At 62.8% G+C, this 55,051-nt stretch carries 54 protein-coding genes and 2 pseudogenes; 27 read left to right on the plus strand and 29 right to left on the minus strand.

All coding sequences use genetic code 11. The annotated features are described in order from the left end of the window. Positions 1–11 precede the first annotated feature (11 nt). The 9 genes from H3028_RS06880 to H3028_RS06920 form a co-directional block, all read right to left on the minus strand. Positions 12–2,375 (minus strand): bifunctional diguanylate cyclase/phosphodiesterase, encoded by a 2,364-nt coding sequence (locus tag H3028_RS06880; protein WP_181296305.1) that lies wholly within the window; start codon positions 2,373–2,375, stop codon positions 12–14. After that, complete coding sequence (locus H3028_RS06885; RefSeq protein WP_181296306.1) at positions 2,362–3,447, minus strand: spermidine/putrescine ABC transporter substrate-binding protein; 1,086 nt, start codon at positions 3,445–3,447, stop codon at positions 2,362–2,364. The genes H3028_RS06880 and H3028_RS06885 overlap by 14 nt, the downstream gene beginning before the upstream one ends. 228 nt (positions 3,448–3,675) lie before the next feature. Further along, entirely contained in the window at positions 3,676–4,251 is a 576-nt protein-coding gene (locus tag H3028_RS06890; RefSeq protein WP_181296307.1) for an antibiotic biosynthesis monooxygenase, read from the minus strand. 244 nt (positions 4,252–4,495) lie between these two features. Further along, complete coding sequence (locus tag H3028_RS06895) at positions 4,496–5,173, minus strand: DUF799 domain-containing protein (RefSeq protein ID WP_181296308.1); 678 nt, start codon at positions 5,171–5,173, stop codon at positions 4,496–4,498. Positions 5,174–5,182: 9 nt separating this feature from the next. After that, positions 5,183–5,545 (minus strand): DUF4810 domain-containing protein, encoded by a 363-nt coding sequence (locus H3028_RS06900; RefSeq protein WP_181296309.1) that lies wholly within the window; start codon positions 5,543–5,545, stop codon positions 5,183–5,185. Positions 5,546–5,563: 18 nt separating this feature from the next. Then, positions 5,564–6,232 (minus strand): CsgG/HfaB family protein, encoded by a 669-nt coding sequence (locus tag H3028_RS06905; protein WP_181296310.1) that lies wholly within the window; start codon positions 6,230–6,232, stop codon positions 5,564–5,566. A gap of 302 nt (positions 6,233–6,534) precedes the next feature. Further along, positions 6,535–7,527, minus strand: a complete 993-nt coding sequence (locus H3028_RS06910; RefSeq protein ID WP_181296311.1) for an ArsA family ATPase — start codon at positions 7,525–7,527, stop codon at positions 6,535–6,537. Then, positions 7,518–7,784: a cory-CC-star protein gene (locus tag H3028_RS06915; protein ID WP_181296312.1), complete on the minus strand. Its 267-nt coding sequence runs from the start codon at positions 7,782–7,784 to the stop codon at positions 7,518–7,520. Before H3028_RS06915 ends, H3028_RS06910 begins: the two co-directional genes overlap by 10 nt. Continuing rightward, entirely contained in the window at positions 7,781–9,463 is a 1,683-nt protein-coding gene (locus tag H3028_RS06920; protein ID WP_181296313.1) for a carbon starvation protein A, read from the minus strand. Before H3028_RS06920 ends, H3028_RS06915 begins: the two co-directional genes overlap by 4 nt. 368 nt (positions 9,464–9,831) lie before the next feature. On the opposite strand from H3028_RS06920, the gene H3028_RS06925 reads away from it, so the two are divergent. The 10 genes from H3028_RS06925 to H3028_RS06970 all read left to right on the plus strand — a co-directional run bounded on the left by H3028_RS06925 (position 9,832) and on the right by H3028_RS06970 (position 20,081). Then, positions 9,832–10,791, plus strand: coding sequence for a PfkB family carbohydrate kinase (locus H3028_RS06925; RefSeq protein WP_181296314.1), 960 nt, complete (start codon positions 9,832–9,834; stop codon positions 10,789–10,791). Continuing rightward, the gene (locus H3028_RS06930) at positions 10,784–13,186 is read left to right on the plus strand and encodes a glycoside hydrolase family 65 protein (RefSeq protein WP_181296315.1); all 2,403 of its coding nucleotides are present in this window, start codon (positions 10,784–10,786) and stop codon (positions 13,184–13,186) included. Before H3028_RS06925 ends, H3028_RS06930 begins: the two co-directional genes overlap by 8 nt. Before the next feature lie 118 nt (positions 13,187–13,304). Then, the gene (locus H3028_RS06935; protein WP_181296531.1) at positions 13,305–13,796 is read left to right on the plus strand and encodes a Na+/H+ antiporter subunit E; all 492 of its coding nucleotides are present in this window, start codon (positions 13,305–13,307) and stop codon (positions 13,794–13,796) included. Then, on the plus strand, positions 13,796–14,047 hold the full coding sequence (locus H3028_RS06940; RefSeq protein ID WP_181296316.1) for a monovalent cation/H+ antiporter complex subunit F: 252 nt from the start codon (positions 13,796–13,798) through the stop codon (positions 14,045–14,047). The genes H3028_RS06935 and H3028_RS06940 overlap by 1 nt, the downstream gene beginning before the upstream one ends. Further along, the gene (locus tag H3028_RS06945; RefSeq protein WP_181296317.1) at positions 14,040–14,336 is read left to right on the plus strand and encodes a monovalent cation/H(+) antiporter subunit G; all 297 of its coding nucleotides are present in this window, start codon (positions 14,040–14,042) and stop codon (positions 14,334–14,336) included. The genes H3028_RS06940 and H3028_RS06945 overlap by 8 nt, the downstream gene beginning before the upstream one ends. Continuing rightward, a complete protein-coding gene (locus H3028_RS06950; protein WP_181296318.1) occupies positions 14,329–15,240 on the plus strand; it encodes a hydrogenase subunit MbhD domain-containing protein in 912 nt (303 codons plus the stop codon). The genes H3028_RS06945 and H3028_RS06950 overlap by 8 nt, the downstream gene beginning before the upstream one ends. Beyond that, a complete protein-coding gene (locus tag H3028_RS06955) occupies positions 15,237–15,518 on the plus strand; it encodes an NADH-quinone oxidoreductase subunit K (protein WP_181296319.1) in 282 nt (93 codons plus the stop codon). The genes H3028_RS06950 and H3028_RS06955 overlap by 4 nt, the downstream gene beginning before the upstream one ends. Then, entirely contained in the window at positions 15,515–16,939 is a 1,425-nt protein-coding gene (locus H3028_RS06960) for a complex I subunit 5 family protein (RefSeq protein WP_181296320.1), read from the plus strand. Before H3028_RS06955 ends, H3028_RS06960 begins: the two co-directional genes overlap by 4 nt. Beyond that, positions 16,936–18,432 (plus strand): complex I subunit 5 family protein, encoded by a 1,497-nt coding sequence (locus tag H3028_RS06965; RefSeq protein WP_181296321.1) that lies wholly within the window; start codon positions 16,936–16,938, stop codon positions 18,430–18,432. Before H3028_RS06960 ends, H3028_RS06965 begins: the two co-directional genes overlap by 4 nt. Then, positions 18,429–20,081 (plus strand): proton-conducting transporter membrane subunit, encoded by a 1,653-nt coding sequence (locus tag H3028_RS06970; RefSeq protein WP_181296322.1) that lies wholly within the window; start codon positions 18,429–18,431, stop codon positions 20,079–20,081. The genes H3028_RS06965 and H3028_RS06970 overlap by 4 nt, the downstream gene beginning before the upstream one ends. A gap of 202 nt (positions 20,082–20,283) precedes the next feature. On the opposite strand, the gene H3028_RS06975 is transcribed toward H3028_RS06970, so the two are convergent. The 8 genes and pseudogenes from H3028_RS06975 to H3028_RS07010 all read right to left on the minus strand — a co-directional run bounded on the left by H3028_RS06975 (position 20,284) and on the right by H3028_RS07010 (position 25,495). After that, on the minus strand, positions 20,284–20,637 hold the full coding sequence (locus tag H3028_RS06975; protein ID WP_219919959.1) for a hypothetical protein: 354 nt from the start codon (positions 20,635–20,637) through the stop codon (positions 20,284–20,286). Between the two features lie 341 nt (positions 20,638–20,978). After that, a pseudogene (locus H3028_RS06980) lies at positions 20,979–21,179 on the minus strand (hypothetical protein); the annotation flags it as partial. Positions 21,180–21,253: 74 nt separating this feature from the next. Then, on the minus strand, positions 21,254–22,264 hold the full coding sequence (locus H3028_RS06985; RefSeq protein WP_181296323.1) for an SDR family oxidoreductase: 1,011 nt from the start codon (positions 22,262–22,264) through the stop codon (positions 21,254–21,256). Between the two features lie 194 nt (positions 22,265–22,458). Further along, positions 22,459–22,905: a curli-like amyloid fiber formation chaperone CsgH gene (gene csgH, locus H3028_RS06990; protein WP_181296324.1), complete on the minus strand. Its 447-nt coding sequence runs from the start codon at positions 22,903–22,905 to the stop codon at positions 22,459–22,461. Between the two features lie 46 nt (positions 22,906–22,951). Then, entirely contained in the window at positions 22,952–23,878 is a 927-nt protein-coding gene (locus H3028_RS06995) for a hypothetical protein (RefSeq protein WP_181296325.1), read from the minus strand. Positions 23,879–23,903: 25 nt separating this feature from the next. Further along, positions 23,904–24,392 (minus strand): curli production assembly protein CsgB, encoded by a 489-nt coding sequence (locus H3028_RS07000; protein ID WP_181296326.1) that lies wholly within the window; start codon positions 24,390–24,392, stop codon positions 23,904–23,906. 120 nt (positions 24,393–24,512) lie between these two features. Next, the gene (locus tag H3028_RS07005) at positions 24,513–24,923 is read right to left on the minus strand and encodes a CsgE family curli-type amyloid fiber assembly protein (RefSeq protein WP_181296327.1); all 411 of its coding nucleotides are present in this window, start codon (positions 24,921–24,923) and stop codon (positions 24,513–24,515) included. Next, the gene (locus H3028_RS07010; protein WP_181296533.1) at positions 24,911–25,495 is read right to left on the minus strand and encodes a response regulator transcription factor; all 585 of its coding nucleotides are present in this window, start codon (positions 25,493–25,495) and stop codon (positions 24,911–24,913) included. Before H3028_RS07010 ends, H3028_RS07005 begins: the two co-directional genes overlap by 13 nt. A 280-nt stretch (positions 25,496–25,775) precedes the next feature. Between H3028_RS07010 and H3028_RS07015 the strand changes: the two genes are divergently transcribed. The 3 genes from H3028_RS07015 (at position 25,776) to H3028_RS07025 (ending at position 28,413) form a co-directional block, all read left to right on the plus strand. Then, positions 25,776–27,476, plus strand: a complete 1,701-nt coding sequence (locus H3028_RS07015) for an OPT family oligopeptide transporter (RefSeq protein ID WP_181296328.1) — start codon at positions 25,776–25,778, stop codon at positions 27,474–27,476. A gap of 210 nt (positions 27,477–27,686) precedes the next feature. Next, positions 27,687–28,001 carry a hypothetical protein gene (locus H3028_RS07020; RefSeq protein WP_168422403.1) on the plus strand — a complete coding sequence of 105 codons (315 nt, stop codon included), beginning with the start codon at positions 27,687–27,689 and terminating at the stop codon, positions 27,999–28,001. Between the two features lie 124 nt (positions 28,002–28,125). Beyond that, on the plus strand, positions 28,126–28,413 hold the full coding sequence (locus tag H3028_RS07025) for a hypothetical protein (RefSeq protein WP_168422402.1): 288 nt from the start codon (positions 28,126–28,128) through the stop codon (positions 28,411–28,413). Positions 28,414–28,476: 63 nt separating this feature from the next. On the opposite strand, the gene serA is transcribed toward H3028_RS07025, so the two are convergent. Further along, the gene (serA, locus tag H3028_RS07030) at positions 28,477–29,706 is read right to left on the minus strand and encodes a phosphoglycerate dehydrogenase (RefSeq protein ID WP_181296329.1); all 1,230 of its coding nucleotides are present in this window, start codon (positions 29,704–29,706) and stop codon (positions 28,477–28,479) included. Positions 29,707–29,906: 200 nt separating this feature from the next. On the opposite strand from serA, the gene H3028_RS07035 reads away from it, so the two are divergent. The 3 genes and pseudogenes from H3028_RS07035 to H3028_RS07045 all read left to right on the plus strand — a co-directional run bounded on the left by H3028_RS07035 (position 29,907) and on the right by H3028_RS07045 (position 33,099). Then, positions 29,907–31,301 (plus strand): FAD-binding oxidoreductase, encoded by a 1,395-nt coding sequence (locus H3028_RS07035; RefSeq protein WP_181296534.1) that lies wholly within the window; start codon positions 29,907–29,909, stop codon positions 31,299–31,301. A gap of 17 nt (positions 31,302–31,318) precedes the next feature. Further along, the gene (locus H3028_RS07040) at positions 31,319–31,984 is read left to right on the plus strand and encodes a fumarylacetoacetate hydrolase family protein (protein ID WP_181296330.1); all 666 of its coding nucleotides are present in this window, start codon (positions 31,319–31,321) and stop codon (positions 31,982–31,984) included. Positions 31,985–32,088: 104 nt separating this feature from the next. Beyond that, positions 32,089–33,099: pseudogene (locus H3028_RS07045) on the plus strand (SdiA-regulated domain-containing protein). A 34-nt stretch (positions 33,100–33,133) separates the two neighbouring features. Here the strand turns inward: H3028_RS07045 and rpiA are convergent. After that, positions 33,134–33,805, minus strand: a complete 672-nt coding sequence (gene rpiA / locus H3028_RS07055) for a ribose-5-phosphate isomerase RpiA (protein WP_181296332.1) — start codon at positions 33,803–33,805, stop codon at positions 33,134–33,136. Positions 33,806–33,972: 167 nt separating this feature from the next. On the opposite strand from rpiA, the gene ilvA reads away from it, so the two are divergent. From ilvA to H3028_RS21065, 3 genes are all read left to right on the plus strand, one after another. Continuing rightward, positions 33,973–35,487: a threonine ammonia-lyase, biosynthetic gene (ilvA, locus tag H3028_RS07060; RefSeq protein ID WP_258237722.1), complete on the plus strand. Its 1,515-nt coding sequence runs from the start codon at positions 33,973–33,975 to the stop codon at positions 35,485–35,487. Between the two features lie 72 nt (positions 35,488–35,559). Next, a complete protein-coding gene (locus tag H3028_RS07065; RefSeq protein ID WP_181296334.1) occupies positions 35,560–36,000 on the plus strand; it encodes a DUF2269 family protein in 441 nt (146 codons plus the stop codon). A gap of 129 nt (positions 36,001–36,129) precedes the next feature. Next, on the plus strand, positions 36,130–36,240 hold the full coding sequence (locus H3028_RS21065; RefSeq protein WP_219919961.1) for a DUF2269 domain-containing protein: 111 nt from the start codon (positions 36,130–36,132) through the stop codon (positions 36,238–36,240). Here H3028_RS21065 and H3028_RS07070 read toward each other — a convergent pair. Next, on the minus strand, positions 36,237–36,890 hold the full coding sequence (locus H3028_RS07070) for an HAD family phosphatase (RefSeq protein WP_181296335.1): 654 nt from the start codon (positions 36,888–36,890) through the stop codon (positions 36,237–36,239). The genes H3028_RS21065 and H3028_RS07070 overlap by 4 nt on opposite strands. A 179-nt stretch (positions 36,891–37,069) precedes the next feature. Here H3028_RS07070 and H3028_RS07075 point away from each other — a divergent pair, with 179 nt between their 5' ends. After that, positions 37,070–37,549, plus strand: a complete 480-nt coding sequence (locus H3028_RS07075; protein ID WP_031310843.1) for an RNA pyrophosphohydrolase — start codon at positions 37,070–37,072, stop codon at positions 37,547–37,549. A 19-nt stretch (positions 37,550–37,568) separates the two neighbouring features. Beyond that, positions 37,569–39,842: a phosphoenolpyruvate--protein phosphotransferase gene (gene ptsP / locus H3028_RS07080; protein ID WP_181296336.1), complete on the plus strand. Its 2,274-nt coding sequence runs from the start codon at positions 37,569–37,571 to the stop codon at positions 39,840–39,842. Here the strand turns inward: ptsP and H3028_RS07085 are convergent. Then, on the minus strand, positions 39,839–40,612 hold the full coding sequence (locus H3028_RS07085; protein WP_181296337.1) for an NRDE family protein: 774 nt from the start codon (positions 40,610–40,612) through the stop codon (positions 39,839–39,841). The genes ptsP and H3028_RS07085 overlap by 4 nt on opposite strands. A gap of 112 nt (positions 40,613–40,724) precedes the next feature. Here H3028_RS07085 and H3028_RS07090 point away from each other — a divergent pair, with 112 nt between their 5' ends. The 4 genes from H3028_RS07090 (at position 40,725) to H3028_RS07105 (ending at position 44,087) form a co-directional block, all read left to right on the plus strand. Then, on the plus strand, positions 40,725–41,507 hold the full coding sequence (locus tag H3028_RS07090; protein WP_181296338.1) for a sulfite exporter TauE/SafE family protein: 783 nt from the start codon (positions 40,725–40,727) through the stop codon (positions 41,505–41,507). Positions 41,508–41,517: 10 nt separating this feature from the next. Continuing rightward, on the plus strand, positions 41,518–42,318 hold the full coding sequence (gene lgt / locus H3028_RS07095) for a prolipoprotein diacylglyceryl transferase (protein WP_181296339.1): 801 nt from the start codon (positions 41,518–41,520) through the stop codon (positions 42,316–42,318). A 108-nt stretch (positions 42,319–42,426) separates the two neighbouring features. Further along, positions 42,427–43,221 (plus strand): thymidylate synthase, encoded by a 795-nt coding sequence (locus H3028_RS07100; RefSeq protein ID WP_181296340.1) that lies wholly within the window; start codon positions 42,427–42,429, stop codon positions 43,219–43,221. A 92-nt stretch (positions 43,222–43,313) separates the two neighbouring features. Then, entirely contained in the window at positions 43,314–44,087 is a 774-nt protein-coding gene (locus H3028_RS07105; protein ID WP_181296341.1) for a ParA family protein, read from the plus strand. 6 nt (positions 44,088–44,093) lie between these two features. On the opposite strand, the gene H3028_RS07110 is transcribed toward H3028_RS07105, so the two are convergent. The 5 genes from H3028_RS07110 to H3028_RS07130 are packed head-to-tail and all read right to left on the minus strand — an operon-like array spanning position 44,094 to position 48,692. Beyond that, the gene (locus H3028_RS07110; protein WP_181296342.1) at positions 44,094–45,077 is read right to left on the minus strand and encodes a branched-chain amino acid ABC transporter permease; all 984 of its coding nucleotides are present in this window, start codon (positions 45,075–45,077) and stop codon (positions 44,094–44,096) included. A 1-nt stretch (position 45,078) separates the two neighbouring features. Further along, positions 45,079–45,966: a branched-chain amino acid ABC transporter permease gene (locus H3028_RS07115; RefSeq protein WP_168422366.1), complete on the minus strand. Its 888-nt coding sequence runs from the start codon at positions 45,964–45,966 to the stop codon at positions 45,079–45,081. Further along, positions 45,966–46,676, minus strand: coding sequence for an ABC transporter ATP-binding protein (locus H3028_RS07120; protein ID WP_181296343.1), 711 nt, complete (start codon positions 46,674–46,676; stop codon positions 45,966–45,968). The genes H3028_RS07115 and H3028_RS07120 overlap by 1 nt, the downstream gene beginning before the upstream one ends. Beyond that, positions 46,669–47,469: an ABC transporter ATP-binding protein gene (locus H3028_RS07125; RefSeq protein WP_181296344.1), complete on the minus strand. Its 801-nt coding sequence runs from the start codon at positions 47,467–47,469 to the stop codon at positions 46,669–46,671. The genes H3028_RS07120 and H3028_RS07125 overlap by 8 nt, the downstream gene beginning before the upstream one ends. A gap of 14 nt (positions 47,470–47,483) precedes the next feature. Further along, positions 47,484–48,692: an ABC transporter substrate-binding protein gene (locus tag H3028_RS07130; RefSeq protein WP_168422363.1), complete on the minus strand. Its 1,209-nt coding sequence runs from the start codon at positions 48,690–48,692 to the stop codon at positions 47,484–47,486. 695 nt (positions 48,693–49,387) lie between these two features. Here H3028_RS07130 and H3028_RS07135 point away from each other — a divergent pair. Both H3028_RS07135 and H3028_RS07140 read left to right on the plus strand, forming a co-directional pair. Further along, positions 49,388–50,302: a response regulator gene (locus H3028_RS07135; RefSeq protein ID WP_181296345.1), complete on the plus strand. Its 915-nt coding sequence runs from the start codon at positions 49,388–49,390 to the stop codon at positions 50,300–50,302. Between the two features lie 163 nt (positions 50,303–50,465). After that, positions 50,466–51,362 (plus strand): peptidoglycan DD-metalloendopeptidase family protein, encoded by an 897-nt coding sequence (locus H3028_RS07140; RefSeq protein WP_181296535.1) that lies wholly within the window; start codon positions 50,466–50,468, stop codon positions 51,360–51,362. A gap of 95 nt (positions 51,363–51,457) precedes the next feature. On the opposite strand, the gene H3028_RS07145 is transcribed toward H3028_RS07140, so the two are convergent. From H3028_RS07145 to phoB, 3 genes are all read right to left on the minus strand, one after another. After that, entirely contained in the window at positions 51,458–52,798 is a 1,341-nt protein-coding gene (locus tag H3028_RS07145; protein WP_181296346.1) for a hemolysin family protein, read from the minus strand. A gap of 98 nt (positions 52,799–52,896) precedes the next feature. After that, entirely contained in the window at positions 52,897–54,198 is a 1,302-nt protein-coding gene (gene phoR / locus H3028_RS07150) for a phosphate regulon sensor histidine kinase PhoR (RefSeq protein ID WP_181296347.1), read from the minus strand. Positions 54,199–54,333: 135 nt separating this feature from the next. Further along, positions 54,334–55,023: a phosphate regulon transcriptional regulator PhoB gene (gene phoB / locus H3028_RS07155; protein WP_181296348.1), complete on the minus strand. Its 690-nt coding sequence runs from the start codon at positions 55,021–55,023 to the stop codon at positions 54,334–54,336. Between the last annotated feature and the right edge of the window lie 28 nt (positions 55,024–55,051).

Consider the following 55,051-nt stretch of genomic DNA (forward strand, 5'->3'; position numbering starts at 1 on the left):
TGCGCTCAGCTCTACGCGGAGCTGGTATGTGCATGCAACGGCTCGAGGCGCAGCTCGGTCGAGCGATTGCGGATCGCCACCCATTCGGCCAATGCGGCCGCCGAGCGCGGCGGTGAAATCAGATAGCCCTGGAAGAGGTCGCAGCCTGCCTGTAACAGCGCTGCTTGCTTTTCCAGGGTATCCACGCCCTCTGCACTGACCCGCTTGCCCTGCGCCTGGCAGAACGCGACGATCGCCGTCAGGCTTTCCTGCATGTCGGCGCGGGTCAGGCGTTCAATGATGGCCATGTCCAGCTTGATGGTGTCGGCCGGATATTCAAGCAGCTGTTGGATCGAGGTGTAGCCGACGCCGAAATCATCGATGGCCACGCGGAAGCCGGCCATGCGAATCGCGCGAACAACCTCCATGGTGTTGCTGTTCAGTTCGGCGGCGTGGGTCTCGGTGAGTTCGATCTCGATGCGGCTGGTGCAGATGCCATGATGTGCGGCGCGCTCGATCAGATAATTGCAGAGGCGGTCATCGGTCAGTTGCGCGGACGACACGTTGATCGCCAGGATCACGTGCTCGCCGAACAGCCGGACCAGCTCTGGATAGTTCGCCAACGCATGATTGATCACCCAGCTGTCGATCTTGGGAAACAGCCCGGCGCGCTCGGCGATGGGGATGAATTCCCCCGGCGATACCGTGCCTAGCAGTGGCGAATGCCAGCGCAGCAGCACCTCGCAGCTGACCACGCGGCCCTCGCGGTCCACCTCCGGCATGTAAACCAGGCGGAGCTGATCGTCCCCGTCGAGCAGGCGCAGCTGCTCCTCGATCAGGCGGATGCGCTGGTTACGTTGCTCCAGCTCCGCAGAGAAGGCCACCGCGACGTTCTTGCCTTCGGCCTTGGCCTGATACATCGCCGTGTCGGCACGGGTCAGCAACTGGGTGATGGAATCGGCGTCGGCAGGGTAGCGGGCGATTCCGATGCTGACGCTGACCGGGTACATGCGGTCTTCCTGGCGGAAACCGCCCTGGCATAGATCAAGCACGGCGTCGGTGAGCGCCGGCGAGGTGTCGCGGTCGGCATCAGCCAACAACAAGATGGCGAATTCGTCACCGTATAGCCGTGCGAAGGCTGTTTCGGTATCAGGATGGGCCTGCCGATACTGCTCTAGCACGCCTTGTACGCGTTTGGCGAAGATCCGCAGCAGCGCATCGCCAGCATCGTGACCATGCTGATCGTTGACCTGCTTGAAATTGTCCAGATCGAGAAACAGTAGCGTCAGTTGCTGACCGTCCCGCACGCATCGCTCGTACATCGCGCTGGCCAGCATGCCGAAGTGGGACCGGTTGCTGATATGGGTCAGGCCGTCGGTCCAGGAAATCTCCTGAATATGTTGTAGGGCGGCGGTGTTGCGTTCGTGAAGCGTCTTCATGTTTAACGTCAGGCGACCGATCTCCCCGCCATCGCCGGGCTGGTCGAGGGCGTCACGCTTGCACAGCAGCAGATCGGTGAGCTGGCTGTCGAGCTGGCTGATCGGGTCGGTGACGTAGCGGCGGATCAGCACCAGCAACAGGCCGATGGTGATCAGACAGACCAGCGAGCCGCCGGTGAGAAACGCCACACTCAGGGTCTGCAGACGGCTGGCGATATAGCCGGGTGCCGGTGTCAGTCGCGCTTGCAGTGCGCTCGACAGCTCGATATCGGCCGATAGGCCGGTTGCAACCGGTGGCAATGTCGGGGCGATTTCGACCGTCGCGCCATATTCCCGTTCGAGGCGCTCCTTCAGTGCGACGAAGCGTTCCGGCCGTACCGCCAGTTGCACGGCGAAGGCCTCGGCCCGCTGGCTTGGCAACGGCTGGCTGCCTGAGGCCGGCAGGATGAAATCGGTGTCCAGCAGCAACGGCCCATTGTTGGTATCGGTCAGGTAGCTGATCTCACCCGTGTCGACCGCCTGCCTGGCATCACGGACCGCTTGCTGCTGCCGGGCATTGATGGTGGCGAATGGCGACAGGCTGCTTTCGAAGTAGTAGGCCACCTCGCCGTCAGGCTGGACGATCGCGAAGGAGACGAACGGCAGCCCGCTGGTGGACAGCGAGCGGATGCTTTGCTGAATGCGCAGGCCCAGCGTTTCGTTGCGGTAGGCAGTGTTCGACTCGCGCAGAAACAGCAACAGCGCCTCGCTGTCGATGATCGAGTAGAGCACGCTGCGGCTGAACGCCTCGTAGTCCATGTAGGCAGACTTCAATACCGATAGCTGTTGCGCCAGGCGTGCCTGTTCGAGACCCAGCAGCGCGGCCCGCTGGGTCAGGTAGGCGGTGGACGCGGCCACCAGCTGAATGATCAGGATGACCGGGAAAATCACCAGCAGCGCGCGTTTACCGAGCGTCATGGGCGTTAATCAGTGCGCTGATGATGCGTCGCCGCGTCTGCGTGGCTTCCATTGGCCGCGTCTCGAAGACCTGACTGCGCTCCAGCACCTCGTCTGGCGGATAGATGCTCGGATTCTGCCGGATCGCGTCAGGCAGCAACGCTCGAGCGGCGGCGTTGGGTGTTGCGACGCCCAGCTCGGCCGCGTTCAGTGCGGCGATCTCGGGGTCGCTGATAAAGTTCAGGAAACGGTAAGCCAGTGCCTTGTTCGGGCTATTAGCCGGGATCGACAGGCAGTCGACCCAGAGCAGCGTGCCCTCCTTAGGTACCACATAGCGCCACGGCTCGCCCTCGATACCCTCGACTTCGTTGAGCACTTGCTGGTCGCCGCTATAGGCCAGTGCCATGTCGGCCTGGTCGATGTGGCGCTGGCTTCTCAGCGAGGTGATCGCGTATTCGTAAGTCAGCACGGCGTCGGACTGCGCCTGAAGCAGTTCGAAGGCGGCCCTGAGCTCGTCGTTATCGGACGTATTGATCGAACGCTGCTGGTAGATCAGCGGGGCGGCGAGGATGTCTTCGTGGTCTTCCATCATGATGATGTGCGGTTCGTCGCGCTTGGTCGGTTGCAGCAATGCAGCCCAGGACTGCGGGGCTTCGGCGATACGGTCGGTCCGATAGACGATGCCCAGCGTGCCCCACAGGTAAGGGACGCTGTAAGCACCGCAACTGTCGCGCCAGCGTTGCGAGACGTTGCGCAGCTTCGGCAGTTCAGCATCGCTGATAAGCTCGAGCAGGCTGCGCGAGCCAAACCGGTCGGAGCTGATTCGCCCGGCCACGACCAAGTCGATCCGGTGATCCGGCTTGGCAAGAATCTCGTCGCGCTTGTCGCCGCTATCGAAATAGATCTGCTGAAGGGCGACGCCGGTTTCGGCCTGCCAGCGCTCGATTACCGCTTCGCTGAGATACTCTTCCCAGTTCAGCAGTGTCAGCGTTTCCGTTGCGCGCACCAGGCCCGAGGGAAACAGCAGACTGGCGGCGACCAGAACGGCGCCGCACAGGCGCCACGCAGGCGACTCCGGGTTGTTGTCATTCATCCGTTGCTCCATCCGCTATGGCACTGCCTTGGTCGGCTCGCTGAGTTCGGCTAGGCGTAGCGATTACGCATGTGCGTACTGCCTGCCTTCCGGATGTTCCGTCGCGTCGGCTCGGCTTCGAACGTCATTGCGGGGATCAGCCGGATTATCGGCCTGCGGTAGTGGCACTTTAATGGCGTCAGATGAATGGCAGCAATGTTTTTTTACGAGTTGTTTGCTGCCAGTCGATCAGCGGGCGGGGACGGCCTGTTTACCGTGACGTATGTGCGGGCGAGGCGGGGTCTGTAACCAGGGCGCCAGCAGGCGCGTGGAAAGCGGAATGAACAGATAGGTCATCAGCGGCGTCAGCGCCAGCGTGGTGAGCAGAATGCGCATCACCAGGCTCAGCTCGCTAAGTGCACCGCCGAACATCAGATTGAACAGCAGCGATACCGGAAAGAACGCCAGCCAGATCGCTACGCTCTGCTTCCAGCGCGGCGGGGGCGCACTTTCGTTTCCACCGAACCAGGTGCCGATGCCGCGGGCGCGGTGCTCGTGGGGTTGCCCGAACAGTTCGCTGCCGCGTTGCAGCCAGGCCCGGCGCGAGGCCGAATGTTCCCAGCTGTCGAGGGTCTGCTCGTCGGCGAAGCGGAAGACGATCTGGAATTCATCGTCGCCTGGCGGCGGTGCCAGCACGCCGGAGCCGAGGTAGCCGGGAAAGTCCGCGGCCAGCTGTTCGCCTTCGTGCAGCCAGGCGAGGAGATCGTGGTAGCGGCCATCGCGCACGCGGCGGGCCACCATCAGCGTGACGGGTTCGGTAGACATCGTGTATCTCCAGTATCAAGCCGGCCACCCGGATAGGGCATTCGGCAAACGCAGCGCCGGGATGGTGGGCTGCGAAATGGGTCAGGCAAGGGTCATGCCTCGGTCGTCAGACAGTGCCAGACCACGTGAGGTCGGCATCGCCGGGACGACGGCGCACTATACGGAGATTTGTTGCACTTGGAAGGGGCGTCAGTTCGGGGAAAAGGTGCGGACGGCTGCGGCGTACTGACGCAGCCGAGTCGGGTCAGCGATTTGCCAGTCGGTTCTGCTTGTACAACGGCGAGCGAGGGCCACTGAGGATCCCATCGTGTCTGTTGGTGGTCAGCAATCGATGGCTGGCGATGCCTGCGACTTCATGACTGCGGTCGCTCAGGCTGTTGACGATCTGGTTGATGGCTGCGGTGATCAGCATGCCGACCAGACCACCGCCTGAGTTCTTCTGATTCTCTGCCGTACTGGCGAGTGCGTGGCCCTGCCAGAGCAGGTCACCGCTGCGTAGATCGACCAGCTTGCCGCTTGCTTCGACCGTCACCTCGCTGGTCAGCACTTTGTAGCTGCTGCCGTAGCGGCTGACTTCGATATAGAGCGCGGCATCGGCACCGAAGATGTCACGCAGCTTGGCAGGCGGCGCCATGTGCATCTCGTCGGCGTTCATCAGACCGTTCTGCTTGAACGTCTCGTCGACGACCGCGACGGGTAACACGTAGTAGCCCGCCTCAGCGAGTGGATAAGTCACCTGTGACAGCACGCTATAGCTGGCCTTGATGTCCGGTGAGGTGTTGACCGGCGGTAGTACCACGATCGAGGCCGGGTTGTTTCGTTCGAATGCGCTGTAGTCGTAGGGGGCCTTTTGTGTCGCACAGCCAGTGGTCAACGCCACGGCGGCAAGTACCAGGAATGTCTTGAGAGAGATTAAACGCATCATGACCTCTTACTTCGCTACGTTGCGCATGAGGAAGTCCATATAAGTAGCGGACTCCGGGAACAGTGCTTTTTCGGTTTCGAATTGCTGGCGGACCTGATCAGCCTTGCCTACTTCGGCGTAGAGCATGCCCAGGTGAGCGTGGAAGCCGGGTGGCGGAGAGCGATCAACGGCGCGAGCCTTCTGCAGGCTGGCCTCGAGCGCGGCGATCTGCTCGTGCGGACCCGTTTCATGTTTGAAGTGCTCGTAGACCTGCTGCTGATAGCCGTCCCAGTGATACAGCTGAGGCGTCCGGTTACCGGTGCAGCCGGTGAGCAGGGCGGCCAAAAGCAGAGCGGCAAGGGCCGCGGCACGGCTTGAATGCAATTTCATGTGAACTCTTCCTTGAGGTTAGTGCGCGGGACGCCAGGCACCGCTGTCGATGCCTGAGACAAGGGTGTTGACCGCTTCGCGGATCGCCAGATCAAGGACTTTGCCGTTAAGGGTGGAGTCGTAGCTGGCAGTACCGCCGAAGCCAATGACTTCGCGGTTCGACAGGCTGTACTCGCCTGCGCCCTGGGACGAAAAGACCACCTCGGATGTGCTCACGTTGACGATGTTCAGGTTGACCTTGGCATAGGCGATCTGCGATTTGCCGCGACCAAGAATGCCGAACAGCTGATGATCGCCGACTTCTTTGCGGCCGAATTCGGTGACGTCGCCGGTGACCACGAAGTCGGCCCCACGCAGCTGTGCGCGCGTGTTCGAAATGGCGCTTTCCTGGGCGATCTCGTTCATGTTGTCGCGGTCCAGCACATTGAAGCGATTGGACTGCTGCAGGTGGGTGATCAGGATGGTCTTGGCTTGTCCGCCCAGCCGATCGATACCGTCGGAGAACAGGCCGCGCATGTAGCTGGAGCGGTTATCGAACTTGCCGACGGAGATCGGGCTGCGCTGACCGTGATAGACACTGCTGGCGGAGGTCACTTTGGCGACCTCCAGGGTGCGCGACTGTTCGGTGGCGCAGCCGCCTAGCAGAAGGCTGAAACCGACCAGACTGGCCACGAGCTTCTTGTTCATCTGAGTGGATTCTCTTTGATTTGTGGTGGGCGTTGGCTATGGGCTTTGTTATGGGAACGGCTACGCGATCACGCTGGCGAACCAGAGTGGGACGGGCAGGTAATAGGCAGGAAAATGCTGCGAGGGGGCAATGCAGAGCGTCCTTGACTACTGATCCTTGTCCTTAGCGCATACCCGATGACAGGCGTCGGGCAGCCAGACTATGGCGCGGAGTCTACAACAAGGATGGCACTGTGCCAGTGCCGTGGTTCGCAGTTGAACGGGTTCGGGCTACCGCTCGTCGAGCGCGGCCTGCGGGTGCGCTATGACTGACTCAGCCGTGCACCAAACGCTCTCAGCGCAGCCTCGCCGACCACATCCTCAGCGAGCAGAGGCAGTTGTTGAATCGGCAGGTTCGGCAACGCCTGCTGGAGGCTGTCCAGATGGCGCTGCTCGCCAGCGCGGCGTTCGGCAAGAAAGGCGCCGGCATTGCTTGGCGAACGCTTGTTCACCACCAGTCCGGCGACGTCGATGCCGCTGCGCTGCAGCTGGGCCTGTAGCTCGATGGTTTCCAGCACCGGCAGGCGCTCGGCGGCCAGCACGATGATGAACGCGCAGCGCTGGCGATCTTGAATCACATCACGCAGCTGGCTGAAGCGCTCTCGCCGCCGGTAGAGCAGCTGGCGCACGCGCTGCTGGCGGTCGTCGCCATCACTCGCTTCACGGCCGAGGATGCTTTCACCCAGGCCTGCGTCGTCCTTGCCGAGGTTGCGCAGCACATCGCCGAAGCGCTTGCTGCGTTCCTGGCGTTGCAGCAGGCCTTCGGTCCAGGCGGTCATCATTTCGGGCAGAGCCATCAGTCGTGAGGTATGGCCCGACGGGGCGGTGTCGAACACCAGCAGATCGTAGCGATCAAGGCCCTGGGTGACGGTATCGGCGATGCGCTCGAGCAGCGCCGCTTCGTGCATGCCGGGTGCATCGCGGGACAGCGCCATGTGCTTATCGACTTCGCCGGCCAGATGCGGCGGCATCAATCGGCGCAGGGCGGCGCCCACTTCGTTCAGATGACTGCGCACGGTGAGCTCGGGATCAAGCTCCAGGCCATCGAGGCCAGCGGCCAGGCGCACGATGCTGGCGCCGATCGGGCGATTCCAGAGATGCCCCAGGTTGTGCGCCGGGTCGGTGGAGACCAGCAGTACGCGGCGTCCGGTCCCGGCTTGTTGCAGGGCGGTAGCGGCGGCAACGGTGGTCTTGCCGACGCCGCCCTTGCCGCCGATGAACAACACTCGGCGCTGCGCAGCCAGCTCTAGCAGCATCCGATGTGATCCAGCGGCGAGTGCTCCATGCCCATGCGTCGATGCCAGTCATGGAAGCGCTCGTAGAGTTCGGGCATCAGCTCCAGGGTGTACCAGGCCGCGGGGTTGGGCACACCCAGCGCCTCGGAAAACACCAGCAGCATGAATAAGTCGTCCTCGTCGCGCCGGGCACGGGCGAATGTGCGCCGGTAGGGCGCGACATAGAACTCCTGCAGGCCATCGGCAAGCTTATGCAGGAAGGGTCGTTCCCCGCTCATGGCAGCGGCTCGTCAGTCGTCATCTCGGCTGCGGGATCACGGCCTTTGCGCATGGCGCTTATCGCTTCAAGCGTGACCCACAGCGCGGCGATCAGGATCACCACATCCATACCCAGCAGCAGCCAGTTCTCGGCGCGATAGAACTGGCCCATCTGCACCAGCAGTGCGTAAATCGACATGGCGAGCAGGAACACCAGCGGCACCAGCGTGTAGATGGCCGGCCGGCCCTGCTTGATCAGCAGCACCGTGATGATAGACAGCGTCAGGCCCGCCAGGAGTTGGTTGGTGGTGCCGAACAGCGGCCAGATGGCCATGCCGCCGCTGCCCTCGGAGCCAGCGCCGAATGCCAGGGCCATGCACACTCCGACGGCGATCAGCGTGCCGACCAGCGTGTTCACTTTCATACCGGCCAGTTCGCCGGCTTCCTGGATCACGAAGCGCTGCAGGCGCAGGCCGGTGTCCATGGTGGTGCCGGCGAAGAGGATCGCCATCACCGCGAGAATGGTCGCGCCGAGGTCGGCGGGCAGGTTCAGGCCATTGGCGAGCAGGGTGCCGCCGCCCTGAACGAAGGCATTCACACCGCCCTGACCGAAGGCGGTGTAGACCTGCTGCCAATCGAGCAACGTGGCGAAACCGGCGGTGCAGCAGATGATCGCCGCCAGCGAAAGCATGCCTTCACCGACTGCGCCGAAATAGCCGACGAAGCGGGCGTCGGTTTCCTTATCCAGCTGCTTGGATGTGGTGCCGGAGGCTACCAGCCCGTGGAAGCCGGAGATGGCACCGCAGGCGATGGTGACGAACAGGAGCGGCACGATGTTCGGACTGTCGGCCGGCAGTTCTGCGTTGTAGGCCGGCGCCACCAGTTCAGGCGCGCCAAACAGTACCGAGAAATAGAGCAGGCCGAGGCCGACGAACAATTGCAGGCCATTGATGTAGTCGCGTGGCTGCAACAGCACCCAAACCGGCAGCAGCGAGGCAATGGCGGCATAGGCGAACAGCAGCAGGATCCAGAACGACTTGGCGCTCAGCCCGAGCACCGTGTCGGGCAGCGTGATCGGATAAGCACTGCCCAGCAGAATCAGCAAATAGAGCACGATCACACCGCCCAGTGAGGGCCAAAGCAGTTTGACGTTGTAGCGATAGATCAGCTGGCCGATCACCAGCGCGACGACGATAGCCCCCCACACCGGAATCACCGAGGTGGGCGTCGACACCAGCAGGTTGGAAATCACCGCGGCAAAGGCGCCATTGACCATCAGCAATACGAGGAAGATCACCACCAGGAACAGGCTGCGTCCACGCGAGCCGATCAACCGACCGCTGAGCATGCCCACCGATTGCCCCTTGTTGCGGGCGCTGGCCCAGAGCGCGCCGAAATCGTGGATGCCAGCGAAAAAGATGGTTCCAAGCACCACCCAGAGAAAAGCCGGCACCCAGCCCCAGATCACAGCAATGGCCGGGCCGACAATGGGCGCTGCGCCGGCAACGGAGGTGAAGTGGTGACCCCAGAGTACGAACTTGTTGGTTGGCACGTAATCCACGCCGTCGCGCATGGTGTGGGCCGGGGTGCGGTAGTTGGGATCGAGACGGTAGATTTTCTCGGCGATGAACTTCGAGTAGAACAGATACCCCAGCGACATCGCCGCCAGCCCCACAATCATCAATGCAATCGCACTCATCGAAGGCTCCTCGCACGCGTGCCCGATACAGGCATCACGCAGGCTTGGGCTGTCGCCCGCTAATAACTGGGCACCCTGACGGGTGCTGTGTTCGGTATCGATCAGCAAGGCCCTGCGGCGGCGCACCGCGAGCCACAGCAGGACGGCTGGGCGATTGAGCTTCGAGCGGCCGCAACGCAAAAGGTTTCCCGGCAGGGCGGGGAGGCGACCGGACGGATATTGCGTGCATGAAGGCTCTGGCACCGGGGCTGGAGGCGATCATCGAGCGATTGCGGAAGTCTGATTCGCCGGGCCGCTCAGCGAAACGCGAACCCTGGCCGGTGGTTCAGGTCCGTTGAAGAACGAGCCTGATTCACCGGAGCCTGTTCATGGAGCGCCTCACGTTGCTGTCGCTGGGTAGCATCAATGCCGATTTCCAGGTGCGGATTGATGAGCCGCCCGGCGGTCGTGAAACCCTGCTGGCTCATGATTTGTGTCGCCTTTCCGGTGGCAAGGCCAGCAATACTGCCTACCTCGCGGCCCGCTTCGGTCTGCGCAGCATCCTGCTCGGCCGAGTGGGCGACGATGCATTGGCCGAGCAGGCGCTTGCGCCGTTGCGCGAGGCCGGCGTTCAGGTCGACGGGGTCGGGCATGCCGAAGGTCGATCCACCGGCGTATCGATGATTATGGTGCCGCCGGATGCGAAGAAGCAGATCGTCCTGGCCACGGAGGCCAACGACTGTTGGGATGACGCGGCTGCCGACGCCATGACCGCGTGCATTGACGGCTGCGAAACCCCGGCCAGCCTGGTGCTCGATTACGAAATTCCGGGTTGGGTAGTACGCCGCGCCATCGAGGCTGCGGCGCGCAAGGGCTTGCAGACGGTGCTCGACCCGTCCTTCCCGGATCGTCTCGAGCGCGACCTGTTGGGCAAGCTGCACGCCATCACGCCGAACCTGCCCGAAGCCGAGGGCCTGGTCGGGCGTTCCATTGGTTCGGTAGCGGAGGCCGCCAGCGCTGCGCGCGAGCTGCAGCGGTCAGGCACGCCCATCGTCTGCATCAAGCTGGCGGATGGCGGCTGCGTGCTAGCCAGTGAGCAGGCGTTGCTGCACATCCCGCCGGGGGAGGTGGTACCAGTGGACACGACCGGCGCTGGCGATGCCTTCACCGGGGTCTTCGCCATCGCGCTGCTGGAGGGTCGTGCTCCCCGAGAGACCGCCGCCTGGGGCGTGGCGGCGGCAAACCTGGCGGTCACCGGCTATGGCTCGCAGCCCAGCTACCCGACGCGTGAGCAGGTGGAGCGGATGGCGAACGGTCTGCTGGAGCGGGCGAGGGCAGTCGATGGGTAATCGGCAAGCGCCGTGCAAGCTGGTCTTCGATCATTACGATCCGGCCGATGAACGCCGCCGTGAGGCTCTGTTGGCCCAGGGCAACGGCCTGTTGTCCTGCCGCGCCAGTGCCCCGGAGGCCGCCGCGTTGCATACGGCTAATGCCGGCGATCACTACGCCGGCTTCTACCGCGCCGGCTGGTATGACCATGCGCCCCGAGAGGTCAACGGCAGCAAGGTAGAGATGGCGGCGCTGGTCAACCTCCCGGACCCCTTCGGGCTGAGCTTCGCGCTGGATGACGGCGATTGGTACCGCCTCGATGAGATCGAACTGCAACGTTATCGACAGTCGCTGACGCTGGACAGCGGCCTGCTGGAGCGCGAGCTGGACTTCGAACTGGCGGGCCACGCGCTACAGCTGCACGAAACCCGCTTCGTCAGCATGGCCACCCCCCAGCTTGCAGTGTTGCGCTGGGAGCTTAAGATCCCGCCGCAGGTCGACCGGCTGCGCTTGCGCACCGCCCTTGACGGCGGTGTCACGAACGCGGCCATACGGCGCAATCAGGCCTATGAAGGGCAGCGGCTGCGAGACATCGTGCTGCAGCACGAGGAGGACGGGCGCGCCGCGCTCAGCGCCGGATTGGCCGATGAAGAGCACCGGCTGGTGATGGCCGCACAGGTCCGCACGCCTGGAATGGACCTGCGGTGGCGGGGTCGGCAGGCCGAGCAGAGGCTGTTACAGCAAGCCGAATGCCGTCGTCCCGCCGATGGCCGGTTGATTATCGAGAAGCGGGTGGTGGTCCAGGTCGATCAGGAGCGGCCAAGGGACGACAGCGTGGCGCGTGCGCAGTTACTCCAGCAGCTACCGGGCGACACCTTTGCCAATCTGCAGAGGGCGCACAGCGATGCCTGGGCACGGCTCTGGCAGCGGATGCGCATTGATGCCGATGACCCGCGGCTCGAGCTGACGCTGCGCTTTCATGCCTTTCATCTGCTACAAACAGTGTCGCCACACAGCGTCGGGCATGACATCGGCTTCCCGCCGCGCGGCTGGATGGAGGGCTACTACGGCCAGGTATTTTGGGACGAGCTGTTCGCTTTTCCGTTTCTCGCCACGCACTTCCCGGAACTGGCGCGCAGCCTGCTGGATTACCGCCATCGACGCCTGGATAAGGCCCGTGAGCGGGCGCGTCGGCTCGGGCTGCACGGTGCCATGTTCCCCTGGCGCAGCGCCTGCAGCGGCGAAGAGGAAACCCCGCCCTGGCAGTGCAACCCGATGTCTGGCCGTTGGATGGCCGATCACACCTACTTGCAGCGGCACATCGGTTCTGCCGTGGCTTACGACGCGTGGCAGCTGTATCTGGTGACCGATGACGAGACACTACTGGCGGGTCCCGCTGGTGAGCTGATCATCGAAGTCGCGCGGTTCTGGGCCAGCCTGGTGCGCTTTGACCAGGCGCTACAGCGCTACCTGATCTGCGGTGTGATCGGCCCCGACGAGTACCACAACGGCTACCCCGGCGCCGCCGAACCGGGGCTGGACAACAATGCGTACACCAACCTGATGGCGACCTGGACCTTGTGCCGTGCCCTGCAAGTGCTGGAGCTGCTGCCTGAGTCCCGCGCCACAGCGCTGGCCGAGCGGCTGAAGCTGGGCATGGACGAGCCCGCCCGATGGCGGGACATCAGCCGGCGCATGTATCTGCCGTTTATCGACGAGGATGTGCTCTGTCAATTCGAGGGCTTCGAGCAACTGCAACCGCCGCCGCAGGAGTGGCTGCATGGGGATCGGCCGCGCCTGGACTGGATGCTCGAAGCGCGCCACGACAGCAGTGACGGCTATCAACTGACCAAGCAGGCCGATGTGCTGATGGCCCACCACTTGCTGCCGCAGCCGGCGCTGGGTTCGTTGCTCGAGCGGCTCGGTTATCACCACGACGAAAAAAGCAGGCGCCATACCCTCGCTCACCACCTGGCGCGTATCACCCATGAGTCGAGCTTGTCGAAGGTGGTGTGCGCCGGTGCGTTGGCGCCGGTCGACAGCCAGGCATCTTGGGCGTACTTCCAGCAATCGTTGAATACCGATCTATACGCCCCGGATAACCAGGGTACGCAAGAGGGCGTCCATCTGGGCGCGATGTGCGGCTCGCTGGATGTGCTGCAGCGGCACTACCTCGGGGTGCGACTGGAGCTCGATGGGCTACACATTTTTCCGGCAATGCCGGCAGAGCTGGGCGACCTGACTTTGCAGCTGACCTACCGCAAGGCGCGGCTCGAGTTGCAGCTGCGCGGCGGGCAGTTGCGGGTGGTGGCCCATGCTGACAACCAGGTGCCGGTACCGGTACGACATGCCGAGGGGCCGGCGCAGCTCGAGCCCGGCCAGTCACTTCTGGTGCCGTGTCGGGTTGGGGTGTGAGTCGCGGCATGCGGCTTATCTCCCGTCAACGCATCGATACCCGCCGGTGCGGATCTCGACCATGCACCGTAGCCGTTCCCGGTTCGAGGAAGGCGACGTACCACAAGGAGCACCAGTGATGGAACAGACCGGGTTACGACGCCGCTGGCTCGATGGGCTGGGTTGGGCGTTGCTTTACGCGGCGATCTGGGCGCTGTTCGCCGAGGGTGGCGGCTGGGCGCTGGGGGTGCCGAGCATTCTGCTCGCTGTGGCGCTGTCGCTCCGGCTCGGTACGCGGCCCTGGCAACCCTCTCTGCGCGCGCTGCCGGGCTTTGTCTGGTTCTTCCTCGGGCGTATGACGCTGGGCGCATGGGACGTGGCGGTGCGTGCGCTGCTCCCTCGACGGCCATTGCAGCCCGCCTGGCTCGACTACCGGTTGCGCGCCGAATCGCCACGGGTACGGCTGTTGCTTTCGGCGCTGGTTGGGCTGTTGCCGGGCACGCTGGCTTCGCGAATCGAGGCCGATAGCATGCGCGTGCACGTGCTTGATCGACGGCAGCGGTGGGAGCCGACAGTGATCGAGCTGGAGGATCGCCTGGTGCAGCTGCTCGGTAGCGGAGGCGGCCGCTGATGGCGCTGTACTCGACGTTGTTGCTACTGACCATCGTCGTCGGCCTGGGACGTGTCGTGCTGGGGCCGGAGCGGGTGGACCGCCTGCTGGCGATCCAGCTGTTTGGCACCGCCGGCACGGCTTTGCTGCTTGTCATGGCGCAGTGGCAAGGGCAACCGGCGCTGCGAGATGTGGCATTGCTGCTGGGGTTGCTGGCGGCGGTCGCCAGTGCCGCGCTGGTGCAGCTGCTGCGACGGAGCCGCCATGATTGATCTGCTGCTCATGGTCTTGAGCTGGTTGCTGCTGATTGGCGGCCTGCTGTTTTTTGCGGCCGGCAGCATCGGCTTGCTGCGTTTTCCCGATGCGGTGAGCCGTCTGCATGCCCTCACCAAAGCCGATACCCTCGGCCTTGGGTTGGTGATTGCCGGCCTGTCGCTTCGCGCCGACAGCCTGCTCGAAGTTGGCCAAATGCTGTTGATCTGGCTGTTGCTACTGGCCTCCAGCGCCACCGCCTGCCAGCTGCTGGCACGCCAGGCTGGCGAGGAGCCGGACGATGACTGAGTGGCTATTCGACGGCGCGCTCGGCCTGCTGTTGCTCGGCCTTGCCTTTGGTGCGCTGCATGGGCGCAACCTCTACGCCAGCGTGCTGCTGTTCATTGCCTTCGGCCTGGCGCTGGCGCTGATCTGGGCGCGCCTGGGCGCGGCAGACCTGGCCCTGGCCGAAGCGGCCATCGGGGCGGGGCTGACTGGGGTGTTGCTGTTCGCGGCGTTGGCACGCCAGCCGGGGCCGGCGGAGCTGCCGGATATCACCCCGATCCGCCAGCGCCTCGCCGCGGCGATGGTGGTGCTGCCATTGCTGATCATGCTGGTGCAGGGGCTTGCACCGCTGGCCGATCGCACGTCGACGCTGCCGGCCGAGATCGATCGGGTATTGCCGCAGACCGGTGTCAGCCATCCGGTCACCGCCGTGCTGCTTAACCTGCGCGCCTGGGACACCTTACTGGAACTGGCGGTCCTGCTGCTGGCGCTGCTCGGCGCGCGACAGCTGGGGCCTCGCCGCCTCGATCTCGCCGAACCCTGGCCACTGCTGCGTGCCTGGGCACGGGTGCTGGCACCGTTGTTGGTGCTGGCGGCGGGTTACATTCTTTGGCGTGGCGCCAGCGCACCGGGCGGTGCATTCCAGGCGGGTTCGCTGCTCGCTGCCGGGGTGGTTTTGCTGCGCTTGTCCGGCCTGCTGCCGAGGTTGCGCTGGTCCTTCGCGCCGCTACGGCTGCTGGTGCTGGGCGGCCTGCTGGTCTTCATCGGCGTGGCTATCGCCACCGCCTGGCTGGGCGGGGGCTGGCTGAACTACCCGGACGATTCGGCCAAGTACGTGATCCTGCTGATCGAAGCGATGGCGACCTTCTCGATTGCCGCCAGCCTGAGTCTGCTGGTGATCGGCGACGGCGAGGAGTCATCCGCATGAGCAGCGCATTGTTCTGGATGGCCGTCGGCGCCGCGCTCTGGCTACTCGGTCTGCACGGCCTGTTGACCCTGCGTCAGCCATTGCGGCGGATCATCGCCTTCAACCTGATGGGCAGCGGTGTATTTTTGGTGATGATCGCCCTGGCGACGCGCAGCCAGCCGAGCGATCCGCTGCTGGTGGCATTGGTGGTGACCGGTCTGGTGGTGGCGGTGAGTGCCACGGCGCTGGCGTTGCGGCTGGCCGGGGTGGTACAGGGCGACGAGGAGCAGCGCCAATGAACATGGCCTTGCTGAGCCTGGCCCTGCCGTTGCTGGGCGGACTGCTGCTGGTTCTGCTGCAGCCACGGCATAACGGCCTGTGGGTGATTGCCATCAGCCTCGCCAGCCTGCTGGCCGGCTCTGCAGCGCTGCACGAGGCGATGCAACTGGGCCCGCAATTGCTGCACATCGGCGGCTGGGATACGCCCCTGGCGATCCGCTTCCAGCTGACCCCGCTGACGGCCTTGCTGATGGTATTCACCGCCGGATTGCATCTGCTGGTGGCGCTCTACGCCGCGCGCAGCCCGCATGCCACCGGCAGCGAAGATTACTGGCCGCTGTCCTGCCTGCTGCACGGCGCGCTGGCCGCCCTGTGGCTGTCGGCGGATCTGTTCAACCTCTACGTCACCCTCGAGCTGCTCAGCCTTACGGCCGTTGCGCTGGTGGCGCTGGCCGGACGCAAGGCCTACCGCCCGGCTTTCAACTATCTGATGCTGTCGCTGGCCGGCTCGCTCGCCTATCTGTTCGGTGTCGCGTTGTTCTACGGGCGCTACGGCGTGCTCGATGTGCTGCTACTGGCGGAACTGGCCGAGGCGGACGCCACCACGCGGCTGGCACTGCTGCTAATGAGCGTCGGCCTGATGCTCAAGGCGGCACTGTGGCCGCTGCACCTGTGGCTGCCGCCGGCGCATTCCGGCGCACCGACGGCGGTCAGCGCGTTGCTCTCGGCGTTGGTGGTCAAGGGGCCGATCTATATTCTCTGGCTGGTCTGGAGTCAGATCGCCCCGCCCGAACTGGGCCGCGAGGCCGGCGTGCTGTTTGCCGCGGCGGGCATTCTGGCGCTGCTGTCCGGTGGCTGGTCGGCCCTGCGCGCGCCGCGGTTGAAAATGCTGGTGGCTTACTCGACTGTCGCGCAGCTGGGCTATGCGTTGCTGGCGCTGGGCCTGCTGCTGCACTGGCAGGAGCCGCGCATGACGGCGGCGCTGTGGCTGTTCATCCTCGCCCACGGCTTGGCCAAGGTGTCGATGTTTCTCGCTGCCGGTGAGTTGCAGCGGGTGCTGGGCACGCGTCGGGTGCGCGCGCTGAAAGGCGCCAGCCAGAACATGCCGGTGGCCATGGCGACCTTTGCAGTAGCCGGCGCCAGCCTGGTCGGCCTGCCACCCAGTGGCGGCTTTCTCGCCAAATGGCTGTTGCTGCAGCCGCTGTTCGAGCAGCCGCAGCACTGGCCCTGGGCGTTCGGTGTGCTGCTCGGCACGCTGATGTCGGCCGCTTATGTGTTTCGGGTAGTGGCGCTGGGCTTTGATCGTGCCAGGCCGAATCCGCCCAGTGTGGCGCCGGATCGCCTCGCACAATGGCTGGCGATGCTGCCGGCCTTGCTGGTACTAAGCCTGGCGCTCATCAGCGAACCCCTGCTGCTCTGGCTTGGCGGGGTGGCGCGATGAGCTGGACCAGCTGGTTGCCCTTGTCGATTGTGCTCAGTTCTCTAATACCAGGGTTGTTGATCTTTACCCTGCGCGAGGATCAGCAGCGAACTAGGGTGGCGCTCAACCTGTGCGGGGTGGGAATCAAGCTGCTGCTGGTGGGGGCGATGATTTACGGCGTCAGTCGCGGCCTGGAGTTTCGCTTCAGCCTGCCGTTCCTGCCCGGCGCACCGCTGGTATTGCAAGGCGATGCGCTGTCGCTGCTATTCGTCGCGCTGTCCTCGGTGCTGTGGATGGCGACCACCATCTACGCCATCGGCTACCTGGAAAAGTCACCGCTGCGTTCGCGCTTCTTCGGCTATTTCAGCCTCTGCGTCAGCGCCACCGTGGGTCTGGCGCTGGCGGGCAATCTGGTCAGTTTCCTGCTGTTCTACGAGATGCTGACGCTGGCGACCTTCCCGTTGGTGGTGCATCGCGGCACGCCGGAGGCGCTGCGGGCCGGGCGCGTCTATCTGGCCTACACCATAGGCGGCGGCGCGCTGGTGCTGATGGGTGTGGCGTTACTGCACGGTCTGACCGGTGGGCAGGATTTCCAGCCCGGTGGCTATCTGCTGCAGGCGGTTGCGGAACATGGCCTGGCGCTGCGCGTGGCCTTCGTCCTGCTGGTGGCCGGGCTCGGCGTCAAAGCGGCGCTGATTCCGCTGCACGGCTGGTTGCCACAGGCGATGGTGGCACCGGCCCCGGTCAGTGCGCTGCTACACGCCGTGGCGGTGGTCAAGGCCGGCGCCTTCGGCATCATCCGGGTGGTTTACGACGTGTTCGGTGCCGAGGCCCTGTCCCGCCTGGACATGGCTGGGCCGTTGCTCTGGCTGGCGGCGGCGACCATTCTCTACGGCTCGTTGCGGGCGCTGCAGCAGCAGGAGCTGAAGAAGCGCCTGGCCTATTCGACCATCAGCCAGGTGTCCTACGTGACCCTTGGTGTGGCATTGCTCGGGCCAATCGCGGCGGTCGGTGGTCTGGCGCACCTGGTGCATCAGGGGCTGATGAAAGTGACACTGTTCTACTGCGCCGGCAATTTCGCCGAGACCCTGGGCATTCATCGCATCCGCGAAATGGACGGTGTCGGTCGGCGCATGCCGCTGACCATGACGGCCTTCAGTATCGGCGCGCTGGGGATGATCGGGATTCCACCGATTGCCGGTTTCGCCAGCAAGTGGGCGCTGGGTATGGGCGCGCTGGAAGTCGGCCAGGACTGGGTACTGTTGGTGCTGATGGGTTCAGCGCTGCTCAATGCGGGCTATTTTCTGCCGCTGTTGTGGCGCGGCTGGTTTGCCGAGCCGGCAGACTGGCATGAAGACAACTGGCGCGAGGAGCGCTGGGAGACGCACTGGATGCTGCTGATGCCGGCCTTGTTCACGGCGGCGCTGGCGGTGGTGGTCGGGTTGCTCGCCGGCACGGCGCTAAGCCCGCTGGGTTGGGCGCAGCTGATCGTCAAGCGGGAGTTCGAAATATGAACGCCTGGCTCTGGCTCCTCGTTCCCGTGGCACCCTTGCTGGCCGGTTTGGGGCTGCTGATCTGGCGCGAGCGTGCCCTCGGTTGGCTTTGGCTCGGCTGTGTGCCAGCGCTGGCCATGGTCGTCTGGCCGGTGCCGGCGCTGGACCTGCCGATGCTCTGGGAAGGCGTGCGCTGGGGGGCGGTTGATGAGCTGAGCCGTGCCTGGCTGGGCTTCACAGCGCTGCTCTGGGGATGTGCCGGGGCATTCGCCGTCAGTAGCCAGCGGGACGACCCCAAGCGAATGCGCTTCTGGACGTTCTGGCTGTTGGCGCTGTCCGGCAACCTGTTGTTGATCATCGCCACGGATGCGCTGAGCTTCTACTTCGGCTTTAGCGCCATGAGCCTCTCGGCCTACGGATTGATCGTCCATCGTCGCGGTCCCGGCCCTCGCCGCGCTGGGCGGCTGTATCTGCAGCTGGCGATCTGCGGCGAGATGGCCCTGCTGGCAGCGCTGATGTTGCGCAGCCACGCCGCCGATGGCGACTTTGCCTTTGCCGCCTGGCGTGCGCTGCCCATGGACGGCCTGACCCTGCTGCTGTTGCTGATCGGCCTCGGTCTGAAGGCGGGGTTCTGGCCGCTGCACGTGTGGCTACCGCTGGCGCACCCGGCGGCGCCAGCACCGGCCAGTGCCGTGCTGTCCGGTGCGATGCTTAAGGCTGGCTTTCTCGGCCTCTGGCGCTGTCTACCCGAACAGGATCCATTGCTGTCCGGCTGGGCCGACGTGCTGCTTGCCATGGGCATCTTCGGTGCGATCTACCCGGCGCTGCTGGGGCTGCTTGCCAATGAGGCCAAGGCGGCGCTGGCCTACTCCTCGGTGAGCCAGATGGGTTACCTGCTGATGCTGCTGGCGCTGGTCTGGCGCCATCCAGAGCAATTGCAGGCGCTGACCACGGTGATGATTCTCTACGGCGTGCATCACGGGCTGGCCAAGGGTGCGTTGTTTCTCGCGGCCGGCCTGATCCACGCAGGCCGGCTGCCCCGCAGCGGCTGGTTACTGCTGGCTGTGCCGGCGCTGGCGATCATCGGGCTGCCGTTGACCAGCGGCGGGGCGGTGAAGACGGCGCTGAAGGAGTCTTGGCACGCCGGCACATTCGAGGCTTGGCTGCCTTGGTTGAGCTTCAGCAGCCTGACCACCGCCTTGTTACTGATGCGTGCGCTGTGGCTGCTGCGGCGTGACGCCCAGGAAGCACCGGCATCGCGGCCGCCATTAGCGCAGCTGTTGCCGTGGGTGCTGCTGAGCAGCCTGGCGCTGTTGCTCCCCTGGCTCTGGCCCGCCTTGCGCGAACCCATGCTGCATGGCTTGTACCCGAGCGGCATCTGGGCTGCGCTGTGGCCGCTGCTGCTGGCACTCGTGCTGGCAGCGCTGGCGTTGCGGTTCGGCTGGAAAGTTCCGGCGCGGCTGGTTGCCGGTCCGAAGCTGACGCTCTGGCTATCGCTACGGCTCAAGCGGCTGGTGCAGCGGCCACCATTGGCGGTGCCGAGCGCGGACCCGGATCAGCCCCGTTGGCGGCAGCGGGAGCGGCACTGGAATCGCTTGTGGAATACCGGCACGCTCGCCATGAGCGCCTGGTTGCTGGTGGCGCTGCTGTGGTTGGGCTGGTTGTGGTGATGATTTCGAATATATCCATAGCGCTTCCGTTAATTAGCAATTTGCTTTTCAATTTGTTATCTGGGCTATAGCAAAAATCGCTTATGCGGATTTTTCGTGCTAGTTGTTAGCTACTTAATAAGGCGCGCGGTATATCGGCTTCAGGCAACTAAACGCGCAAACAAAAAAAGGCGCCAACGGCGCCTTGAGTGATTCGGTTATTTCATGTCCGACCCAAGTGGGTTCGGTCACTTCCATTCTCGGCGAGCATCTGCCCCAGCGGTGTACGGTCGAAACCGTCATCCGCTAGCCGGTCGGCCTGTGGCGTCAGATCGAAGCCATCCTCGGCCAGCTGTTCGCCAAGCGGAGTTAGGTCGAATCCATCCTCAGCCAGCCGTTCGCCCAGCGGTGTGCGCTCAGCGCCGTTCTCCGCCAGGGTGCGGTCGATCAGGACGTGTTCGCGCACGGTGTCGCTACCTTGCGCCTCGCCCAGTAGGGGTTGTGGATGGCTCGGCGGAACGGCGAGGGCAGTGGAGGCGGCGCTAGCCAGAATCAAACTTGCAAGTAAGGTTTTCATAATGTGTCCTCGGTACGAGTTGGGTACGGAGCCTATGCTACGGACGAGAACTACAAGGACAAACGCGAACGTATCGATAGTGTTAATCGACCGTCGTGATAACTGATTTTTGGATGTCCACCGACAATTACCGTCTGGTTGGAAATTGAAATAAACAATTAACGTGATAGCAATAAGTAATGCGGCAGTCGCCTCCTGACCGTCGTTTGTTGTTGCGTAAGGTAGGCCCTGGCGGGGTTCGAGGTCGCAGCCTTGTTCGTCAGGTAGGCTTTCCGTGGCGTTTTTTTGCGTCAGGGCGCCGAATTGGCGGATGGAGCGCACGCCTGGAAAACCCGCTGCTCTCAGGGCAGGGCTGTCTCGGCATAGGTGCGTGTCGCCAGCCCCAGCTGGGAGCGGAAGCTTTCCATGTCGAACATGGTGCAGATGCCGCAGATCTGCCCGCTCGGCGTCAGGGTCCAAAACGCCATGGCTGAGATGCTGAGTACCTTGTCGCTAGGCGGATAGCCGAGAGCGGCGCTCTCGATGGTGCCGATCAGCGTTGCTCCAGATAAGCTCGCCGCTGTAGCTCTCGAGAGCGTCACTTGGCAATCGTAAGACCGATGCACTGTCCTACCGGTTAGCGACCTCGCCGCCCCAATAGAGCAACCAGTGCCGCCGCCCCTACCGCCACGGCGGCCGTGGTCGCAACCGGGTGTTGCGTAGCGCGGGCATAGAGGCTGCGCGTCAGCACCCTGCCGGGGTAGTCGCCGCTGGTTTTGCCGTCACCGGCCGCGCCAACATCACCGGCATAGAGCGCGCCGCGTGGATGGCGGTCCGGTCGCCCGCTCTGGATAGCGTCATAAACGAAGGTGCGGTTGACCCAATCGGCCAGACGCGGGGCATTCTGGGCCAGCTTCGACAGCAGCTTGGCGTTGCCGATATAGACGTCGCGTTGGGGATGCTCAGCGGCGTGCAGAATTGCCCGGGCAACCACCTCTGGCGCATAGACCGGTGGGGGAAACACTGGGGCGCTGGGCAGGTAGTTCTTCGAGTGGTCCATGAACTGGGTATCGGTTGAAGACGGCCGTACCAGCGTCACGGAAACAGGCGTGCGGGATTTCTGCAGCTCGACCCGCAACACATCGGTCATCGCCTTGATCGCGTGCTTGCTGGCGCTGTAGCTGCTATGAAAGGGCAGGGCATTGGCGGACTCGACGCTGCCGACGTTGATCAGCGCACCGCCTTTGTCACGCAGATGTCTCACAGCGATGGAAGAGCCGTAGTGGGTGCCCCAGAAGTTGGTCTGCATGACCTGCTGATGGTCCTCATCGCTGACTTCGTCGAAACGTCCCCAGACGGAGCTGCCGGCGTTGTTGATCCAGGTGTCGAAGCCGCCGAAACGCGTGATGGTCTCGCTGGCGACGCGTTCGAGCTGCTCGCGCTGCCCGACATCGGCCATTACGTGCAGCACGCGATCACTGGCGTTGAGGTCGCGCTCTATATCCGCCAAGGTCACCTCGTTGCGTGCAACCAGCACGACGCGGGCACCGTGCTCGACAGCCAGGCTGGCGGTGGCTAGGCCGATGCCGCTCGACGCGCCGGTGATGACGATGACTTGTTCGTGCAAGGGCTTCAGCGAAATACGCATCGGGGCTTCTCCTCGGCTAACCGGCAGGGGTTGGTTTGGTAGAAGCCTCAGCCCCGCTTGCGGTTCCCAGGTAGGCGATGGATGGCGTGGACGACCGATTGTTGGTTTCGCCTGCGCGGGGCTACTCGGAGGGCGCTAATCGGGGACGTCCGTTTCGTCCAATGCTCAGTCTGGGACGCCGCAAGCCGCTACGGCTAGCGACGGAGAGGCTGGCCTGGCGTTTGATGAGCGGATGCCACCAGCCCTTCGGCTTCGTGCAGTTCATCCTGTGGCGGGGATGGCGGCGGCGGGGTAGGGCCGGTGGGTTGCGCGGGCGGATGGCTGCGCTGAAGCCTGGGCTGCGCCTGACCATCGACCCACCAGTCCAAGGTTGCGTCAACGCGGCCGTTGGCCGAGAGGCCGAGGCGGTTGTTGATCGGGCATTGGTTGTCGCTGCGGCTGGTCAGCTTGCCGGACTGGCGCGTTCGACTGGTGCCGGCCGCGCCAGTTGTGGCGACCTCTAATCGATACTCGACCTGGTGCGCCTGCGGGCTACTGACGCATAGCCGCAGCGCCAGGTGGTCCTGGCCTTCGGCGATCAGCTCGAGCTGTGCCTCAACCATTGCGGGAGCGGCTGCGAGAAGCCAGGAAGCAAGGGTCATTGTCAGCATCTCCCATAGGCCCCGTGTAAGTGCGCCAGCTATCTGTCTAGCGCTGGTTGACGGTCGCCACGTTGCCAGTGCCCGACTGCTGGATCACCGCGTTCATCCCTGCGGCGCTCTGCATGATGAAGGCCTGGTTGGCCGAACCCATCTGGCTGACGCGAGCCTCGTTGTATTCGGCCAGTTGGCGAACGTCGGCCAGGTTGCCGTCGCCGTTTTGCACGATGCTGGCCCGGTTGCCATCGAACCACTGCACCAGTTCGACGCTGTTGTCATTCCCAACCGACGAGCCTCTGAATTCGTTGCCTCGCCCGCTCTGCTCGACGGCTAACAGGTTGCTATCGCCGACCTGATTGAACGTGACCTCACCGAACAGTGTGTTCTGCGCGATCTGTGCACTGTTCAGGTTGCCGTTCTGGGCGAGGGATATCCGCCCGGCATCGCCCTGATCGATGGAGGCCAGGTTCTCGTCACCGACTTGGTAAACGGCCGTTTGCGTACCGTGGTAGAGGCCGTCCTGGGTCAGGGTCACCGAGTTGTCGTTACCGATCTGATACGCCTCGGCCTGGGCGAAGCCCTGTTGCGTGGCGGAAATGTAGTTGCGGTCTCCAACGCTACTGGTCTGCAGCTCGTTGGCATACCAGGTCTGCTCGACCTTAGCGCGGTTGCCGGTGCCCTGCTGATAAACGCTTGCGGTACCGAAATGGCTTTCAGGTCCTTGATAGACAGAGGCTTCGTTGTCGCTGCCGATCTGTACGAGGGTCGCCAGGTTCGATTCGGCGAACTGATAGACCGAGCCCGTGTTACCGGTGCCGTTCTGCCGGATCAGGGCCTCGTGAAGCACGCCGGTCTGCTCGGCGGTGGCGATGTTGTCGGTGCCGGTTTGTTCGATCCGTAGCCTGTTGTCGGCATGCAGATCGCTGGCAACGGCCAACAGGAAGGTGAGTGCGACGGGGGCCAACTTGCTGCGCATGGCAAATTCCTTTTTCTTTATTGTTTTATCGGTGTTGGACAATTTGTATGCGCTGGTCGCTTCCGTACTGAATGACGGTGCTGCTCAAGCCACTGCCGAGCTGTTCGATGCTGGCGTTGTTGTTGGCACCCACCTGGGCGATGGCGGCCTGGTTATCGCTGCCGATCTGGCTGATGTCGGCTATGTTGCCCTGGCCGATCTGAAGGATGCTGGCGAGCTGGTTATCACCCTGTTGGAGGATGAAGGCCTGCTGATCGCTGCCCTGCTGAATGATGCTGGAAAGTTGGTTTTCGCCGATCTGGCTGAGGTCGGCCAGATTGTCGCTGCCTTGTTGCAGCACCTGCGCGGTCTGGCCGTCGGGAAGTTGCAGGGCGAGCGCCGCGGGGTTGCCAAGGTTGAGCGAGCCCTCGGCTAGGTCGGCGTTGTCCAGCAGGTCGGCCGCTTGAAGCGAGGCGTGGGAAGCGAGCAGAAGGGCGGCGAACAAGCCGCGGCGGAACAGCGCTATACGATCCATGCAGGCACCTCGGAGTAGTGCTTGGATTCTTGACGGGTGACGAGGCGGTGAACATCCATCGAACGGTGCAAAACAACCGCTTCGCGATGAGCGGAGCGAATTAAGTCTGCCAGGCGCTGGTTACAGCTCATCGCGATCCATGTCGAAGGTGTCCTGAAGCAGATTTTGCAGCTTGCTGCGGTTGATCTCTTCCAGGATGAGCTGCGCCGCTTGCGTGGCAATCGCCTCGATTTCGGCGACGTTGGGTTGCAGGAAGCGGCGGTAGACGGTGCGCTGGCCATACTCCACCCAGACCAGACTGCCCCAGCGCGCTGAAGGCCGTTCGCGCACCACCAGGTCATTTTCAAGCTCCCTGGCGTCTTGCAGCTGGAAGCTCAGGTAGCGGTGAAAGTCGTGCCCGAAGCGGGTGATGGTGTTATCGATGATCAGCCCGCTCAGTTCTGCCTCGCGCTCCGCCTGTTCCGATGCCTCCTGCGCCTGCAGTGGGCTGAGCAGGACGAGCAGTAACAGGCCGAGCGTCAGGCGTGACACGACTCGGACCAATCCAGCCGGCCACGCAGAAGGAACGCTGCTTCGGCACGGTTGGAGGCGCCAATCTTGCGCAACAGGTTGTGGATGTGGCTCTTGATGGTGTGCGGGCTCAAGCAGAGCTGCTCGGCGATCTCGGCGTTGGACAGGCCCTTGCCGGCCAGGCTGAGAATTTCACGCTCGCGCAGCGTCAGCGATGGCTTGCTGCCAGCCAGCTGACGCATTCGCCGCCACTGGCTGAGCAGGCGTTCTGTCAGGACGCGCGGTAGCCAATCGCCGCCGTCGAGCAGTACCTGGATGCCATCGAGCAGGTGCTCACGGGTGGCGTGGCTGTAGAACACGCCACGAATTCCGGGGTGCTTGTCCACCAGCTGTTCGGCCTGCTCCGGGGCGATGTTGACCAGCGCCACGGGCGTCTGCTCGTTGAGCTGATCGAGAAGCGTGGAAAGTTGTTCGGTCTGGCTGTTGCCTGCATCGACCAGATAAAGATCGGTGGTCGTTCTGGCCGTTTCCTCTAGCCGCGCCAGGGCGACGTCCAGTTGAGCCTGCTCGCCAAGAAAATGTTTGAAGAACAGTCCCAGAAGTTCATTTCCGGTGAGCAGGGTAACGCTAGGCTGGTTACGGTCCTGGTGAGTGAAATCCGCTTCGTCCATGTTCAATCCTTGGTCTTGGGTGCCGTTGTGCCGCGTAGAAAAGTTACTAAACGACCGGAGCAAAATGATGAAGTTCAGCATCCAGGCTGCGATTGAGCGGCGATCTGCGCTGGAATGAAGAGAACCCGACGGGCGGTTGAGAAAAGCTTCCTGTGGACCGAATGGGCTAAGGTGAGTCAATCACCCATACGATGGAGCCGGCATGAGCAGACCCCCACGCGAACTTACACTCCGCGCGTTGCTCACCGGCTTGCTGCTCGGAGCCCTGCTGACCCCTTCGAATATCTACTCGGGATTGAAGATCGGCTGGTCATTCAACATGTCGATCATTGCGCTGCTGGTCGGTTTCGCCATCTGGCAGAGTCTGGCGCGAGTCTTTCGCTGGCCGGTCTGGTCGCTGCATGAAAGCAATATCAACCAGACCGCCGCCTCGTCCGCTGCCTCGATCATTTCCAGCGGTCTGGTGGCGCCGATTCCCGCCTATACGTTGATCACCGGGCAGCAGCTGGATGCGTTGCCCCTGACCGCCTGGGTGTTCTCGGTGAGCTTTCTCGGTATCTGGGTGGCCTGGTATCTGCGCCCATCGCTGATCGTCGAGGCGCAACTGCGCTTTCCCGAGGGCATGGCGACCCTGGCGACCATGCAGCAGATCTACAGCCACGGCGCGGAAGCGACCAGACGGTTGATAGTCCTCGGCGCTGCCGCAGTGCTAGCGGCGTTGGGCAAGCTGATCGACAGTCTGCTGTGGACGTTGCCACGCTGGGCGCCAAGTGCGCAGCTGGAGCGGCTCACCTTTAGTTTCGAGCCGTCGCTGCTGCTGCTGGGTTTCGGCGGCATCATCGGCCTACGGGTCGGTCTGTCGCTGTTGCTCGGCGCCGTTCTGGCCTGGGGGCTGCTCGCGCCCTGGCTGATTGCCGAAGGACTGGTGAGCATGCCGGTTGATGCCAGTGGCCCGCAGTTCGCGCTGTTGATCGAGTGGCTGCTGTGGCCCGGCGTGAGCCTGATGGTGTGCGCCACGCTGACCTCGCTCGGGTTGCGTTTGTTGCGGGCGCAACGAGAGGACTCGCAGCGCCGCTTGCGGCTACGTCGACCTGCGGCGCGGCCGTTGCTCGGGCTGGCCTCGGCATCGGTACTGGTTGTATTGATGCAGGTGTCGCTGTTCGACATCCATCCGCTGCTGGCGGCATTGTCGATTCCCCTGGCATTGCTGCTGGCGATGGTGGCGGCGCGTGTGGTTGGTGCCACCGGCATCCCACCGATCGGTGCCATCGGTCAGTTGTCGCAACTGAGTTTCGGCGCCATCGCACCCGGCCAGGTGGCGATCAATCTGATGAGTGCCAACACTGCTGGCGGTGCGGCGGGGCAGTGCACCGACCTGCTCAATGACTTCAAGGTCGGGCACGCCATCGGTGCGACGCCGTCGCGTCAGGTGGTCGCGCAATGCCTGGGCATACTGGTTGGCAGCCTGGTCGGGGTGTTTATCTACCAGCTGTTGATTCCCGACCCGCAGACGATGCTGATCACCGCTGAATGGCCCGCACCGGCGGTGGCCACCTGGAAGGCCGTGGCCGAGGCGCTGACGGAGGGGCTGGACTCGATCGGCACTGACGTTCGCTGGGCGATCGGTGCTGGTGCGCTCGCCGGGGTGCTGCTGGGTACGCTCGAAGGGCTACTGCCGGTCTGGCGGTTGCGCTGGTTGCCGAGCTCCGCGGCGCTGGGGCTGGCCTTCATCATTCCGGCCTCGATCTCCCTGATGATGACGTTCGGTGCGCTGCTGGCCTGGCTGTTCGCTGCGCGCTGGGGCAGTCTCGCCGAGCGCTTCGTCATCGTCGCGGCGGCGGGGCTGGTGGCAGGCGAGAGCATGGCCGGGGTTGGCATTTCATTGGCGCAGCTGCTTCGCTGAGACGCTAGCGATGCCGCATGGCGGCTGTCCGATACGATCGCCAGAGCGACGAGTGGTAACACGTGGTGATCGCCGACAAATGGTCGCTCGCGGCGGCCGGTCTGGCGTGGCCTTTCGCCGTTCAAGAAAGAATTTGTAATGCGCTCGATGCAACCCCTGCGCCTGGCCGCTGCCGGATTAGAGGTACCCCATGGAAAAAGGAGAGCGCACATGCAAACGAATAAACTAGCTGCTTTGACTCTAGCCGGTCTGATGTCCACGGGTGTCTTCGCAGCGGGCACCACCGATATGGACAGTGCCACCAGCGGCGAAACCAAGCATGAGTCGATGGATGGCACAACCACCGATGACACCAACCGCTCGGGCCTGACCACCGGTGCGGGCACCACTACCGAAAGCGGCGAGGAAGCAGGACCCGGCACTGGTACCGGGACCAGCGTGGGCAACACGACCGGCACTGGCAACAGCGCGACCGGTTCAGGCGCTGGAAGTGGTACCGGCGGCTCTGGCGGCACGGGTAACTGATACGGCCACAGCCAGATGAAAGCCCCGGTCTCTGGCTGGGGCTTTTTTGCGGCAGCCCTGACGCCCAGACGCATGGTCGATGTTGTTGCGTAAGGCCATCGAGCTGCCTCTTCAGGAGTGAGCTATGGACCTGCGTCTACCGTTTTTTGTAGCAAGCCTGGCATTGGCTTCCGCCGCACTCGCGACCGGCACCGGGCCGACCTTGCCGGAAAAAAGCAGGGAGCACCCGTTGGACAATCGCGAGCCACGACAAGAAATCATCGACCGGGATGATAGCCAGCGTCAGCCACGCCCACCCACGCTCGAGGCGCCGCCTGAGATACCACCGGCCGAGCCGATCGAGCGCCGGCCTAAGCCGGATCCAGAGCGTCGTGGCAGTGAAGCCAGCGGCAATCCCGCGCCGGCCAGCTGAGCGTCGCGGGATGGCAAAAAAAAGGGAGGCCGAGGCCTCCCTTTTTTGAGAACAACGTTCTGCTTAGAACAGTACGCGGCTGCGGATGGTGCCCTTGACCTGCTGGAGCTTTTCCAGGGCCAGGTCGGAGTATTCTGCATCGACGTCGATCACGACGTAGCCGACTTCCTCGTTGGTCTGCAAGAACTGACCGGCGATGTTGATGCCATTCTCGGCGAAAACACGGTTGATCTCGCTCATCACGCCAGGGATGTTCTGGTGGATGTGCAGCAGGCGATGCTTGCCGGGATGCGATGGCAGCGCCACTTCTGGGAAGTTGACCGAAGACACCGAGGTGCCGTTATCGCTGTACTTGACCAGCTTTTCGGCGACTTCCAGGCCAATGTTGGCCTGGGCCTCTGCGGTGGAGCCGCCGATGTGCGGCGTGAGAATGACATTATCCAGGCCACGCAGCGGGCTTTCGAACTCTTCGTCGTTAGAGCGTGGCTCGACCGGGAATACGTCGATCGCCGCGCCGATCAGGTGCTTGCCCTTGATTGCGTTGGCCAGGGCCTGAAGATCCACCACGGTGCCGCGGGCCGCGTTGATGAGGATGCCGCCCTGCTTGATCGCGCGGATCTCGTCTTCGCCCATCATCATCTGGGTGGCCGGGGTTTCCGGCACGTGCAGGGTGACGATGTCGCACATGCCGAGCAGTTCATGCAGAGAGCCGATCTGTTGGGCGTTGCCCAGCGGTAGTTTGGTGACCACGTCGTAGAAGAACACCTGCATGCCCAGACCTTCGGCGAGCACGGACAGCTGCGTGCCGATGGAACCGTACCCGATGATGCCGAGCTTCTTGCCGCGGATCTCGAACGAATTGGCCGCCGACTTGATCCAGCCGCCGCGATGGCAGGAGGCGTTCTTCTCGGGGATGCCGCGCAGCAGCAAAATGGCTTCGGCCAAGACCAGTTCGGCTACCGAGCGGGTGTTGGAGTAGGGCGCATTGAATACCGCGATACCGCGCTCGCGGGCGGCATTGAGGTTGACCTGGTTGGTGCCGATGCAGAAGCAGCCGACGGCGATGAGCTTGTTCGCGGCGTCAAAGACGCTCTCGGTGAGCTGGGTCCGGGAACGGATACCGATGAAATGCGCATCGGCGATCTTTTCCTTCAGTTCGGCTTCGGGCAGCGAACCCGTCAGGTACTCGATGTTCGAGTACCCGGCAGCCTTGAGGGTATCCACGGCGGTTTGGTGGACGCCTTCAAGGAGAAGGAAACGTATCTTGCTCTTGTCGAGAGAGGTCTGGCTCATCTGCGTAAAACCTTTAGGCCGGAAAAGAGGACTGATGTGTCCAGCAAAGGCTGGCCGAACCGGGTAGATACGGTGTCGGGAAGTCTGCCGAGGCACGTTTCAAAGGGGCCCGTATGCTAGCATACGGGCCCCTCGAAACACCCTATGTCCTGAGCTGAAGCGTACTCAGGGTGACCATGAATCGAATGAGAGTTCCCATGATGACCGATGCTGCCCTGATCGATGAGCTGACGACCCTGGTCGAGCCTGGCAAGGTGCTGACCGATGCCGATTCGCTGAATGCCTACGGCAAGGATTGGACCAAGCATTTCGCTCCGGCACCCTCGGCCATTGTGTTCCCGAAGACCATCGAACAGGTGCAGGCCATCGTTCGTTGGGCCAACGAACGCAAGGTCGCGCTGGTGCCGTCGGGCGGACGTACCGGCCTCTCCGCTGCGGCCGTGGCGGCCAACGGTGAGGTGGTCGTCTCCTTCGATTACATGAATCAGATCCTCGCCTTCGACGAGATGGATCGCACCGCGGTCTGCCAGCCGGGCGTGATCACCGCACAGCTGCAGCAGTTCGCCGAGGACAAAGGCCTCTACTATCCGGTGGACTTCGCTTCGGCCGGCTCCAGCCAGATTGGCGGCAACATCGGTACCAACGCCGGCGGCATCAAGGTGATTCGCTACGGCATGACCCGCAACTGGGTGGCCGGTTTGAAGGTCGTCACCGGCAAGGGTGATCTGCTCGAACTGAACAAGGACCTGATCAAGAACGCCACCGGTTATGACCTGCGCCAGCTGTTCATCGGCGCTGAGGGCACACTGGGCTTCGTCGTCGAGGCCACCATGCGCCTGGAGCGCCAGCCGACCAATCTCACCGCGATGGTGCTGGGTACGCCGGACTTCGAGTCGATCATGCCGGTGCTGCATGCCTTTCAGGACAAGCTGGACCTGACCGCCTTCGAGTTTTTCTCCGACAGGTGCCTGGACAAGATTCTCGGCCGCGGCGATATTCCCGCGCCCTTCGAGGCCCGTACGCCGTTCTATGCGCTGCTGGAGTTCGAGGCCACCACCGAAGAGCGTGCCGAGCAGGCCCTGGCGACCTTCGAGCATTGCGTCAACGAAGGTTGGGTAGTCGATGGGGTGATGAGCCAGAGCGAGCAGCAGCTGCAGAATCTGTGGAAGCTGCGCGAATACATCTCCGAAACCATCTCGCACTGGACGCCGTACAAGAACGATATCTCGGTGACCGTTTCCAAGGTGCCGGCGTTTCTCGCCGACATCGACGCCATCGTCACCAGCAACTATCCAGATTTCGAAGTGCTCTGGTACGGCCACATCGGCGACGGCAACCTGCACCTGAACATCCTCAAGCCCGATGCGCTGTCCAAGGACGAGTTCTTCGACAAGTGCGCATCGGTCAACAAGTGGGTGTTCGAGACGGTCGAGAAGTACAACGGTTCCATCTCCGCCGAGCACGGCGTCGGCATGACCAAGCGCGACTACCTGACCTATAGCCGTTCGGAGGCCGAAATCGCCTACATGAAAGCGATCAAGGCGGCGTTCGACCCGAACGGCATCATGAACCCGGGCAAGATCTTCGCTGTTTGAACAGACAGGAACTCTCCATGACCTACAAGCACCAGTACACCGACGGCACCACTATCCATTACCCGCTGGGCAAGGTGGTCTGTATCGGCCGCAACTACGCCGAGCACGCCAAGGAGCTGAACAACCCGGTGCCGGCCGAGCCACTGCTGTTCATCAAGGCCGGTAGCTGCACGGTGCCGCTGGACAGTGGCTTCAGCATTCCGACCGACCGCGGCGCGGTGCATTACGAGGCCGAAATCGCCGTGCTGATCGGCAAGCCGCTGTCACGTAAGCCGAACGAGGAGGAAGTACGCGATGCGATTTCCGGCTTCGCCCCGGCGCTGGACCTGACCTTGCGTGACGTGCAGGCCAAGCTGAAGGAAAAGGGCCATCCCTGGGAAATTGCCAAGAGTTTCGACGGTGCCTGTGTGCTGGCACCGTTCGTGCCTGGCGATGCGGTGAGTGATCTGAACGAGATCGGCGTTCGTCTGACGATCAACGGCGAGCTTCGTCAGGACGGCAACAGCAGCCAGATGCTCAATGCCATCCTGCCGCTGCTGCAGCACATTGCCGGCCACTTCAGCCTTCAGCCGGGCGACGTAGTGCTGACCGGTACACCGGTCGGAGTCGGCCCACTGAATCAGGGCGATCAGCTGGTGCTGGAGCTGGTCGGACTGTCTCGCTTCGAGAGTCGCGTGCTCTGAGCGGCCCGGGCCGGGTACGTTTTGGCGTGTCCAGCCTGTCTCCTGCGTATCCTCGCCGTTGAAGGTCATGCTGTAATTAAAGGCCTTCCCTGGGGCTGACCTCCATGCCTGACACCGCTGCTCGATCATCCCGCCTGCGCTTTTTTCTCTACGCCGTGTTGTGTCTCGCCGTTGTGACAGCGATGCTGGCGGGCTGGCTGCTGCATTGGGACGACCAGCTGAAGCTCTACTGGCAGGAGCAATCCATTGACGCCGAGCAGCGCGCCGAGAGTATATGGTTGCCGGACTACGAGCTGGTGCTGCAAACCACCTTGGTCGGCCTGGAGGAAGATGAAACATCAGGGCTGACCTGGAACGCAGCAACCGGCACGCTGTTCACGGTGACCGGTCAGAACCCCCAGCTCGTGGAGTTCTCCCCTGGCGGCGTGGTGCTGCGGCGTATTGCCCTGACCGGATTCTCTGATCCGGAGGCAGTCGAAGCCCTGGATGATGGTCAACTGGGGATCGTTGACGAGCGTCGCCGTCTGGTTGCGGTATTCCGGCTTGCGTCTGGCGTGGAGAGCCTTGATCTCGATGACCTCGCCACCTATGACCTGGGTTTCGATGATGCGGGCAACAAAGGGTTCGAGGGGCTGGCCTGGAACCCGCACACCCGGCGCATGTTATTGGCCAAGGAGCGCGATCCGCAGGGCTTGTTCGAGCTGCCGTTTCCCGGTGAAGACGGCGCGGCTGGCGCACTTGAAACGCTGCCCGATCAGCCATTGCTGGTGCGCGATATCTCTTCGGTGGCCATCGATCCGCGCACCGGTCACACCCTGATGCTTTCCGATGAGTCGCGGCTGTTGGTCGAACTGGACCTGCAGGGCACTCCGCGCAGTTTCATCAGCCTGTTTGACGGCCTTAACGGCTTGGTGGAAGGCATCGATCAGGCCGAAGGCGTGGCAATGGACGGAGAGGGCAACATCTATGTGGTTGCCGAGCCCAACCGCTTCTATGTCTTCAGACGGCACCGGTAGCACGCGACCTGCCAAGCGGGCATCGCCATGGGGCCGGACGGCACGCTCGATCTGGTCAGCGAGCCCAATCTGTTCTATGTGTTTCGCAAAGTCGACTAGCCAACCCGGGAGCTGGCCAGTTGCAACGCCGGAATCAGCGCTTGAGCGTCTGCACGCCGTCTTTGGTACCCAGCAGCAGGACGTCGGCCGGGCGCGCGGCGAACAGGCCATTGGTGACCACGCCGACGATATTGTTGATCTGCGCTTCGAGGTCCGGCGCGAAGCCGATCATCAGGTTGTGCACGTCTAGAATGACGTTGCCGTTGTCGGTCACCACGCCGTCACGGTAGACCGGATCGCCGCCCAGCTTGACCAGTTCGCGCGCGACATGACTGCGAGCCATGGGCATGACCTCGACGGGCAGCGGGAACTCGCCGAGGCGCTCGACCAGCTTGCTGCCATCAGCGATACAGATAAAGGTCCTGGCTACCGCTGCCACGATCTTCTCCCGGGTCAGCGCCGCGCCGCCGCCCTTGATCAGCTCCAGATGGCTGTTGGTTTCGTCCGCGCCGTCTACGTAGAACTCGAGTTCCGACACCGAATTCAGATCGTAAACAGGGATGCCATGACCCTTCAGGCGTTCTGCCGTGGCATCGGAGCTGGCCACCGCACCATCGAAGAAGCCCTTGTGCTTGGCCAGCAGGTCGATGAAGAAGTTGGCGGTGGAACCGGTGCCGACGCCGACGATGCTGCGGTCAGTGAGCTGCGGGACGATGAGGTCGACGGCGGCCTGGGCGACTGCCTGCTTGAGTTGATCTTGGGTCATGGCTTGGGTCCGGGCTTGAGAAGACAAGGGCGAAAGTATAGCGGCGCCTCACCAGTGGGTCTTGTGCATAGGCACTGTACCGATGTTCCCGTCCCGATTGTCAGTGGTCGACGGGTGTCCAGCGGAGTAGACTCGTTGGCCCCGCAATGCCCGCCAAGATAAGCCTGATGCTCGAACAATACGTCAAGAAGATCCTCACCTCGCGCGTCTACGACGTCGCCGTCGAAACCCCGTTGCAGCCCGCACGCCAGCTTTCCGAGCGGCTCGGCAACCAGATTCTGCTCAAGCGCGAGGATCTGCAGCCGGTGTTTTCCTTCAAGATTCGCGGCGCCTACAACAAGCTGGCACAGCTCTCTCCCGAGGAGCTGTCGCGTGGTGTGGTCACCGCCTCGGCCGGCAACCATGCTCAAGGGTTGGCGCTGGCGGCGCGCGAGCTGGGCATCAAGGCCACCATCGTCATGCCGCGCACCACGCCGGAGCTGAAAGTACAAGGCGTGCGCGCCCGCGGCGGCAAGGTCGTCTTGCACGGCGATGCGTTCCCCGAGGCGCTGGCCTACTCGCTGAAACTGGTCGAGGAAAAGGGCTACGTCTACATCCACCCGTACGACGATCCGCATGTGATCGCGGGGCAAGGCACCGTGGCGATGGAAATCCTTCGTCAGCATCAAGGCCGGCTGGATGCAGTGTTCGTCCCGGTGGGCGGCGGCGGATTGATCGCGGGCGTGGCGGCGTACATCAAGTACCTGCGCCCGGAGACCAAGGTCATCGGCGTCGAGCCCGACGACTCCAACTGCCTGCAACAGGCCATGGCCGCTGGCGAACGCGTAGTGCTGTCGCAGGTCGGGCTGTTTGCCGATGGCGTGGCGGTGGCGCAGATAGGTGAGCACTGCTTCAAGGTCTGCAAAGACTACGTGGACGAGGTGATCACCGTCAGCACCGATGAGATCTGCGCAGCGATCAAGGATATCTACGACGATACCCGTTCCATCACCGAGCCGGCCGGGGCGCTGGCGGTGGCCGGAATCAAGCGTTACGTGGAGCGCGACGGCGTTGCCAATCAGGTGTTGGTGGGCATCGACTCGGGTGCCAACGTCAACTTCGACCGGCTGCGCCACGTGGCTGAACGTGCCGAGCTGGGCGAGAAGCGCGAGGCGATCATCGCCGTGACCATTCCCGAGAAACCGGGCAGTTTCAAGGCATTCTGCGAGGCGATCGGCAAGCGCCAGATCACCGAATTCAACTACCGCTACCATCAGAATCGCGAGGCGCACATCTTCGTCGGTGTACAGACCCATCCGGAAAACGACCCGCGCCTGGCGCTCGTCGAAAGCCTGCGCGCGCAGGGCTTCCCGGTACTCGACCTGACCGACAATGAACTGGCCAAGCTGCATACGCGTCACATGGTGGGCGGGCACGCGTCCGGCGTCAGCGACGAGGTGGTGTTTCGCTTCGAGTTTCCTGAGCGGCCCGGCGCGCTGTTCAACTTCCTCAATAATCTGGGCGGGCGCTGGAACATCTCGATGTTCCATTACCGCAACCATGGTGCGGCCGACGGCCGCGTGGTCGCGGGTCTGCAGGTGCCAGCCGAGGACCGTCACCTGCTTCCGGCGGCGCTAGACAAGATCGGCTACCGCTACTGGGACGAAACGGACAACCCGGCCTACCAGCTGTTTCTCGGCTAGCGCCGTGTAGCCGTGGTCGCTGCAAGCAGACGAGCGCCAATCAACTAACCGAACAGAGCTCTGGCGGGAACAATGGAACACTATCAGCTGTTGAACGTCGCACACGCTGCGCTGGCGATCCTCCTGACGCTCGGGCTGATCGCCCACATCGCCATGCTGTGGAAGGCCTGGCGTCGCGCCGATACGGCCGTGCTGCAGCAAAAGCTGCGGCGTACGCGTTTGTTCTCCCTTCCCTTGCTGGCGATTCTGGCGTTGCTGTTGCCGCTGACGGGCTGGTGGCTGGCGCATCTGGCCGGATTTCCGCTGGGCCAGCTGTGGCTGCTGGCCAGTTCGGTGCTGTTTCTCGTGCTGGTACCGCTCGGTCTGCTACTGGGTGGGCGCCTGCGTGCCTGGCAGGGGCTGGGTGATGCGCCTGCACCTGCCAAGCTACCGCGCTTCGCGCTGGTCTACGCTAGTCTGATCCTGCTGATACTCGTTGCGATCATGGGGCTGATGGGAGCCAAGCCGGTCTGATGCGCATCCTGCTGGTGGGTGCCAGCGGCTTCATCGGCATCTGCTGCGGGCGTTGTAGGACGAAGGCCATCAGCTGACCGCGACCTCGCGTTCAGGGCGAGGCGCCAAGCGTCAGAATGCAGGACGCTGATGCACGCGCCCTGTTCGACTTCGCCGCGCAACATGCGGTTTGCGCTGGGCTGGCCGGCCTTCCTCTTCGTCGGGGCCATCTTCTATCTGATGGTCAGCAAGGGCAGCTAGCGCAGGCTGATGATGTCCCAGCCGCGCTGTTGGGCAATCTCGCGCAGGGTTGGATCGGGGTCGACGGCGACGGGATGGCTGACCCGTTCGAGCAGCGGCAGGTCGTTGCGCGAGTCGCTGTAGAAATAGCTGTCGTCGAGGCTCTGGTCGTTTTCCTGCAGCCAGCGCTCGATGCGCGTGACCTTGCCTTCCTGGAAGCAGGGCACGTCGGTGAGACGACCGGTGTAGCGGCCGTCTTGCATCTCGCACTCGGTGGCCAGCAGCGTATCGACGCCCAACCGCGCGGCGATCGGCCCGGTGATGAAACGGTTGGTGGCTGTGATGATCACCACCCGGTCACCGGCCTCATGATGCCGGCGCACCAGTGCTGCGCCCTTGGCCAGCATGATGGGTTCGATGTGGTCACGCATGAATTCGGTGTGCCACTGCTGCAGCTGGGCCATATCGCTGCGGCCCAGCAGTTCCTGACAGAAGTTCTGGTAGGCCTCGACATCCAGCTCCCCGGAGAGGTAGTCCTGGTAGAAGGCATCGTTGCGGGCGCGATACGACTCGGCGTCGACCAGGCCACGCTGGCAGAGAAATTCGCCCCAGGCGTGGTCGCTGTCACCGGCCAGCAGGGTGTTGTCGAGATCGAATAGAGCCAGGCGCACGCTGCGTTCCTCGGATCGATGAAAAGAGGCGAAGCATAGCGGGATTACCCCGCACATGGCACCCGCAAGGCGGTAGTCCGGCGTCCTTGAGCGGTTGATCAATGGCCGCTCAGCGCGCTTTCTGCTTATCGTCGTTTTGTGGAACAATGCCGCGACATGCGTTTGCGAGGTTGTATGCCGTGATCGACTCCGATGGTTTTCGTCCCAACGTCGGCATCATCCTGACCAATGATGCCGGGCAGGTGCTATGGGCCCGACGGATTAATCAGGACGCGTGGCAATTTCCGCAGGGCGGTATCAATCCGCGCGAGACACCCGAAGAGGCGCTGTACCGCGAACTCAACGAAGAAGTGGGGCTTGAGCAGCAGGATGTGAAGATCCTCGCCTGCACACGAGGCTGGTTGCGCTATCGTCTGCCGCAACGCCTGGTGCGTACCCATAGCCAGCCGCTGTGCATCGGCCAGAAACAGAAGTGGTTTCTGCTGCGCCTGACCGGCGCCGAGGATCGGGTGCGTATGGATCTGACTGGTAAGCCCGAATTCGACGGCTGGCGCTGGGTCAGCTACTGGTATCCGCTGGGCCAGGTGGTCACCTTCAAGCGCGAGGTCTATCGTCGCGCCTTAAAAGAACTCGCCCCGCGCCTCCTGGCGCGGGACTGACGGGAGAAAGCCCCTGAGCATGCTCGGCACGCTGCGCAAGATCGTCCAGGAAGTGAATGCCGCCAAGGACCTCAAGGCGGCGTTGGGCATTATCGTGCTGAGAGTTAGAGAAGCCATGGCCAGCCATGTCTGCTCGGTCTACCTGCTCGATCCCGAATCCGGTCGGTTTGTCCTGATGGCCACCGAAGGCTTGAACAAGAAAGCCATCGGCAAGGTCAGTATGGCACCCAACGAGGGCCTGGTCGGTTTGGTCGGAACCCGCGAGGAACCGCTCAATCTCGAACATGCCTCAGAGCACCCGCGCTATCGCTACTTTGCTGAGACCGGTGAAGAGCGCTACGCCTCATTCCTTGGTGCGCCGATCATCCACCATCGGCGCGTGATGGGCGTGCTGGTCATCCAGCAGAAAGAGCAACGGCTGTTCGACGAGGGCGAAGAGGCGTTCCTGGTGACCATGAGCGCGCAGCTCGCCGGCGTCATCGCCCATGCCGAAGCGACCGGCTCGATCCGCGGCCTTGGTCGGCAGGGCAAGGGTATTCAGGAAACTCGCTTCATCGGCATTCCCGGCGCGCCCGGCGCGGCCGTGGGTACGGCCGTGGTTGTCCTACCGCCGGCTGACCTGGACGTGGTGCCGGATAAGGCAATCGATAATATTCCCGCCGAACTCGAGCTGTTCGAGACCGCGCTCGAGGCCGTGCGTGCCGACATGCGTGCCCTGTCGGAGAAGCTCGCTACGCAGATGCGCAAGGAAGAACGGGCGCTGTTCGACGTCTACCTGATGATGCTCGACGACTCCGCCCTTGGCGGCGAGGTATCGAAGGTCATCCGTACCGGCCAGTGGGCTCAGGGCGCTTTACGCCAGGTGGTCAGCGATCACGTCGGGCGCTTCGAGATGATGGACGACGCCTATCTGCGCGAGCGTGCTTCGGACGTCAAGGATATTGGTCGTCGCCTGCTCGGTTACCTGCAGCAGGCTCGCCAGCAGACCCTGACTTATCCAGACCACACCATTCTGGTCAGCGAGGAGCTGTCGCCCTCCATGCTCGGCGAGGTGCCGGAAGGCAAGCTGGCCGGGATGATCTCGGTGCTCGGTTCGAGCAACTCCCACGTGGCGATCCTGGCGCGCGCCATGGGCATTCCGACGGTGATGGGCGCGGTCGATCTGCCGTATTCGAAAGTCGATGGCATCGAGCTGATCATCGACGGTACGCGCGGCGAGATCATCACCAATCCGGCCAAGGTGCTGCGTGAGCAATACTTGGTCCTGGCCGAACAAGAGCGCCAGCTCTCCGAGGGTCTGGATATCCTCCGCGAGTTGCCCTGCGAAACCACCGATGGCGTGCGTATTCCGCTGTGGGTCAACACGGGTCTGCTGGCCGATGTGGTGCGGGCGCAGGAGCGCGGTGCCGAAGGCGTCGGTCTGTATCGCACCGAAGTGCCCTTCATGATCAAGGAGCGCTTCCCCAGCGAGAAGGAGCAGATGGCGATCTATCGCGAACAACTGCAGGCCTTCCATCCGCTGCCGGTGACCATGCGCAGCCTGGACATTGGCGGCGACAAGAGCCTGCCGTATTTCCCGATCAAGGAGGAAAACCCCTTCCTTGGCTGGCGCGGCATCCGCGTCACCCTGGATCATCCCGAAATCTTCCTGTTGCAGACCCGCGCCATGCTCAAGGCCAGTGCTGGGCTGAACAACCTGCGCATCCTCCTGCCGATGATCTCCGGCACTCGCGAGCTGGAAGAAGCTTTGCATCTGATCCATCGCGCCTGGGGCGAGGTGCGGGATGAAGGCACCGACGTCGAGATGCCGCCGGTAGGCGTGATGATCGAGGTGCCGGCAGCGGTCTATCTGACCCGCGAACTGGCGCGTCAGGTGGATTTTCTTTCGGTGGGTTCGAACGACCTGACCCAGTACCTGCTGGCGGTCGATCGCAATAATCCGCGTGTGGCCGATCTCTACGACTACCTGCACCCGGCGGTTCTTGAGGCACTGCAACGCGTCGTCCGCGAGGCGCACGACGAAGGCAAACCGGTGAGTATCTGCGGTGAGATGGCCGGTGATCCCGGTGCAGCCATTCTGTTGTTGGCGATGGGTTTCGACAGCCTGTCGATGAACGCTACCAACCTGCCGAAGGTGAAGTGGATGCTGCGCCAGATCAGCTCGACCATGGCGCGCGAGCTGCTGACCAAGGTGATGGTGATGGATAGTCCGCAGGTGATTCATGCCACCGTGCAGCTGACCCTGCGCAACCTCGGGCTGGATCGGATGGTCAACCCGTCGGCGGCGCTCTAGCCCAACGTCGACTGCTGGCTGAACGGCGGCAGGCTGATGCGGCTGTCGCCCAGCGCGCCAGCCGGGCCGAAGCGGCGCTCGACAATCTCTGTCGAGCCATCAGCACGACGGATCAGCGCGGTGCTGGCGCGGGTTCCGTAGTCGGCGCTTGCAATAAACGCGCTCGACAGTCGCTTTTCCCATTCATGGGGCACGCCAGTATCGGGCAGCTCGTCATCCGCTGCGGGTTGCGGGTCGCTCAACAGTTGCAGCAGCATCTCCGCTTCCGGCGCATCGATACAACTATGCAACGCGGCGCGGGTGCGCAGGAGTTTCGGCCAGGGGCTGTCCAATGCCGCGTTGGACAAGCCGTAGATGCCGGCCGATAGCTGTTCCGGCGTGCCCGTGCTTGAGTTGAGATACCACAGCTCGCATGCATCGGCGACCAGCAGATTGAACCCCGAATAGTGCTCGAGATGGCCGGTCAGCTCGGTCAGATAGGCTTGCGGTGACAACTCACCCCGCAAATAACGCTCGGGAAGCTCACCGCGAGAGCGCGCCCCGGCTGGCGCTCCGGGCGCACGGATATTGGTCAGCGCGGCGAAGCGGCCCGCCGCTCCAACCCCAAGCCAGGTGCCGCCTGCCTGTAGGTCGCGTCCCGCGATGATCTGCGGTGCGTCCTCCCATATCCCCAACGGCAGGCTCGGGCGCGCATGGAATTCGTCACGGTTGGCCGCGACAATCAATGGCAGCGCATGGCTCGGGCGCCAGGCGAATACGATCAGGCACATAGGTCTGCTCAGTTGGAAACTCGAAGCCGGCAGCTTGAAGCCAAGCAGCCCGACTCGGCAACCTGTTCCCGCTTTTCGGCTACCATGCTGCTTTGTTTTTCAGGGTGGTCCGATGGAGTTCGCGCTTTACCTGCTGCTCGGTGGGGTTGCTGGCGTGTTGGCGGGGCTGTTCGGTGTCGGCGGAGGAATGGTCATTGTTCCGGTGCTGGTCTTCAGCTTCACGATGCAGGGTTTCGATCCGCTGGTGTTGACCCACATGGCGGTCGGCACGTCGCTGGCGACGATCATTTTCACCTCACTGAACTCGATCAGAGCCCATCACCACAAGGGCGCCGTGCAATGGCCGGTGGTGCTGTGGATGACCATCGGCATTCTGCTCGGGGCGGTCTTGGGCAGCGTCACCGCGGCGGCGATCCAAGGGCCTATGTTGCAGAAGATCATCGGCGTGTTCGCCATCGCCATGGCGATTCAGATGGCCTTTTCGCTTCAGCCCAAGGCCAGCCGCCGCGTGCCCGGTAAGCCCGGGCTCACGCTGGCGGGTGTGGTGGTGGGCTGGGCATCGGCGATCTTCGGGATCGGTGGTGGTTCCCTGACGGTACCCTTTCTCAGCTGGCGCAGCGTGCCCATTCAGCAAGCGGTCGCGACATCCGCCGCCTGTGGTTTGCCAATCGCCATTGTCGGCGCGTTGAGTTTCGCGGTGGTTGGCTGGCAGGATGTGCATCTGCCGGAATGGAGCCTGGGATTTGTTTACTTGCCGGCGTTGCTCGGCATCGCCATCACCAGCATGTTCTTCGCGCGTATCGGCGCACAGCTGGCACATCGATTATCGGCGCTGATGCTCCGGCGCCTGTTTGCGCTGTTGCTGCTCAGCGTGGGTATCAATTTCTTGATCTGAGGAAACCTGGATGCTGCCTTATCCGCAGATAGACCCTGTGGCCGTTTCGCTAGGCCCGTTGCAAATTCACTGGTACGGCCTGATGTATCTGATCGGCATCGGCGGCGCCTGGCTGCTGGCAATGCGCCGGCTGCACCGCTTCGATCCGAGCTGGGACAAGGACAAACTCTCCGATCTGGTGTTCTGGGTCGCCATGGGCGTGATCATCGGTGGGCGGTTGGGTTACGTGCTGTTCTACGATCTGGCGTCCTACCTCAACGACCCGACCCTGATTTTTCAAGTGTGGAAGGGCGGCATGTCGTTCCACGGCGGCCTCATCGGCGTGCTGCTATGCAGCTGGATCTTTGCGCGGCGCAACGGCAAGAAATTCTTCGAGCTGATGGACTTCATCGCGCCCCTCGTGCCCATCGGCCTGGGTGCCGGGCGCATCGGCAACTTCATCAATGCCGAGCTGTGGGGTAAGGCGACGGACGTGCCTTGGGCCATGGTGTTTCCCACTGATCCACAGCAACTGGCGCGCCATCCCTCGCAGCTCTACCAGTTCGCGCTGGAAGGCGTGGCGCTGTTCATCATTCTCTGGCTCTATTCGAGCAAGCCGCGGCCGACTATGGCGGTATCCGGGCTGTTCGCGGTCTGCTACGGCATCTTCCGTTTCATCGTCGAGTTCGTCCGCGTCCCGGATGCCCAGCTTGGTTATCTGGCCTTCGACTGGCTGACCATGGGTCAGGTGCTGAGCGTACCCATGGTGTTGCTCGGTGTTGGGATGATGGCTTGGGCCTACCATCGTGAACCTGCCAAGGCCGCTGTCTGAGTTGAAACCGCCCGGCTTCGTCGCCAAGCGCGAGACAAGTCGGGCGCCGGCTCTTACTATTCGCAGGTTTCTTTTCACCGCGCCTCGGCGCCCGCTTCGAGCCCATCGATGAAACAGTATCTCGACCTGATGCGCCATGTGCGCGAGAACGGCACCTTCAAAAGCGACCGCACTGGCACCGGCACCTACAGTGTGTTCGGCCATCAGATGCGCTTCGACCTGGCTGATGGTTTCCCGCTGGTGACCACCAAAAAGTGTCATCTGAAATCCATCATTCACGAGCTGCTGTGGTTCCTGCAGGGCGATACCAACGTCCGCTATCTGCAGGAAAACGGCGTGCGCATCTGGGACGAGTGGGCCGACGAGAACGGCGAGCTCGGGCCGGTCTACGGCTATCAGTGGCGCAACTGGCCGGCACCGAACGGTGAGTCGGTCGACCAGATCGCCAAGCTGATCGAGATGATCAAGACCAATCCGGACTCTCGCCGGCTGATCGTGTCGGCGTGGAACCCCGCCCTGGTGGACCAGATGGCGCTGCCGCCGTGCCACGCGCTGTTCCAATTCTACGTTGCCGACGGCAAGCTCAGCTGCCAGCTGTACCAGCGTTCAGCCGACATTTTCCTCGGTGTGCCTTTCAACATCGCCAGCTATGCATTGTTGACGTTGATGGTCGCGCAGGTCTGCGATCTGCAACCGGGCGAGTTCATCTGGAGTGGCGGCGATTGCCACCTGTATGCCAACCATCTGGAACAGGCCGACTTGCAGCTGACCCGCGAGCCGCTGCCACTGCCGACGATGAAGCTCAATCCCGCTGTGAAGGATCTGTTCGCCTTCCGCTTCGAGGATTTCGAACTGGTGGGGTATGAAGCGCACCCGCACATCAAGGCATCCGTCGCCGTCTGAGTGGAGCGTTGGTCGTTTTTTTCCTGTGCATCGCCTGATAGTCATATTTGCCGTATAGACTCGACCGCCCAGGGATTTTTGAGGGCTGTGACATGCGCAGGGTTGTGTTCAATCAGAAGGGTGGGGTCGGCAAGTCCAGCATCGCCTGTAACCTCGCCGCGGTGAGTGCGGCACAGGGCTACCGGACACTGTTGGTCGACCTCGATGCGCAGGCCAATTCCAGCCATTACCTCACCGGTCTCACGGGCGATGACCTGCCCACCGGTATCGCCGATTTTTTCAAGCAGGTGCTGGCCGGCGGTGCGGCGGGCAAGAAGGCGCGGCCACCGATCACCGAAACGCGCTTCGAAAACCTGTACCTGATCAGCGCCACCGCCGAGTTGGCCGATCTGCAACCCAAGCTCGAAGCCAGGCACAAGATCAACAAGCTGCGAAAATTGCTGGAAAGCCTCTCTGAAGAATACGAGCGGATCTATCTGGACACGCCGCCGGCGCTTAATTTCTTTACCGTCTCTGCATTGATTGCGGCGGACCGCTGCCTGATTCCGTTCGACTGCGACAGCTTTTCCCGCCAGGCGCTGTACAGCCTGCTGGAAGAGATCGAGGAGTTGCAGGAAGACCACAACGATGGGCTGGAAGTCGAAGGCATCGTAGTCAACCAGTTCCAGCCGAGGGCGGCGCTACCGCAGCAGATGATCGACGAGCTGCTGGCCGAGGGGCTGCCTGTGTTGCCGGTACACCTGATGAGTTCGGTGCGGATGCGCGAGTCGCATCAGGTCTGCATGCCGCTGATTCATTTCGACCCGAGGCACAAGCTGACGCAACAATTCGTCGCGCTGCATGACCATCTCGAAGGCTTGGCCTGAATCGGATTACTCCGCGCGCGAACGTTCGATCTTGCGCCCCAGGCGTGATGCATAAAGTTCGCCGACGATGCCGCGGCGGAAGATCAGCACGCAGACCATGAAGATGATCCCGGTCACCAGCGTTACCGGCAGCGCCGAGGTCGCAAAGTAGTTGCCCAGCGTGGTCACCAGCGCCGCGCCGAATACCGGGCCCACCAGCGTGCCGATCCCGCCCAGCAGCGTCATCAGCACCACTTCGCCGGACATTTGCCAGCTCACGTCGGTGAGCGTGGCGAACTGGAACACCAGTGCCTTCAGACCGCCTGCCAGGCCAGCCAGGGCTGCCGACATGACGAAGGCGCCCAGCTTGTAGCGGGACACGGAATAGCCGAGGGAGATCGCCCGGCTCTCGTTCTCGCGGATCGACTTGAGGATCATGCCGTAGGGCGAGTTGATGATTCGCCAGATCGCCAACATGCCGAGCAGGAACACCGTCAGCACGAAGAAATACATGTTCAGCGGCTCTTTCAGATCGATCAGGCCGAACAGGTGGCCGCGCGGAATGCCCTGGATGCCGTCTTCACCGTGCGTGAAAGGGGCTTGCAGACAAAAGAAGAAGAACATCTGCGACAACGCCAAGGTAATCATCGTCGAATAGATGCCTTGCCTTCGGATCGCCAGAAAACCGATCACCAACCCGAGGAACGCGGCGCCTACCACGCCGACCAGAACGCCCAACTCCGGCGTCAGCCCCCACTCCTTGACCGCATGGGCGGTGAAATAGGCGGCGCCGCCGAAGAACGCCGCGTGGCCGAACGACAGAATGCCGGTATAGCCCAGGAGCAGATTGAAGGCGCAGGCGAACAGTGCGAAGCACATCACCTTCATCAGGAACACGGGGTAGAAATGCAGGGGCGCCAGGACCAGCCCGACGACACCGATGAGGATCAGGATCGTCTCGACATTCCAGCGCTTTCGCTTTGCTGCGGATATTGCGGTCGTTTGCTGCATGTCAGCCATCCCTTCCCATCAAGCCCGCAGGGCGCACGAGCAGCACAATCGCCATGACCACGAAGATCACGATATTGGATGCCTCGGGGTAGAACACCTTGGTCAGCCCTTCGAGGATTCCGAGCATGTAGCCCGTGATGACTGCTCCCAAGATCGAGCCCATGCCGCCCACCACCACCACGGCGAACACGACGATGATGAGGTTCGAGCCCATTAACGGGCTGACCTGATAGATCGGCGCTGCGAGAATCCCGGCGAGTCCCGCCAGACCGGCGCCCAGCCCGTAGGTAAAGGTCAGCAACAAGGGCACGTTGATGCCGAAAGTGCGTACCAATGTGGGATTCTCGGTGGCGGCCCGCAGGTAGGAGCCGAGTTTGGTCTTCTCGATCAGCAGCCAGGTGCTGAAACAGATCAATAGCGACGCCAGCACGACCCAGGCCCGGTACTTGGGCAGGAACATGAATCCGAGGTTGTAGCCGCCCGACAGCAGGCTCGGCACCGCATAGGGTTGGCCGGACGAGCCGTAGAAGTAGCGAAAGGCGCCTTCCAGCGCGAGCGCCAGGCCGAAGGTGAACAACAGGCCATAAAGGTGATCGAGGTTGTACAGCCGTGATAGCGCAAGCCGCTCCACCACCGCGCCGACCAGACCGACAATCAGCGGTGCCAGAATCAGCGCCGGCCAGTAGCCGATGCCCAGGACCGCCAGCAGCAGATAACCGGCGAAGGCGCCCATCATGTACTGCGCGCCATGGGCGAAGTTGATCACTTTGATCAGGCCGAAAATGATCGCCAGACCGAGACTGAGCATGGCGTAGAAGGAGCCATTGATCAGACCGATCAGTAGCTGCCCGAGAAACGCCTGGATAGGTACGCCGAAGATCTCCGTCATCAGACCCCCAGAGTTTCGTTGAGTATCGTCATGCGATCCGGCAGCTCGCTGACATGGAAGTTATCCACGATCCGCCCGTGGTCAACCAAGTAGAAACGATCCGCGACCTTGCTGGCGAAGCGAAAGTTCTGCTCCACTAGCAGGATGGTCATGCCGCGCTGCTTGAGCGACTGCAGCACGTCTCCGATGCGCTGGACGATCACTGGCGCCAGGCCCTCGGTGGGCTCGTCCAGCAGCAACAGTTTCGTCCCGGTACGCAGTATCCGTGCGATCGCCAGCATCTGCTGCTCGCCGCCCGAAAGCTTGGTTCCGGCGCTGTTGCGGCGCTCCTTGAGGTTTGGGAACAAATCGTAGATCTCGCTCGTGGACATGCCGCCCTTGGCGATGATCGGCGGCAGATTAAGGTTCTCGTCCACCGTCAGGGTGGCAAAGATGCCGCGCTCCTCCGGCACGAAGCCCATCCCTGTATGGGCGGCTCGATGCAGTGGCACGCGCATCATGTCGTGGCCATCGAACTGGATGGTTCCGGTTCGCTTGCGGATGATGCCCATGATCGAGCGCAGTGCCGTGGTCTTGCCTACGCCGTTGCGGCCGAGCAACGTCACGGTCTCGCCTTGATGGACGTCCAGGTCGATGCCATGCAAGGCGTGGCTTTCGCCATACCAGGCATTAAGCTCGCGAACACTCAACAGCGGGGTCGCGTCATTCATCTTCCGTCCCCATATAGGCTTCGCGCACGCGTGCGTCCTGGCTCACACTGCGGTAATCACCGGAGGTGAGGATTTCTCCGCGTTGCAGGACGGTCACCTGATGGCAGAGATCGGCGACGACCTTCAGGTTGTGCTCGACCATCAGCACCGCTCGACTGCGGGCAACTTCGCGGATCAGATCCGAGACGATGCGCACATCTTCGTGGCCCATCCCAGCCATCGGCTCATCGAGCAGCAGTACCTTGGGCTCCAGCGCCAGGGTGGTGGCGATCTCCAGCACCCGCTTGCGGCCGTAGGAAAGGTCTGCGGCCGGGCTGTTGTAGTCATCCTGCAGGCCGACCGATTCGATCAGGGCCATGGCACGATCGTTCAGCTTGTTCAATGAGCGCAGCGGTAGCCAGAATTGTGTGGCCAGTCCGCCGGGCCGCTGCAGCGCCACGCGAACATTCTCCAACACGCTTAGATGCGGAAATACCGCGGATATTTGGAATGACCGCACCAGGCCCATGCGGGCCACCTTGGCCGGGTCGGTGCGGGTGATGTCCTGGTCAAGCAGCCTGATGCTGCCGCTCGAAGGTTGCAGAAACTTGGTCAGGAGATTGAACACCGTCGTCTTGCCCGCGCCGTTGGGCCCGATCAGCGCATGGACGCGGGCATGATGCACGTCCAGATCGACGTTGTTCACCGCCACGAATCCGCCGAAATCTCGGCGCAGCCCGCGCGCCGACAGCACGACGCGCGGCTGCCCATCAGCGTCCGGAGAGGCCGCGGCTTCCCCGGTTGTGACACCCATGCTGGCCATCATGCTTATTGCTTGGCCAGGTCGCAGCCGCTCTCGGCGGGCTTGATATAGGCCTCATCGCCCGGCACCGTGGCGAGGACCTTGTAGTAATCCCAAGGCTCCTTGCTTTCGTCGGGTTTTTTCACTTCCATCAGGTAGACGTCGCTGATCAGGCGGCCGTTGGCGCCGACCTTGCCATTGCGGGCGAAGAGATCGTTCACTGGCATCTCGTGCATCGCCTTGGCAACCGCTTCGGTTTCATCGGTGCCGACCTTGTCGATCGCCTTGAGGTACTGCATCACGCCCGAATAGGTCCCCGCGTGGACCATGTTCGGCATCCGTCCGGTGCGCTCGAAGAAGCGTTTGCCGAATTCGCGGGACTGATCGTCGCGGTCCCAGTAGAAGCTCTCGGTTAGGGTCAGCCCTTGCGCGGCTTCAAGGCCGAGACCATGCACTTCCGAGAGGGTGAAGAGCAGCGCCGCCAGACGTTGACCGCTGGCAACGATGCCGAACTCCGCGGCTTGCTTGATGGCATTGGCGGTATCCATCCCTGCGTTGGCCAGGCCGATGACTTCGGCGCCGGAGGATTGCGCTTGCAAGAGGAACGAGGAGTAGTCGTTGGTCGCCAATGGGTGCCGCACGGCGCCCTTGATCTCGCCGCCCTTGGCTTTGACGAATTCGCTGGTCTGTTCTTCCAGCGAGTAACCGAAGGCATAGTCGGCGGTGAGAAAGTACCAGCTGTCGCCGCCCTGCGACACCAGCGCACCGCCAGTACCGACCGCCAACGCGTGGGTGTCATATGCCCAGTGGAAGCCGTAGGGCGAGCACTGCTTCCCGGTCAGCTCCACCGTGGCGGCGCCGGTGACCAGATCGATTTTCTTCTTCTCCTTGGAGATGCCTTGCACCGCGAGCGCCACGGATGACGTGGTCAGTTCCATGATGGAGTCGACCTGCTCGCGGTCGTACCACTGGCGAGCGATGTTGGAGGCGATATCCGGCTTGTTCTGATGGTCGGCAGTCACGATCTCGATGGGGGCGCCCTGAACCTTGCCGCCGAAGTCCTCGGCCGCCATCTTCGCCGCCTCATAGGACCATTTGCCACCGAAGTCGGCGTAGACACCGGATTGATCGTTGAGGATGCCGATTTTCACTTTGCCATCGGATATTTCCGCAGCAGACGCGGGAATCGCGGCTGCTGCGCTCAGTACTGCCGTTGTAATTGCCAGAAGCTTCATCGCCTATCTCCTTGCAGGGTTGACCGCTTCCAGGGCGGCCCATAGGGGCAACCACGACTGGACGGTTCGGTGGGTAACGGGGTAGAGGGCAGGTGAGACCAGCCCTCGCAGCGATCGGGCGCCGACAGGCGCTGCGGTAACGAATGCGGACGCAATCGGCGATATGTGTCTTAGAAAAAAGTCTTGGGGACGGCAGCAATGGGAATTGCGCCGGAAGAAGGAATCAGTCGTCGTGTCGGGGCACGGATAGTCGCTGGACGCTGGGGCTATGTTCATTCGGCCTGGCATACGACTCTTCTAGTTATTGTTAGAACTAAACGTAGCAGGGGATCGGCCAGACGCAACTGGCCGCTCGGGGATAACGTTCCAGTTTCTGTTTGCCCATTCGGCGCAGCAGGCGAGCTTGACGCGCCCGTCAAGATTGAGCGGGCGCTAAAAAAAACAGGCGTAGCGTTGCTGCTGTGATGAGTCCGCCCGAACAGAACGCACCCTGCTGTTTAGGCTCGGGCATTCCAACTGTGGCGGTGCTTGCCGTAGAGCGGAACTCGAAGCCAGTCGAACGTCGTTTGCGGGCGAGACTGCCAGGCAAATGACGGCCGTCTAGCCGGAGGAGTCAAAGTGCCACGTTGGTCGGCTGTGCTTTGTTCAATCGGCGGCTACCGCTATGCTGGCGGCTATTCAGGCAGGAGCGATTGATGAGCAAGGTCAGTGTGCTGGTAGTGGATGACGCGCCGTTCATCCGGGATCTCGTTAAGAAAGGGTTGCGCAGCCATTTTCCCGGTATCCGCATCGAGGAAGCGGTGAACGGTCGCAAGGCCCAGCAGATGCTAGATCGCGAACGCTTCGACCTGATTCTCTGCGACTGGGAAATGCCCGAGATGTCCGGGCTCGAACTGCTCACCTGGTGCCGCGCCCAGGACGCGCTGAAAACCACGCCGTTCATCATGGTCACCAGTCGTGGCGACAAGGAAAACGTGGTGCAGGCGATTCAATCCGGCGTGTCCGATTTCATCGGCAAGCCGTTTTCCAACGAGCAGTTGACCACCAAGGTGCGCAAGGCGCTGGGCCGCGCGGGCAAGCTCGACGCACTGGCCGCCAGTGCCCCGGTACGGCCTACCAGCACCGGGATGGCTAATGACTCGCTCTCTGCGCTGACCGGTGGCCGGGCAGCGGCGGCCAAGCCTGCGGCCGCGGCACCGGTCAGCTCCCCGGCAGCGGCTTTCGCCTCGCCGCTGTTGCAGCCGGGAGCGGCCAGACCCGCCGCGCCAAAGAATGGCCGTGGCCAGGGCCAGCTACGTCTGGCGTCGGGCACGCTCGCCTGTGTAATCAAGGGGCTGAGCCTCAAGGAAGGCCTGTTGGTGGTGAAACGCGGCGAGAACCTGCCGCAGGTGCTGGAAAGCGCCGTGCTCGATCTGGAGCAGGGTGAGGCCGGCGAGGTGGCCCGTCTCAATGGCTATCTGCACGCCGTTGCGGCATTGGAGCCGAAACCGGATAGCGAGTGGCTGCAGCTGACCTTCCGTTTCGTCGACCGCGATCCTCAGAAACTCGATTACTTGTCGCGGTTGATTGCCCGCGGCACCGCGCAGCGGCATTTCGTACCGGGTGCCTGACCGAGACGGCAATTCAAGTGAGCCGCCTAGAGCGCCGATCAGCCGAAAAGCAGAGCGCCGAAGGGAACGATTTCACAGGCCGACAGTCGGTGGCTCGCGCATGCCCCGTTGCGCTGCTAGGCTGCTGGCCTCTGAATACATAACCACCGTGAAGTCTGCCGTTATGTTGGGGCGCATCGTTCTCTGTCTCGGGCTGTTCTGGCTGGCCTCGCCGGCCTCGGCCCTGACCATCTACAAGTACACCGACGCCAACGGCGTGGTCACCTACAGCGACCAAGCCGCACCGGGCGCGCGCGTGTTTACTTTCAATGACCGTATGGTCGAGAAGCTAGACACCCAGGTGAAGCTCGAAACCCGCAAGCACGCGGCAGGCGAGACCTTGCTGGTGCGCAACGATCTGTTCGCGCCGGTGGATATCGAGCTTCAGTTGAGCGGTGTCGAAAATGCCGTCGGTGCACCGGACAAGCCGATTCGTTGGGTGTTGCCGCCGCGCAGTCAGATCCGCCTGGCGACCCTGGCGCCGCTTGATCCGAGCAAGCCGCTGAGATACACGCCTAAGCTGCGCCATGCGCTGGGCGATCCGCGCCTGCTGCCGAAACCCTACCGCTACCCGCTGCCCTGGCGAGGCGGTCCGTTCCGGCTGACTCAAGGCGCCAATGGCAAGTACAGTCACTTCACGGCCAAAGGTCGCTACGCCGCCGATATCGCCATGCCCGAAGGTACGCCGATCGTCGCGGCGCGCGGCGGAATGGTGGTGCGGATAGAGAACAGCCAGAGCGGGCGCGGCAACAATCCCTCCGGCAATTTTGTGCGAATCATGCACGATGACGGCACCATGGGCGTCTATCTGCACCTGATGAAGGGTTCGGTGAATGTTCGCGAGGGTCAGCGAATCGATACCGGGGCGCTCATCGCACGCTCCGGCAATACCGGCAACAGCACCGGCCCGCATCTGCATTTCGTAGTACAGCGCAACGTTGGCCTAGCCCTCGAGTCGATTCCCTTCGACTTTTCCCAGCCGGTCAACAGCCTGCCGAACTTTGCTGTTGGCGGGGACTGAAGCTAGCTTCAAGCCATAAGCGGCAAATAGAGGCAAAAAGCAAAGCGCTAATGCCCGTCCGAGATTCATCGGCCACTTGGCTGATCAGCTTGCAGCTAGTCCTGCTTCAGCACCTTGGCCAGTACGATCTTCGGGCCGCGCATTTTCTTAATGACAATCTGCAGATCATCGACGAACAGTACTTCGTTTTCCTCTGGAACCCGCTTCAGGGTTTCGTAGATCAGGCCGGCGAGGGTATCCGCCTCGACGTGGTCGAGATCGACATTCAGCAGCCGTTCCACCTTGAAAAGCGGCGTATCGCCGCGTACCAGCAGCTTGCCTGGCTGGTAGGCGAGGATGCCGCGCTCGGTCTTGCGGTGCTCGTCCTGGATGTCGCCGACCAGCACCTCGAGCACATCTTCCATGGTCAGGAAGCCCACCACCTTGTGGTCGCCTTCCTCCACCAGCACGAAATGCGCGCCACCCTGGCGGAATTGATCCAGTAGGGCATTCAGCGGCAGGTGCCGGGGCACTCTTTCCAGCGGCCGCAGCAGGGCGGTGAGGTCGAAGTGCTGCGCCAGCTGTTCGTCGCTGGCAAGGGCCAGTAGCAAATCCTTGATATGCAGCAGGCCGATGTACTCGCCCTGCGCGGTATCGAACACCGGGTAGCGGCTGTACTTGTGACGGCGGATCAGGTCGAGGATATCGGCCAACGATGCGTCATGTTCCAGCTGCAGAAGATCTTCGCGCGAGTTGGCCCAATCGGCGACTTCCAGTTCGCTCATCTCCACGGCGGAGGCCAGCACCTTGATGTCCTGATTGGCCGGATCCAGCGCACGGTTGGAGTGCAGGATCAGCTTCAGCTCCTCGCGGCTGTAATGATGTTCATGGTGACCCCCCGGCTCGCCCTGGCCGGCGACGCGCAGGATTGCGTTGGCGCTTGCATTGAGCAGGTAGATTGCTGGGTACATGGCCCAGTAGAACAGGTACAGCGGTGCGGCTGTCCACAGCGACAATAGCTCGGGCTTGCGGATCGCCCAGGATTTCGGCGCCAGCTCGCCAACCACGATGTGCAGGTAGGAAATGATGAAGAACGCGGTGAAGAAAGCGATACCGTGCACCACGGCCTGCGATTGCACGCCAACGGCGGCCAGCAGTGGCTCGAGCAGGTGGGCAAAGGCCGGTTCACCGACCCAGCCGAGGCCCAGGGACGCCAGGGTGATACCTAGCTGACAGGCGGACAGGTAGGCATCCAGTTGCGAGTGCACCTTGCGCAGGATGTGCCCTCGCCAGCCGTGTTGCTTGGCGATGGCTTCGACTTTGGTTGCGCGTAGCTTGACCATGGCGAATTCAGCCGCAACGAAAAAGCCGTTCAGCAGAACCAGGAGCAGGGCAAATAGAATCAGGCCGAAATCGGCAAAGTAGGAGGTTGCAGCGTAACTAGGGGAGGGGTCCATGAAGGTTTCGGGTGGTTGATGACGGCACAAGAATGGGGCCGACCCCTGGTAAATTCAAGACGCCGATGACGGCGTCGATCAGCGGCCAGGGCAGGCGCTCACTGCGTGGTGGCCTGAGACAGCGGGAAATGGCAAGTGAAGATGCTGCCTTTGCCCGGCGTGCTGTTCACGTCCAGACGCCCCTGATGGCGAAGCAGCACATGCTTGACGATTGCCAGGCCCAGTCCGGTGCCGCCGGTGTTGCTGGCGCGGCTCGAGTCGACCCGATAGAAGCGTTCGGTCAGGCGCGGCAAGTGCTTGGATTCGATGCCGATCCCCGAGTCCTCCACGGCCAGGTGCGCGCCATGCTCGCTGCACCACCAGCGGATCCGAACCTCGCCTCCGGCCGGGGTGTACTTCACCGCATTGAACACCAGGTTGGAGAAGGCGCTGCGTAGCTCGGCCTCGCTTCCCTTGAGTAGCAGGGTGGGGTCGGCTTCGAGACTGATGTCATGGTTGCGATCGGCCGACAACGCCTGGGCGTCGCTCCTGATCGATTGCAGCAGGGTGGCGACGGCCACCGGTTGAGCGTTGGCTGGTGGGTTGGTGGCTTCCAGCTTGGCCAGCAGCAACAGATCGTTGAGCAAATGCTGCATGCGTCCGGCCTGCTCATTCATCTGATTCAGTGCCCGCGGCCAGCGCGGCGGCATTTCATCGGTGTGTTCGAGCATGGTTTCCAGATAGCCGGAAATCACAGTCAGCGGCGTGCGCAGCTCATGTGAAACATTGGCAACGAAGTCCTTGCGCATCTGCTCCAGCAGGTGAAGGCGGGAGATGTCGCGCACAACCATCAGATGCTCACTGTTGCCATAGTGGGTGATGGTGAACTGCAGCCAGAGGCGCTCGTTGACCGGTGAAGCAAGCACCAGGGGCTCTTCATGACGACCGCTGTCGAAGTATTCCTTGAAGCTCGGGTGGCGTATCAGATTGCCGACCGGGTGCCCGGTATCCTGCGGCTTCTTCAGGCCCAGCAGGCGCTCTGCGGCGGGGTTCCACCATTCCAGATTGCCATCGCTGTCGAGCATGACTACCGCATCTTTCAGTGCCGTAGTAGAGCCCTGAACGCGGTCGATCACCGATTGCAGCTGACCGCGCAGGCGAATGTCTCGGCGTTGCATCTGATAGAGGTTGTCGAAGATATCGCCCCACAGCCCATTGCTGTCCGGCGGAGCGTCGTCCGGTGTGTTGCGCTTGAGCCACTGCAGCAAGCGCCGCATTTGCTGCAGCGTCCATCCGAGATAGCCAATCAAACCCACGACCAGGGCCCAGGCGTACTCGCCAGTGATCAGGCCGATCAGCAGGCAGCCGCCCAACAGCAGAAGCAGCTGGCGCACCAGCGCGCCTTGCCAGTTTTGGTTCACCGCTAACGCTCCTTGAGGCAGCTTGAGGCCGGCCGGAAATCATGCTGTACAACGCCGGCTAAGACTCGGCGGTTCGGACCGTGGGGTGACCGGCTGGGCGGTTACATCGCCGTAGCGGCCCGGATGCGGGTCGGTTCAGCTCTTGGTGGAAAAACGATAACCGGTGCCGCGCACGGTCTGCACCAGGCTTTCATAGGTGTCGCCCAACGCCTTGCGCAGGCGGCGGATATGCACGTCCACGGTACGCTCTTCTACATATACATTGCCGCCCCAGACCTGATCGAGCAACTGACCGCGCGTATAGGCGCGCTCCTGGTGGGTCATGAAGAACTGCAGCAAACGGTATTCGGTAGGACCCATGTCGGCCGGGGTGCCATCGATCGTGACGCGGTGGCTGATCGGATCGAGCAGCAAGCCACCGATCTCGATGGGTGCCTCGGTGTCATTGGGCGCGGCGCGACGCAGCACCGCTTTCAGGCGCGCCACCAGTTCGCGCGGCGAAAACGGCTTGGTGATGTAGTCGTCGGCGCCCACTTCCAGCCCTTGGATCTTGTTGTCCTCGGCATCCTTGGCGGTGAGCATGATGATCGGAGTGTTGGCGGTCATTTCGTCGCGCTTGAGGCGCCGGGCCAGCTCGATGCCGGAGGTGCCGGGGAGCATCCAGTCGAGCAGGATCAGGTCCGGTTGACGATCGATGATCAGCGCGTGGGCCTGCTGCGTGTTATCCGCTTCGAGGCATTCGTAGCCGGCCATTTCCAGCGCCACCACGATCATCTCCCGGATCGGTGCTTCGTCATCGACGATCAGTATGCATTTACCGTTCATGTCCGCTCTCGGTCCGTTTCTTGTCGCT

Source organism: Pseudomonas sp. Q2-TVG4-2 (assembly GCF_013620795.1).
In the GTDB taxonomy this organism is placed as follows: domain Bacteria; phylum Pseudomonadota; class Gammaproteobacteria; order Pseudomonadales; family Pseudomonadaceae; genus Stutzerimonas.

Coding starts and splice junctions, on each gene's coding strand:
- H3028_RS06880 (WP_181296305.1), bottom strand. CDS start 2,375: ATGACGCTCGGTAAACGCGCGCTGCTGGTGATTTTCCCGGTCATCCTG.
- H3028_RS06885 (WP_181296306.1), bottom strand. CDS start 3,447: ATGAATGACAACAACCCGGAGTCGCCTGCGTGGCGCCTGTGCGGCGCC.
- H3028_RS06890 (WP_181296307.1), bottom strand. CDS start 4,251: ATGTCTACCGAACCCGTCACGCTGATGGTGGCCCGCCGCGTGCGCGAT.
- H3028_RS06895 (WP_181296308.1), bottom strand. CDS start 5,173: ATGCGTTTAATCTCTCTCAAGACATTCCTGGTACTTGCCGCCGTGGCG.
- H3028_RS06900 (WP_181296309.1), bottom strand. CDS start 5,545: ATGAAATTGCATTCAAGCCGTGCCGCGGCCCTTGCCGCTCTGCTTTTG.
- H3028_RS06905 (WP_181296310.1), bottom strand. CDS start 6,232: ATGAACAAGAAGCTCGTGGCCAGTCTGGTCGGTTTCAGCCTTCTGCTA.
- H3028_RS06910 (WP_181296311.1), bottom strand. CDS start 7,527: ATGCTGCTAGAGCTGGCTGCGCAGCGCCGAGTGTTGTTCATCGGCGGC.
- H3028_RS06915 (WP_181296312.1), bottom strand. CDS start 7,784: ATGAGCGGGGAACGACCCTTCCTGCATAAGCTTGCCGATGGCCTGCAG.
- H3028_RS06920 (WP_181296313.1), bottom strand. CDS start 9,463: ATGAGTGCGATTGCATTGATGATTGTGGGGCTGGCGGCGATGTCGCTG.
- H3028_RS06925 (WP_181296314.1), top strand. CDS start 9,832: ATGGAGCGCCTCACGTTGCTGTCGCTGGGTAGCATCAATGCCGATTTC.
- H3028_RS06930 (WP_181296315.1), top strand. CDS start 10,784: ATGGGTAATCGGCAAGCGCCGTGCAAGCTGGTCTTCGATCATTACGAT.
- H3028_RS06935 (WP_181296531.1), top strand. CDS start 13,305: ATGGAACAGACCGGGTTACGACGCCGCTGGCTCGATGGGCTGGGTTGG.
- H3028_RS06940 (WP_181296316.1), top strand. CDS start 13,796: ATGGCGCTGTACTCGACGTTGTTGCTACTGACCATCGTCGTCGGCCTG.
- H3028_RS06945 (WP_181296317.1), top strand. CDS start 14,040: ATGATTGATCTGCTGCTCATGGTCTTGAGCTGGTTGCTGCTGATTGGC.
- H3028_RS06950 (WP_181296318.1), top strand. CDS start 14,329: ATGACTGAGTGGCTATTCGACGGCGCGCTCGGCCTGCTGTTGCTCGGC.
- H3028_RS06955 (WP_181296319.1), top strand. CDS start 15,237: ATGAGCAGCGCATTGTTCTGGATGGCCGTCGGCGCCGCGCTCTGGCTA.
- H3028_RS06960 (WP_181296320.1), top strand. CDS start 15,515: ATGAACATGGCCTTGCTGAGCCTGGCCCTGCCGTTGCTGGGCGGACTG.
- H3028_RS06965 (WP_181296321.1), top strand. CDS start 16,936: ATGAGCTGGACCAGCTGGTTGCCCTTGTCGATTGTGCTCAGTTCTCTA.
- H3028_RS06970 (WP_181296322.1), top strand. CDS start 18,429: ATGAACGCCTGGCTCTGGCTCCTCGTTCCCGTGGCACCCTTGCTGGCC.
- H3028_RS06975 (WP_219919959.1), bottom strand. CDS start 20,637: ATGAAAACCTTACTTGCAAGTTTGATTCTGGCTAGCGCCGCCTCCACT.
- H3028_RS06985 (WP_181296323.1), bottom strand. CDS start 22,264: ATGCGTATTTCGCTGAAGCCCTTGCACGAACAAGTCATCGTCATCACC.
- csgH (WP_181296324.1), bottom strand. CDS start 22,905: ATGACCCTTGCTTCCTGGCTTCTCGCAGCCGCTCCCGCAATGGTTGAG.
- H3028_RS06995 (WP_181296325.1), bottom strand. CDS start 23,878: ATGCGCAGCAAGTTGGCCCCCGTCGCACTCACCTTCCTGTTGGCCGTT.
- H3028_RS07000 (WP_181296326.1), bottom strand. CDS start 24,392: ATGGATCGTATAGCGCTGTTCCGCCGCGGCTTGTTCGCCGCCCTTCTG.
- H3028_RS07015 (WP_181296328.1), top strand. CDS start 25,776: ATGAGCAGACCCCCACGCGAACTTACACTCCGCGCGTTGCTCACCGGC.
- H3028_RS07020 (WP_168422403.1), top strand. CDS start 27,687: ATGCAAACGAATAAACTAGCTGCTTTGACTCTAGCCGGTCTGATGTCC.
- H3028_RS07025 (WP_168422402.1), top strand. CDS start 28,126: ATGGACCTGCGTCTACCGTTTTTTGTAGCAAGCCTGGCATTGGCTTCC.
- serA (WP_181296329.1), bottom strand. CDS start 29,706: ATGAGCCAGACCTCTCTCGACAAGAGCAAGATACGTTTCCTTCTCCTT.
- H3028_RS07035 (WP_181296534.1), top strand. CDS start 29,907: ATGACCGATGCTGCCCTGATCGATGAGCTGACGACCCTGGTCGAGCCT.
- H3028_RS07040 (WP_181296330.1), top strand. CDS start 31,319: ATGACCTACAAGCACCAGTACACCGACGGCACCACTATCCATTACCCG.
- rpiA (WP_181296332.1), bottom strand. CDS start 33,805: ATGACCCAAGATCAACTCAAGCAGGCAGTCGCCCAGGCCGCCGTCGAC.
- ilvA (WP_258237722.1), top strand. CDS start 33,973: ATGCTCGAACAATACGTCAAGAAGATCCTCACCTCGCGCGTCTACGAC.
- H3028_RS07065 (WP_181296334.1), top strand. CDS start 35,560: ATGGAACACTATCAGCTGTTGAACGTCGCACACGCTGCGCTGGCGATC.
- H3028_RS21065 (WP_219919961.1), top strand. CDS start 36,130: ATGCACGCGCCCTGTTCGACTTCGCCGCGCAACATGCGGTTTGCGCTG.
- ptsP (WP_181296336.1), top strand. CDS start 37,569: ATGCTCGGCACGCTGCGCAAGATCGTCCAGGAAGTGAATGCCGCCAAG.
- H3028_RS07085 (WP_181296337.1), bottom strand. CDS start 40,612: ATGTGCCTGATCGTATTCGCCTGGCGCCCGAGCCATGCGCTGCCATTG.
- H3028_RS07090 (WP_181296338.1), top strand. CDS start 40,725: ATGGAGTTCGCGCTTTACCTGCTGCTCGGTGGGGTTGCTGGCGTGTTG.
- lgt (WP_181296339.1), top strand. CDS start 41,518: ATGCTGCCTTATCCGCAGATAGACCCTGTGGCCGTTTCGCTAGGCCCG.
- H3028_RS07100 (WP_181296340.1), top strand. CDS start 42,427: ATGAAACAGTATCTCGACCTGATGCGCCATGTGCGCGAGAACGGCACC.
- H3028_RS07105 (WP_181296341.1), top strand. CDS start 43,314: ATGCGCAGGGTTGTGTTCAATCAGAAGGGTGGGGTCGGCAAGTCCAGC.
- H3028_RS07110 (WP_181296342.1), bottom strand. CDS start 45,077: ATGCAGCAAACGACCGCAATATCCGCAGCAAAGCGAAAGCGCTGGAAT.
- H3028_RS07115 (WP_168422366.1), bottom strand. CDS start 45,966: ATGACGGAGATCTTCGGCGTACCTATCCAGGCGTTTCTCGGGCAGCTA.
- H3028_RS07120 (WP_181296343.1), bottom strand. CDS start 46,676: ATGAATGACGCGACCCCGCTGTTGAGTGTTCGCGAGCTTAATGCCTGG.
- H3028_RS07125 (WP_181296344.1), bottom strand. CDS start 47,469: ATGGGTGTCACAACCGGGGAAGCCGCGGCCTCTCCGGACGCTGATGGG.
- H3028_RS07130 (WP_168422363.1), bottom strand. CDS start 48,692: ATGAAGCTTCTGGCAATTACAACGGCAGTACTGAGCGCAGCAGCCGCG.
- H3028_RS07135 (WP_181296345.1), top strand. CDS start 49,388: ATGAGCAAGGTCAGTGTGCTGGTAGTGGATGACGCGCCGTTCATCCGG.
- H3028_RS07140 (WP_181296535.1), top strand. CDS start 50,466: ATGTTGGGGCGCATCGTTCTCTGTCTCGGGCTGTTCTGGCTGGCCTCG.
- H3028_RS07145 (WP_181296346.1), bottom strand. CDS start 52,798: ATGGACCCCTCCCCTAGTTACGCTGCAACCTCCTACTTTGCCGATTTC.
- phoB (WP_181296348.1), bottom strand. CDS start 55,023: ATGAACGGTAAATGCATACTGATCGTCGATGACGAAGCACCGATCCGG.